This is a genomic window from Herbaspirillum lusitanum (genome assembly GCF_026127345.1).
Lineage (GTDB): Bacteria > Pseudomonadota > Gammaproteobacteria > Burkholderiales > Burkholderiaceae_D > Herbaspirillum > Herbaspirillum lusitanum.
The window spans coordinates 1-57,671 of the sequence record NZ_QXFG01000007.1 but is presented as its reverse complement, the minus strand read 5'-3'; the positions used below and the strand labels follow the sequence as shown (position 1 = coordinate 57,671).

Annotated in this window: 48 protein-coding genes and 1 other RNA gene; 16 read left to right on the top strand and 33 right to left on the bottom strand. The window is 60.4% G+C overall.

Annotated elements, in window-relative coordinates:
- Positions 1–51: 51 nt before the first annotated feature.
- Complete coding sequence (locus DXT88_RS07715) at positions 52–327, top strand: oxidative damage protection protein (protein ID WP_116433740.1); 276 nt, start codon at positions 52–54, stop codon at positions 325–327.
- Positions 328–559: 232 nt separating this feature from the next.
- Complete coding sequence (locus DXT88_RS07710; protein WP_265212422.1) at positions 560–3,325, top strand: M16 family metallopeptidase; 2,766 nt, start codon at positions 560–562, stop codon at positions 3,323–3,325.
- Between the two features lie 72 nt (positions 3,326–3,397).
- On the opposite strand, the gene rpiA is transcribed toward DXT88_RS07710, so the two are convergent.
- The 3 genes from rpiA to DXT88_RS07695 all read right to left on the bottom strand — a co-directional run bounded on the left by rpiA (position 3,398) and on the right by DXT88_RS07695 (position 6,859).
- The gene (gene rpiA / locus DXT88_RS07705; protein ID WP_265212420.1) at positions 3,398–4,069 is read right to left on the bottom strand and encodes a ribose-5-phosphate isomerase RpiA; all 672 of its coding nucleotides are present in this window, start codon (positions 4,067–4,069) and stop codon (positions 3,398–3,400) included.
- A 28-nt stretch (positions 4,070–4,097) separates the two neighbouring features.
- Entirely contained in the window at positions 4,098–5,861 is a 1,764-nt protein-coding gene (locus tag DXT88_RS07700) for a cation:proton antiporter (RefSeq protein WP_265212418.1), read from the bottom strand.
- Positions 5,862–6,349: 488 nt separating this feature from the next.
- Positions 6,350–6,859, bottom strand: a complete 510-nt coding sequence (locus DXT88_RS07695) for an Lrp/AsnC family transcriptional regulator (RefSeq protein ID WP_016833047.1) — start codon at positions 6,857–6,859, stop codon at positions 6,350–6,352.
- Between the two features lie 271 nt (positions 6,860–7,130).
- On the opposite strand from DXT88_RS07695, the gene DXT88_RS07690 reads away from it, so the two are divergent.
- Positions 7,131–8,273 carry a branched-chain amino acid ABC transporter substrate-binding protein gene (locus DXT88_RS07690; RefSeq protein ID WP_029363170.1) on the top strand — a complete coding sequence of 381 codons (1,143 nt, stop codon included), beginning with the start codon at positions 7,131–7,133 and terminating at the stop codon, positions 8,271–8,273.
- A gap of 156 nt (positions 8,274–8,429) precedes the next feature.
- Here the strand turns inward: DXT88_RS07690 and DXT88_RS07685 are convergent, their stop codons facing one another.
- Positions 8,430–8,741 (bottom strand): c-type cytochrome, encoded by a 312-nt coding sequence (locus DXT88_RS07685; RefSeq protein ID WP_016833049.1) that lies wholly within the window; start codon positions 8,739–8,741, stop codon positions 8,430–8,432.
- A 198-nt stretch (positions 8,742–8,939) separates the two neighbouring features.
- Positions 8,940–10,610: a dihydroxy-acid dehydratase gene (ilvD, locus tag DXT88_RS07680; RefSeq protein WP_029363171.1), complete on the bottom strand. Its 1,671-nt coding sequence runs from the start codon at positions 10,608–10,610 to the stop codon at positions 8,940–8,942.
- A gap of 209 nt (positions 10,611–10,819) precedes the next feature.
- Here ilvD and DXT88_RS07675 point away from each other — a divergent pair, with 209 nt between their 5' ends.
- Together DXT88_RS07675 and lgt are read left to right on the top strand one after the other, a co-directional pair.
- The gene (locus DXT88_RS07675; protein ID WP_016833051.1) at positions 10,820–11,725 is read left to right on the top strand and encodes a LysR substrate-binding domain-containing protein; all 906 of its coding nucleotides are present in this window, start codon (positions 10,820–10,822) and stop codon (positions 11,723–11,725) included.
- Positions 11,726–11,771: 46 nt separating this feature from the next.
- Positions 11,772–12,584, top strand: a complete 813-nt coding sequence (lgt, locus tag DXT88_RS07670) for a prolipoprotein diacylglyceryl transferase (RefSeq protein WP_016833052.1) — start codon at positions 11,772–11,774, stop codon at positions 12,582–12,584.
- 131 nt (positions 12,585–12,715) lie between these two features.
- Here the strand turns inward: lgt and eda are convergent, their stop codons facing one another.
- Positions 12,716–13,339 (bottom strand): bifunctional 4-hydroxy-2-oxoglutarate aldolase/2-dehydro-3-deoxy-phosphogluconate aldolase, encoded by a 624-nt coding sequence (gene eda / locus DXT88_RS07665; protein ID WP_016833053.1) that lies wholly within the window; start codon positions 13,337–13,339, stop codon positions 12,716–12,718.
- Positions 13,336–15,189: a phosphogluconate dehydratase gene (edd, locus tag DXT88_RS07660; protein WP_265212411.1), complete on the bottom strand. Its 1,854-nt coding sequence runs from the start codon at positions 15,187–15,189 to the stop codon at positions 13,336–13,338. The genes eda and edd overlap by 4 nt, the downstream gene beginning before the upstream one ends.
- A 261-nt stretch (positions 15,190–15,450) precedes the next feature.
- Here edd and pgi point away from each other — a divergent pair, with 261 nt between their 5' ends.
- The 5 genes from pgi to tal all read left to right on the top strand — a co-directional run bounded on the left by pgi (position 15,451) and on the right by tal (position 21,833).
- Positions 15,451–17,109: a glucose-6-phosphate isomerase gene (gene pgi, locus DXT88_RS07655; protein ID WP_265212409.1), complete on the top strand. Its 1,659-nt coding sequence runs from the start codon at positions 15,451–15,453 to the stop codon at positions 17,107–17,109.
- 47 nt (positions 17,110–17,156) lie between these two features.
- Complete coding sequence (gene zwf / locus DXT88_RS07650) at positions 17,157–18,626, top strand: glucose-6-phosphate dehydrogenase (protein WP_029363173.1); 1,470 nt, start codon at positions 17,157–17,159, stop codon at positions 18,624–18,626.
- A 67-nt stretch (positions 18,627–18,693) separates the two neighbouring features.
- Positions 18,694–19,548, top strand: a complete 855-nt coding sequence (locus DXT88_RS07645; RefSeq protein WP_116433752.1) for an SIS domain-containing protein — start codon at positions 18,694–18,696, stop codon at positions 19,546–19,548.
- 64 nt (positions 19,549–19,612) lie between these two features.
- Complete coding sequence (locus DXT88_RS07640) at positions 19,613–20,842, top strand: AGE family epimerase/isomerase (protein WP_265212404.1); 1,230 nt, start codon at positions 19,613–19,615, stop codon at positions 20,840–20,842.
- A 55-nt stretch (positions 20,843–20,897) separates the two neighbouring features.
- Positions 20,898–21,833 (top strand): transaldolase, encoded by a 936-nt coding sequence (tal, locus tag DXT88_RS07635; protein WP_016833058.1) that lies wholly within the window; start codon positions 20,898–20,900, stop codon positions 21,831–21,833.
- Positions 21,834–21,920: 87 nt separating this feature from the next.
- Here tal and DXT88_RS07630 read toward each other — a convergent pair whose 3' ends face one another.
- The 26 genes from DXT88_RS07630 to gyrA form a co-directional block, all read right to left on the bottom strand.
- Positions 21,921–22,772, bottom strand: coding sequence for an ABC transporter permease (locus DXT88_RS07630; protein WP_029363174.1), 852 nt, complete (start codon positions 22,770–22,772; stop codon positions 21,921–21,923).
- A 51-nt stretch (positions 22,773–22,823) separates the two neighbouring features.
- Positions 22,824–23,633, bottom strand: coding sequence for an ABC transporter ATP-binding protein (locus DXT88_RS07625; protein WP_016833060.1), 810 nt, complete (start codon positions 23,631–23,633; stop codon positions 22,824–22,826).
- 187 nt (positions 23,634–23,820) lie between these two features.
- The gene (locus tag DXT88_RS07620; protein WP_016833061.1) at positions 23,821–24,858 is read right to left on the bottom strand and encodes an ABC transporter substrate-binding protein; all 1,038 of its coding nucleotides are present in this window, start codon (positions 24,856–24,858) and stop codon (positions 23,821–23,823) included.
- 71 nt (positions 24,859–24,929) lie between these two features.
- Entirely contained in the window at positions 24,930–26,177 is a 1,248-nt protein-coding gene (locus DXT88_RS07615) for a CaiB/BaiF CoA transferase family protein (protein ID WP_029363175.1), read from the bottom strand.
- Positions 26,178–26,194: 17 nt separating this feature from the next.
- Positions 26,195–27,262, bottom strand: coding sequence for an alpha/beta hydrolase family protein (locus DXT88_RS07610; RefSeq protein WP_265212400.1), 1,068 nt, complete (start codon positions 27,260–27,262; stop codon positions 26,195–26,197).
- Positions 27,263–27,353: 91 nt separating this feature from the next.
- Positions 27,354–27,950 (bottom strand): recombination mediator RecR, encoded by a 597-nt coding sequence (gene recR / locus DXT88_RS07605; RefSeq protein WP_016833064.1) that lies wholly within the window; start codon positions 27,948–27,950, stop codon positions 27,354–27,356.
- On the bottom strand, positions 27,947–28,249 hold the full coding sequence (locus tag DXT88_RS07600) for a YciI family protein (protein WP_016833065.1): 303 nt from the start codon (positions 28,247–28,249) through the stop codon (positions 27,947–27,949). The genes recR and DXT88_RS07600 overlap by 4 nt, the downstream gene beginning before the upstream one ends.
- A gap of 52 nt (positions 28,250–28,301) precedes the next feature.
- A complete protein-coding gene (locus DXT88_RS07595; protein ID WP_029363177.1) occupies positions 28,302–28,628 on the bottom strand; it encodes a YbaB/EbfC family nucleoid-associated protein in 327 nt (108 codons plus the stop codon).
- Between the two features lie 100 nt (positions 28,629–28,728).
- On the bottom strand, positions 28,729–30,741 hold the full coding sequence (locus tag DXT88_RS07590; RefSeq protein WP_265212395.1) for a DNA polymerase III subunit gamma/tau: 2,013 nt from the start codon (positions 30,739–30,741) through the stop codon (positions 28,729–28,731).
- A gap of 116 nt (positions 30,742–30,857) precedes the next feature.
- A complete protein-coding gene (locus DXT88_RS07585; RefSeq protein ID WP_265212393.1) occupies positions 30,858–32,303 on the bottom strand; it encodes a mannose-1-phosphate guanylyltransferase/mannose-6-phosphate isomerase in 1,446 nt (481 codons plus the stop codon).
- Between the two features lie 69 nt (positions 32,304–32,372).
- Complete coding sequence (locus tag DXT88_RS07580; RefSeq protein ID WP_265212391.1) at positions 32,373–33,341, bottom strand: GGDEF domain-containing protein; 969 nt, start codon at positions 33,339–33,341, stop codon at positions 32,373–32,375.
- Entirely contained in the window at positions 33,328–33,549 is a 222-nt protein-coding gene (locus DXT88_RS07575) for a hypothetical protein (protein ID WP_265212389.1), read from the bottom strand. The genes DXT88_RS07580 and DXT88_RS07575 overlap by 14 nt, the downstream gene beginning before the upstream one ends.
- A 93-nt stretch (positions 33,550–33,642) precedes the next feature.
- Positions 33,643–34,017: a ComEA family DNA-binding protein gene (locus tag DXT88_RS07570; protein WP_016833070.1), complete on the bottom strand. Its 375-nt coding sequence runs from the start codon at positions 34,015–34,017 to the stop codon at positions 33,643–33,645.
- A gap of 195 nt (positions 34,018–34,212) precedes the next feature.
- Positions 34,213–35,157: a D-glycero-beta-D-manno-heptose-7-phosphate kinase gene (gene rfaE1, locus DXT88_RS07565; protein ID WP_265212387.1), complete on the bottom strand. Its 945-nt coding sequence runs from the start codon at positions 35,155–35,157 to the stop codon at positions 34,213–34,215.
- A 4-nt stretch (positions 35,158–35,161) separates the two neighbouring features.
- Positions 35,162–36,538 carry a UDP-glucose dehydrogenase family protein gene (locus tag DXT88_RS07560; protein WP_265212385.1) on the bottom strand — a complete coding sequence of 459 codons (1,377 nt, stop codon included), beginning with the start codon at positions 36,536–36,538 and terminating at the stop codon, positions 35,162–35,164.
- A 33-nt stretch (positions 36,539–36,571) separates the two neighbouring features.
- The gene (lapB, locus tag DXT88_RS07555) at positions 36,572–37,747 is read right to left on the bottom strand and encodes a lipopolysaccharide assembly protein LapB (protein WP_265212383.1); all 1,176 of its coding nucleotides are present in this window, start codon (positions 37,745–37,747) and stop codon (positions 36,572–36,574) included.
- A 12-nt stretch (positions 37,748–37,759) separates the two neighbouring features.
- Positions 37,760–38,086: a LapA family protein gene (locus tag DXT88_RS07550; protein WP_029363179.1), complete on the bottom strand. Its 327-nt coding sequence runs from the start codon at positions 38,084–38,086 to the stop codon at positions 37,760–37,762.
- A 206-nt stretch (positions 38,087–38,292) separates the two neighbouring features.
- On the bottom strand, positions 38,293–38,598 hold the full coding sequence (locus DXT88_RS07545; protein WP_007876341.1) for an integration host factor subunit beta: 306 nt from the start codon (positions 38,596–38,598) through the stop codon (positions 38,293–38,295).
- Between the two features lie 13 nt (positions 38,599–38,611).
- Positions 38,612–40,327 carry a 30S ribosomal protein S1 gene (gene rpsA, locus DXT88_RS07540; RefSeq protein ID WP_083830855.1) on the bottom strand — a complete coding sequence of 572 codons (1,716 nt, stop codon included), beginning with the start codon at positions 40,325–40,327 and terminating at the stop codon, positions 38,612–38,614.
- Positions 40,328–40,500: 173 nt separating this feature from the next.
- Positions 40,501–41,163: a (d)CMP kinase gene (gene cmk / locus DXT88_RS07535; RefSeq protein ID WP_016833076.1), complete on the bottom strand. Its 663-nt coding sequence runs from the start codon at positions 41,161–41,163 to the stop codon at positions 40,501–40,503.
- Positions 41,164–41,217: 54 nt separating this feature from the next.
- On the bottom strand, positions 41,218–42,549 hold the full coding sequence (aroA, locus tag DXT88_RS07530) for a 3-phosphoshikimate 1-carboxyvinyltransferase (protein ID WP_265212373.1): 1,332 nt from the start codon (positions 42,547–42,549) through the stop codon (positions 41,218–41,220).
- An 89-nt stretch (positions 42,550–42,638) separates the two neighbouring features.
- The gene (locus DXT88_RS07525; RefSeq protein ID WP_265212371.1) at positions 42,639–43,535 is read right to left on the bottom strand and encodes a prephenate dehydrogenase; all 897 of its coding nucleotides are present in this window, start codon (positions 43,533–43,535) and stop codon (positions 42,639–42,641) included.
- Between the two features lie 12 nt (positions 43,536–43,547).
- Positions 43,548–44,654 carry a histidinol-phosphate transaminase gene (hisC, locus tag DXT88_RS07520; RefSeq protein WP_265212369.1) on the bottom strand — a complete coding sequence of 369 codons (1,107 nt, stop codon included), beginning with the start codon at positions 44,652–44,654 and terminating at the stop codon, positions 43,548–43,550.
- Between the two features lie 18 nt (positions 44,655–44,672).
- A complete protein-coding gene (gene pheA, locus DXT88_RS07515; RefSeq protein WP_016833081.1) occupies positions 44,673–45,746 on the bottom strand; it encodes a prephenate dehydratase in 1,074 nt (357 codons plus the stop codon).
- A 191-nt stretch (positions 45,747–45,937) separates the two neighbouring features.
- Positions 45,938–47,035 (bottom strand): 3-phosphoserine/phosphohydroxythreonine transaminase, encoded by a 1,098-nt coding sequence (gene serC, locus DXT88_RS07510; RefSeq protein WP_016833082.1) that lies wholly within the window; start codon positions 47,033–47,035, stop codon positions 45,938–45,940.
- A 141-nt stretch (positions 47,036–47,176) separates the two neighbouring features.
- Positions 47,177–49,852 carry a DNA gyrase subunit A gene (gyrA, locus tag DXT88_RS07505; protein ID WP_265212368.1) on the bottom strand — a complete coding sequence of 892 codons (2,676 nt, stop codon included), beginning with the start codon at positions 49,850–49,852 and terminating at the stop codon, positions 47,177–47,179.
- 337 nt (positions 49,853–50,189) lie between these two features.
- Between gyrA and DXT88_RS07500 the strand changes: the two genes are divergently transcribed.
- From DXT88_RS07500 to ssrA, 6 genes are all read left to right on the top strand, one after another.
- On the top strand, positions 50,190–50,840 hold the full coding sequence (locus DXT88_RS07500) for an OmpA family protein (RefSeq protein WP_265212367.1): 651 nt from the start codon (positions 50,190–50,192) through the stop codon (positions 50,838–50,840).
- Between the two features lie 284 nt (positions 50,841–51,124).
- A complete protein-coding gene (ompA, locus tag DXT88_RS07495; RefSeq protein ID WP_265212366.1) occupies positions 51,125–51,745 on the top strand; it encodes an outer membrane protein OmpA in 621 nt (206 codons plus the stop codon).
- Between the two features lie 109 nt (positions 51,746–51,854).
- Positions 51,855–52,553, top strand: coding sequence for a bifunctional 2-polyprenyl-6-hydroxyphenol methylase/3-demethylubiquinol 3-O-methyltransferase UbiG (gene ubiG / locus DXT88_RS07490; protein ID WP_265212365.1), 699 nt, complete (start codon positions 51,855–51,857; stop codon positions 52,551–52,553).
- Positions 52,554–52,657: 104 nt separating this feature from the next.
- Entirely contained in the window at positions 52,658–53,320 is a 663-nt protein-coding gene (locus tag DXT88_RS07485; protein WP_265212364.1) for an HAD family hydrolase, read from the top strand.
- A 117-nt stretch (positions 53,321–53,437) separates the two neighbouring features.
- Positions 53,438–57,175, top strand: coding sequence for a DUF748 domain-containing protein (locus DXT88_RS07480; RefSeq protein WP_265212363.1), 3,738 nt, complete (start codon positions 53,438–53,440; stop codon positions 57,173–57,175).
- 87 nt (positions 57,176–57,262) lie between these two features.
- Positions 57,263–57,625, top strand: a transfer-messenger RNA (tmRNA) gene (gene ssrA, locus DXT88_RS07475).
- Positions 57,626–57,671 lie beyond the last annotated feature (46 nt).

The window sequence follows — 57,671 nt, the reverse complement described above, 5'->3', positions numbered from 1 at the left end:
GTCTCATGTCTTCCCTGAATACGTCATCAATGTTTTAACCAAGGAATCAACATGGCACGCACCATCCACTGCATCAAACTGAACAAGGAAGCCGAAGGCCTCGACTTCCCGCCGTACCCGGGCGAACTGGGCAAGCGCATTTACGAAAGCGTATCGAAGGAAGCCTGGGCCGGCTGGCTCAAGCACCAGACCATGCTGGTCAATGAAAACCGCCTGATGCTGGCCGATGCGCGCGCGCGCAAATACCTGGCCGTGCAAATGGAAAAGCATTTCTTCGGCGAAGGCGCCGACGCAGCGCAAGGCTACGTCCCGCCACCGGGCGACTGAGCTGCACGCTGAACCGTGCTTCCGCGGTTCAGGCGCATTGCGCCGCCTGGACCGCATCTCTTTTGCTGCCCTTCAGCCCCGCTTCCTGCCTCGCTTCCTGCCTCGTTCCTCCTGTTTCTTCCCTGCTTCGGATTTTTCCATGCCTGGCCGGTCGCATGCCGGTCACGACGCCTTTGCCCTGCCTTCCGTAGAATAGCCGTCACGCCTCCCCTTCGATCACCATCAGGAAAACATGTCCCTGCTCCGCCCTGCTTCACTGGCCCGCTGCCTGCTCCCCTTGTTCCTGACCGTCGGCGGCGCCCATGCGCTGGCCCAGACGCCGCCGGTGTTGCCCTTGCCCGCCGGCGTCAGCCAGGGCCCGTCTGCCGAAGGCATCACCGAATACCGCTTCAGCAACGGCTTCAAGCTGCTGCTGATGCCTGACGCCAGCAAGCCAACCGCGACCGTCAACATGACTTACATGGTCGGCTCGCGCCAGGAGAACTACGGCGAAACCGGCATGGCGCATTTGCTGGAACACCTGATGTTCAAAGGCACGCCGCAGCACGGCGCGATCCCGCAAGAGTTCAGCAAGCGCGGCATGAGCTTCAACGGCTCCACCTCGCTGGACCGCACCAACTATTACGAATTCTTCCCGGCCGGCGATGAGAACCTGCAATGGGCCATCGTCATGGAAGCTGACCGCATGCTCAATTCCTTCATCGCACAGAAGGATCTCGACAGCGAAATGACGGTGGTGCGCAACGAATTCGAAAGCGGCGAAAACTCGCCGGGCTCGGTGATGGTCAAACGCATGCAAAGCATCGCCTTCGACTGGCACAACTACGGCAACTCGACCATCGGCAACCGCAGCGACATCGAGCACGTGAAGATCGAGAACCTGCAGGCCTTCTACCGCACTTACTACCAACCCGACAATGCAGTGCTGCTGGTGGCGGGGAAATTCGATCCGGCCAAGGTGCTGGCCTGGGTCGATCGCAGCTTCGGCAAGATGCCGAAACCGGCGCGCGCGCTGCCGACGTTCTGGACGGTTGAACCGACCCAGGACGGCGAGCGCCAGTTCACCATTCGCCGTAGCGGCGACGTGCAACTTGTCTATGTCGGCTACAAGATCCCCTCCGGCATCCACATCGATTCCGATGCTGTCGGCGTAGCCGCCGACATCCTGGCCGACACACCCAACGGCCGCCTGCACAAGCTGCTGGTGGAAACCGGCAAGGCCAGCGCGATCATGCAATTCCAGTTAAGCGGTTATGCGCCGGGACTGCAGATCATCGGCGCAGTCGTCAAGAAAGGCGAGCCGCTGGAGCCGGTCCGCAAAGCGCTGACCGACGCCATCGAATCGTTCGCGACCACGCCGCCCACCGATGCCGAGATGGCGCGCGTGCGCGTGTCCAATGCCAACGGTTATGAACGTCTGCTGAGCGACCACCAGCGCATCGGCATCTCGCTGTCGAACGTGCTGGCGCTGGGCGACTGGCGCCTGCTGTTCGCCGGACGCGATCAGGTCGACGCGATGAGCGCAGAGCAAGTCGCCGGCGCCGCCGCGAAATACTTCCGCCGCGACAACCGCACGGTGGGACTGTTCATTCCTGAAGACCAGCCGCAACGCAGCGAGATTCCGGTTGCGCCAAGCCTGGAAAGCGCACTGCAATCGTACCGTCCGCGCGCCGCGATCGCCACCGGCGAAGCCTTCGATACCTCGCCCGCCAATCTTGATCTGCGCACCACGCAATTGCGCGTGGGCGGCCTCAAGCTGGCGTTGCTGCCGAAGAAAACGCGCGGCCAGACCGTATCGGTGCGCATCAAGCTGGATTGGGGCGATGAAAAAACCTTGTTCGGCAAGAAGACCATCGCGGCCATGACCGACGAGATGCTGTCGCGCGGCAGCATGTCCATGACGCGCGAACAACTGGCGGATGAATTTGCGCGCCTCAAGATCGCCGGCGGCGTGTACAACTTCCAGACCACGCGCGGCAATCTCGATGCGGCGCTGAAGCTGATGGCCGACGTCCTGCAGCATCCGCGTTTCGAACCGGCCGAGTTCGAGCAATTGCGCAAGCAGTTGCTGGTCAGCCTGGAATCCTCGCGCAACGATCCGACCGAGCGCGCCTCTGAAGCCTTGTCGCTGCACTTCGACCACTATCCCCCCGGCGACTGGCGCGCAGCGCGCACGCTGGATCAGCGCATCGCGGCGGTGCAGGCGCTGACGCTGGACGACGTCAAGAATTTCCATCGCGATTTCTTCGGCGCCTCCACCGGTGAAGTCGCCATCGTCGGCGACTTCGATCCAGATACAGCCGCACGCGTGATCCAGCAAACCCTGGCCGGCTGGAAGAGCGCCGCGCCGTATCAACGCATGCTGCAGGACTACGCCGAGGTGGCGCCGACGCGCCAGTTCATCAACACGCCCGACAAGGAAAACGGCACCTACCTCGCCAAGCTCGGCCTGGATATCCGTGACGAAGACGTCGACTATCCTGCCCTGGTGGTCGCCAATTACCTGATCGGCGGCGCCAGCATGAAGTCGCGCCTGGCCGACCGCGTGCGCCAGCGTGAAGGACTGTCGTACAGCATCGGCACGTCCTTGTCGGTCGGCGCGCTCAGCAATGCCGGCCAGTTCGGCATCGGCGCCATCGCCGCGCCGCAAAACCTGGACAAGGTCGACGCCGCCATCCGCGAAGAATTGCAGCGCCTGATCACGGAAGGCTTCACATCGGAAGAACTGGACCGCGCCAAATCCGGCATCCGCCAGCAACGCGAACAATCGCGCGCGCAGGACGACACCATCAGCAACGGCTGGGTCAACCTGCTCGATCTCGATCGCACCTACGCCTGGGCGGCGCAACTGGACGACCGCATCGCCGCGCTGACGCTGGACCAGCTCAACGACACGCTGCGCAAGAGGATCGTGCCGGCGAAGATGAGCGTCGCGATTGCGCGGGATGAGGAGAAGGCGGGGAAGGCGGAGAAGGCGGAGAAGGCGAAACAGCCTTGAACACGTCATTGCCCCAATGAAAAAGCCGCCTCATCGGGCGGCTTTTTCATTCGTGCTCACATCACAAGCAGATCAGAACTCCAGTTTCTTCACCCCATCCGGCGTACCCAGCAAGCAAACGTTGGCACCTTGACGCGCGAACAAACCCACCGTCACGACGCCGACGATGTTGTTGATCGCCGCTTCAATCTCGGCCGGCTCCGTGATGCTCAGCCCGACCACATCGAGGATGTAGCAGCCGTTGTCGGTCACCAGCGGCTTGCCGTCCTTCAAGCGCAGCTTCGCCTCGCAACCGAGCGCGGACAACTTGCGCGCCGCCACGCTGGTCGCCATCGGAATCACTTCCACCGGCAGCGGGAACTTGCCGAGCACGTCAACCAGCTTGGAACCGTCGGCGATGCAGACGAATTTCTGCGCCACCGAGGCCACGATCTTTTCGCGCGTCAATGCCGCACCACCGCCCTTGATCATCGCACCCTGGGCATTGATCTCGTCGGCGCCGTCGATGTAGACCGGCATGGTTTCGACGTCGTTGAGGTCGAACACCTTGATGCCGTGGCCGCGCAGGCGCTCGGCGGTGGCTTCCGATGACGCCACGGCGCCCTTGATGCGGTCCTTGATCCTGGCCAGCTCATCGATGAAGAAGTTGGCGGTGGAGCCGGTGCCGACGCCGATGATTTCGCCGTCGACCACGTAGTCGATGGCGGCGCGGGCTACCGCTTGTTTGAGTTCGTCTTGAGTCATGACTATGGAAATGATTGGTTAAAACAACTTAGTGGGAATCTTCCGGCTTCTCGTCCAGCGTCTCGAACAGCGCGATCTGCAGGCGCGAGTGCAGCTTGACCAGCTTGTTCCATAACAACCACAGCAGCCCGGCCGCGCCCAGCAGCACGAAGGCCAGCAGGTTGAGCGGCGGCAATATGCTGGCGCTCAGGACAAAGATCAGCAACATGATACCGAGAATCGACATCACCGGTATCACTTCGGAAATCACGCGCCGCACGCCGGAGGTGTAGGCGCCGGCGAATTCCGGCTTAACCCCGACTTCGGCCAGCAGCATGGCCAGCGCCTGCAGCTTGCGGTAGGTGGCGATCAGGAACGGCAGCGATAATACCAGAGCGCCGCCCCAGATCACGGCCTTGCGCACCTGCTCATCGCCTATCCAGGTCGACAGCCGGCCGCCGATGCCGTCCACGAAGAAGGCGCCGCACAGGAAGATCGCCACCACCAGTGCGATGTTGACCAGCACCTGCACCAGGATGCGCCGGATGATCTTGCTGATCTCCGCCTTCTCGCCTTGCGGTTGCAGGCTTTCCAGCCAGCTTGCATACATGCCGAAGATGCCGGAAATCTTTTTCGGCACCAGTTCGACCGCCTTGGCCGACAGCGGATCGGCGGCCTTGATCAGGTAAGGCGTGAGCAGCGCGGTCACGGCCGACACCGCCACCACGATCGGGTACAGGAAATCGCTGGTGACCTTGAGGCTGACGCCGAGTGCGGCGATGATGAAGGAGAACTCGCCGATCTGCGCCAGTCCCATGCCCACGCGCATCGGCGTGCGGCCGCCGTGGCCGGCCAGGAAGGTGCCGATGCCGCAGCTGAACAGTTTGCCGAATACCACCGCGAAGGTGATGACCGTGATCGGCAACCAGTATTTGGCCAGCACGTTCGGGTCGAACAGCAAGCCGATGGCGACGAAGAAGATGGCGCTGAACATGTCGCGGATCGATTCGATGATGCGTTCGATACGGTGGATCTGGCGCGATTCGGCCATCACCGCGCCGACCAGGAAGGCGCCCAGCGCGACGCTGTACTCAAGCTTCATGACCAGCAGGCAGAAGCCGAACAGGATCCCCAGCACCGTCACCAGCAGCATCTCGTTGCTCTTGAAACGGGCGACGTAGTTGAGCAGGCGCGGCACGATCAGGATGCCGACCACCAGCGACACCACCATGAACAGCAGCAGCTTGCCGACCGTGTTGACGACTTCGCCGGAATCGACCGAACCGCTGGTGGCGATGCCCGACAGCAGCGCGATCATGCCGATGGCGAGGATGTCTTCGACGATCAGGATGCCGAAGATGATCTGGGCGAACTTCTCGTTCTTCATGCCCAGTTCATTAAGCGCCTTGACGATGATGGTGGTCGACGACACCGCCAGCATGGCGCCGAGGAAGACCGCGTCCATGGCCTTCCAGCCGAAGTAGATGCCGATCTCGTAGCCGATCCAGATCATCAGCATGATCTCGGCGACGGCCGCGACCACGGCGGTGGCGCCGACCTTGGCCAGCTTCTTGAGGCTGAATTCCAGACCCAGCGAAAACAGCAGGAAGATCACGCCCAGCTCGGACAGGATGTGAACGGTCTTGTCGTCCTGGATCAGGTTGAACGGCGGCGTGTGCGGGCCGATGATGACGCCGGCCACGATGTAGCCCAGCACCACCGGCTGCTTGAAACGGTTGAACACGACGGTGACGACGCCGGCGATCAACATGATCACGGCAAGGTCCTGGATAAACAGTTCAACAGCATGCATGCGTACGATTTCCCTTCTGGTCTGCCGCCGGGCGGCAAGGTTGATGATGTGTGACTGGCAATGAACACTGTCGCATGTGCACGCTTGCCAGGCGTTTTCGGATTGGACGCGCCATGTTCGCCGTCTGCGCGGCAATACTTCAATGCGTCGATACGTGAAATGGATGGGCGCCGTGACCGGGCCAGCGCAGGCTGAATCTCGATCGGGTTCGCTTGTATGGTTCGCTGGTCGCAGCGGATTCGGCTTAGTCAGACTACCTGCAGCCGATATGGGTACGACGATTGGATTTGGTGCATCGGACAAAGTTGCTGCACCGTATCGTCGCTGGCAGGCGCAAAGTTAGCACAGACGAGGAGCGCTCTGCAAATTTTATCGAGATGCGAACAGTCAACATCGGCGCGGGCCAGCGCATCTCCCGTCGGCTTGACGTCCGCGAAAAAACGCCGCAGGCACAGAAAGTGCTAAGAAGTTGGCTTTGCTGCTGCGCCCTACTCCGGCACACGCACCTGAATTTCGGCAGCTTTTTCGTCAAACGCGATCCGTGTGGCGAACTTGGCTCGCTTCATCGGGAAACGCGACTGGAAGTGACGGACATTTCCGGAGCCGGAAATGACGCGGCGCACGAACTGATAGTACGCATCCATATCGATCACATGCACCGCCAGAAAATAGTCATATTCGCCCGACACGAAGTAGCACTGCATCACTTCGGCCTCCTTGGCCATGCGCTGCTCGAACTCCTGCATATGCTCGTCGGACTGGTTGTTGAGCGAAATCTCAAGGAAAGCCAGCATGCCGTAGCCCAGCGCAAACGGGTCCACCATCGCCACTTCAGCGTTGATGATGCCGGCTTCGCGCAGCTCGCGGATGCGCCGCAGGCAGGTCGGTTGCGATATATGCAATTTCTCCGCCAGGATACGAGTCGGAATCTGATTGTCCTTTTGCAGCAGGTTCAGGAGCTTGCGATCGACCTTGTCGAGCGTATGGTATTTGGGCATAAAAACGAAAGTTCAATTTTTTTCAATTCGGCACTCAAAAAACCTTTGCAAGCCGTTTCTTATGTTGTACCGTCTGCATTATTCGGAAACCGACGTTGAATAGTACAGGGTGTTTTGTATCTGCGAAACGTCTCTGAATAAGCAAAAAAGAGGCTGTTGCAAAATCAGGAACATCGGCCGCTTCGGAGGAAGACAACGAAGGATGCGAGCCGGAAGAGATTTTCAGCAGTCCTGAGCAAGCGTAGTTTATTTCAATCTACAGAGGGAATTTATGAAACTCAAGAGCACAATTATTCCATTGACCGGCGCCATCGCACTGGCTTTTGCCGGCGCAGCTTATTCACAGGAAGTCATCAAGATCGCTCACGTCGGTCCACTCTCCGGCCCGAACGCCCACATGGGCAAGGACAATGAAAACGGCGCCCGCATGGCGATTGACGAACTGAACGCCAAGGGTTTCATGATCGGCGGCAAGAAAGTCAAATTCGAACTGATCGGTGAAGACGACGCATCGGATCCGAAGCAAGCGACTGCCGTCGCCACCAAGCTGGTCGACCAGAAGGTCGCCGCAGTTATCGGTCACTTGAATTCCGGCACCACCATCCCGGCATCGAAGATCTACAACGACGCAGGCATCCCGCAAGTGTCGCCATCGGCCACCAATCCGAAGTACACGCAACAAGGCTTCAAGACCGCCTTCCGCGTGGTCGCCAACGATGCACAACTGGGCGCCGTGCTGGGTAAATACGCCGTCACCGCACTGAAGACCAAGAACGTCGCCGTCATCGACGACCGCACCGCATACGGCCAGGGCGTTGCTGAAGAATTCGCCAAGGGTGCACAAGGCGCGGGCGCGACCATCGTCGGCAAGCAATTCACCAACGACAAGGCAACCGACTTCAACGCGATCCTGACTTCGATCAAGGCCAAGAAGCCTGAAGTCGTGTTCTTCGGCGGCATGGATGCTGTCGGCGGCCCGATGCTGCGTCAGATGAAGCAACTGGGCATCACTGCCAAGTTCATGGGCGGCGACGGTATCTGTACCGGTTCCCTGCCAGGTCTGGCAGGCGATGGCTTGATCGACGACCAGGTCGTCTGCGCTGAAGCAGGCGGTGTGGACGAGTCCGGCAAGAAGGGCATGGACGACTTCCGCGCAGCCTACAAGAAGAAGTTCGGCATCGACGTGGTCTATAACGCTGCATACGCTTACGATGCAACGCTGACTGTCGCCGACGCAATGAAGAAGGCAAATTCGGCTGATCCGGCCAAGTACCTGCCTGAACTGGCAAAGATCAGCCACAAGGGCGTGACAGGCACTATCGCCTTCGACGCCAAGGGCGACATCAAGAACGGTTCGCTGACTCTGTACACATACAAGAAGGGTGAACGCACCCTGCTGGCTGTGGTCAAGTAAGCTTCCGCTTCTGCAGCTTTTGCATGAGAACGCGCCTGATGAAAGTCAGGCGCGTTTTTTATTGTCGATACGATTTACGGAAGGTGCGACAGGGGGAATGCTGCAGGAAATAAAAAAGCGCCCTTGCGGACGCTTTCGATGCGGCATGCGTAGTGCTTACTTCAGCGTCAGCACCCATTTCACCAGCGTGCGCGCTTCGGCTTCCGACACTTGCGCGTTGGCCGGCATCGGGATCGCGCCCCACACGCCGGAACCGCCCTTCAACACTTTTTGCGTCAGCTTGTCTTCGGCATCCTTCTGACCGGCGTACTTCTTTGCCACGTCCTTGAACGCCGGACCGACGATCTTGGTCTGGATCGAATGGCAGGCCATGCAGTTCTTTGCCTTGGCCAGATCTGCATTGGCAGAAGCCTGGGCGGAGACGCCGAAAGCCAGCACAGCTGATGCGATGAATAGAAGCTTTTTCATTATTACCCTCCAAGAAGTTCTGCGTATTCTACAACCGATTGGAAGGACAGCTGTATGCGCCGGCGCATATAAACATCATGTTTTTTGACGTGCATGCGGCAGATAAAAACGAGATGCGTTTACCGATGAGGAAACGTATTAAAAAAGCCGGATCGCTCCGGCTTTTTTACCACTTGCGCATGGCATTGAAAAACGCCATCAGCCCGTAACGGCGCCCTTGCTGGCAGTCGACGCCAACGTCGCGTACTTGGCCAATACGCCGCGCGTGTAACGCGGCGCCGGTTGCTTCCAGTGGCTGCGGCGGCGCTCGATTTCAGCGTCGTCGACATTGAGCTGGATCAGCAACTGGCGCGCATCGATGGTGACCGAGTCGCCCTCTTCCACCAGACCGATGACGCCGCCGACGAACGCTTCCGGCGCCACGTGACCGACCACCATGCCCCAGGTGCCGCCGGAGAAACGGCCGTCGGTGATCAGTCCGACCGATTCGCCCAGGCCCTTGCCGATCAGCGCGGAAGTCGGCGCCAGCATTTCCGGCATGCCGGGGCCGCCCTTCGGTCCCAGGTAGCGCATCACGAGCACGTCGCCCGGCTTGATCTTGTCGGCCAGGATGGCGTCCATGGCGCTGTATTCATCGTCGAATACACGGGCCGGGCCGGTAATGACCGGATTCTTGAGGCCGGTGATCTTGGCCACGCAGCCTTCCGGCGCCAGGTTGCCCTTGAGGATGGCCAGATGGCCTTGCTTGTACAGCGCCTTGTCGATCGGACGAATGACATCCTGGTCGGCGCGCAGCCCAGGGATATTCGCCAGTTCTTCGGCCAGCGTCTTGCCGGTGATGGTCAGGCAGTCGCCATGCAGCAGGCCGGCTTCGTGCAACACCTTCAGCACTGCCGGGATGCCGCCGGCCTTGTGCAGGTCGGTGGCGACATATTTGCCGGACGGCTTGAGATCGCAGATGACCGGGACTTTCTGGCGCACGCGCTCGAAGTCGTCGATGGTCCATTCGACTTCCGCCGCGTGGGCGATGGCCAGGAAGTGCAGCACGGCGTTGGTGGAGCCCCCGGTCGCCATGATCAGCGAGACGGCGTTCTCGATCGACTTGCGCGTGATGATGTCGCGCGGCTTGATGTCCTTCTTGACGGCTTCGACCAGCACGCGCGCCGACTCGGCGGCGGAGCCGGTCTTTTCGTCGTCGGGGTTGGCCATGGTCGAGGAGTAGAACAAGCCCATGCCCAGCGCTTCGAACGCCGACGACATGGTGTTGGCGGTGTACATGCCGCCGCAGGAACCGGACGAAGGACAGGCATTGCGCTCAATGCCGTCGAAGTCTTCCTGCGACATGCGGCCGGCGGAGAATTCACCGACGGCTTCAAAGGCCGAGACGATGGTCAGGTCCTTGCCTTTCCAGTTGCCTGGCTTGATGGTGCCGCCGTAGACGTAGATGCCCGGCACGTTGGTGCGCGCCAGCGCGATCATGCCGCCCGGCATGTTCTTGTCGCAGCCGCCGATGACGACGACGCCGTCCATCCACTGGCCGTTGACCGCCGTCTCGATGCAGTCGGCAATGACTTCGCGCGAAATCAGCGAGTACTTCATGCCTTCCGTGCCCATCGACATGCCGTCGGAAATGGTCGGCGTGCCGAACACCTGCGGATTGGCGCCGGCCTGCTTAATCGCGGAAATCGCCACGTCGGCCAGCTTTTGCAGGCCGGAGTTGCAGGGTGTGATGGTGGAATGACCGTTGGCGATGCCGATCATCGGCTTGTCGAAGTCTTCCTTTTCATACCCGAGGGCGTAATACATCGAGCGATTGGGGCTACGCGAAACGCCTTGGGTAATGTTCTTTGAACGGCGGTTGAATGACATTGCTGGTCTCCTGGAGGAATTCAAACTGAGTGAACTGAGCCGAAATAGGTGTGGGCAGGCTCGCACCAGAAGCGAAACTGGCGCGAACCTGTCCGATTGTTCGATGATGGCGCGGACGCGGTTCTGGCTGCCGGTTAGAGTGCCTTGCGCGATGCCTGCTGTCAAATATATGATTCATTACCGATAAATATGGATTGCATATTACTAGAATGAATACCGAGTCCCGCCTGGAGCTGCGCCAACTGCGCTATTTCGTCGCCGTTGCCGAGGAAAAACACTTCGGCCGCGCCGCCATCCGGCTGCATATGACGCAACCGCCGTTGTCGCAAACCATCCAGGCGCTGGAAGAAATGCTGGGCACGCCGCTGTTTGCCCGCACCAAGCGCAGCGTCGCGTTGACGCCGGCCGGGCTGGCCCTGCTGCCCGAAGCGCAGCGCCTCCTGCAACAGGCGAGCGCACTGCCCGACCTGGCGCGACGTGCCGCCAGCGGTGCTTCCGGACTGCTCTCATTGTCATTCATCTCGACTGCCGACTACAGCATCTTGCCGCCGCTGCTGCAGCGCTTCCGCGCGCGCTATCCGCAGGTGCAGATCGACCTGCGCGAAGCCACCACCGACATCCAGCTGGAAGACCTGATGCAGGGCAAGATCGACGCCGGCCTGCTGTTGCCGCCGCTGCCGGACAAATCCAAGGCCGCGCTTGATTACCTGCCGCTGCTGTCGGAACCGCTGGTGGCCGCGGTCCCGAGCGGCGTGGTGCGCGGCAAGAACGCCGTAGCGCTCAAAAGCCTGCGCGAGCTGCCCCTGATCATTTTCCCGCGCCGCATTTCGCCCGCCTTTCACGACACCATCCTGAGCTGCTTCCGTGATGCCGGCGTGACGCCGCACATCGGCCAGGAAGCGATCCAGATGCAGACCATCGTCGGCCTGGTGTCGGCTGGCATGGGCATGGCACTTGTGCCACAATCCGTGTCTAACCTGCAGCGTCCCGGCGTCGATTACCGCCCGCTGAGCGGCAAGACGCCCCTGATTGAAACCGGGCTGGCCTGGCGACGCGACAGTGCGTCGCCGGTGCTGCGCGCGTTTCTTGACATGGTGGCGTCACCGCCGGCCTGAGCCGGTTTGCCACCTTCATCACCTACTATCGTTTGAAAGAATTTCCATGCTGATCCACCCGATGCCCGACCCGATCGCCTTTTCCATCGGCCCGCTGCAGGTGCACTGGTACGGCCTGATGTATCTGCTGGCGTTCGCCCAGTTCATCGCGCTGGGCCGCCTGCGCATCAGACAACCGCACATCGCCGCGGTCGGCTGGAAGAAGGAAGACCTCGACGACATGCTGTTCTACGGCGTCCTGGGCGTGGTCATCGGCGGGCGTCTCGGCGAAGTCCTGTTCTATAACCCGAGCTACTATTTCGCCAATCCGGCCGACATCATCGCGGTATGGAAAGGCGGCATGTCCTTCCACGGCGGCTTCCTCGGCGTAATGATCGCAATGTACATCTGGGGTCGCAAGCGCGGTCGCCATCTGATGGACATCATGGACTTCATCGCGCCGATGGTGCCGCTGGGCTATGCAGCCGGCCGCCTCGGCAACTTCATCAACGCCGAACTGCCGGGCCGCGTCGCCGATGCCTCGCTGCCGTGGGCCATGATCTGGCCCAACGTCGACAACCTGCCGCGCCATCCTTCGCCGATCTACCAGATGCTGGTCGACGGCATCCTGCTGTTCGTCATCCTGTGGTTCTTCTCGCGCAAGCCGCGCCCGCGCATGGCGGTGGCCGGCATGTTCTCGCTGCTGTATGGCTGCGCACGCTTCTTCACCGAATATTTCCGCACCCCGGACTACAACGTCAGCTTCGGTGGCATCACGATTTCAGCGGGACAGATGCTGTCGGTGCCGATGATTATTCTCGGCATCGTGTTGCTGGTGGCGGCGTATAAGAAAAAGAGCGCGGCGGTGTCGCCGGTGTAAGCCGAAAACTGGAGTTGAAGCCCGCATAAAATCTGCCGCTGCAAACGACAACGCCCTTGCTGGAATCAGCAAGGGCGTTGTGCATTGTGACGCTGCGCTACCGCGAAAGCGCCACCGGGATTACATGAGGATTACAGACGCAGTGCGCTGGCCGCCTTGGCCAATGCGGTGATCTTGTGCCAGTCGCCGATTTCGATGGCGTTCTTCGGCGTCAGCCAGGAACCGCCGACGCAGGCGACGTTCTTGCAGGCTAAAAATTGCGGCGCGGTCTCTTGCGAGACGCCGCCTGTCGGGCAGAACGTGACGTCGCCCAGCGGACCGGCAATCGCGTTGAGCATGCCGATGCCGCCTGCCTGCATCGCCGGGAACAATTTCAACTGGCGGAAACCGGCTTCGCGCGCCGCCATCACTTCCGACGGCGTCATCACGCCCGGCAGCAAAGGCAGGCCGCTGGACTTGGCGGCGGCGATCAGCGCTGCCGTCAGGCCGGGCGAGACGCCGAATACGGCGCCGGCATCGCGCGAGGCGGTGAATTCTTCCGGGCTGGTCAGGGTGCCGACGCCGACGATGGCGTCAGGCACCTGTTCGGCGATGGCGCGGATCGCGGGCAGGCCGTGTTCGGTGCGCAGGGTCACTTCGAGCACGCGGATGCCGCCTGCCACCAGCGCCTTGGCCAGCGGCACGGCGTGTTCCAGTTTGTCGATGGCGATCACGGGGATGACCGCCGAAGTACGCATGATTTCCAGGATATTCATACTGTCGCTTTCTCATTTTCGAGGATTGGAGGCAGACCAAAGCTGGTGCCGCCCTCTTCTGCCGCGCTCACATTGGCGCGGAACACGCCGAACAATTCACGGCCCATGCCGGTCTGGTTGCCTGCCAGGTTGGCGGTATCCGATGTGCGCGCAGCCCATTCGGTTTCCGACACCAGCGCTTCCAGGATGCCGGCTTCGGCGTCCAGACGAATCATATCGCCAGTCCGCACAAAACCCAACGGTCCGCCGGCCAGGACTTCCGGCGTCACGTGGATCGCCGCCGGCACTTTGCCCGATGCGCCCGACATGCGGCCGTCGGTGACCAGCGCCACGTGGCGGCCCTTGTCCTGCAGGATGCCCAGCGCCGGCGTTAGCGCATGCAGTTCCGGCATGCCGTTGGCGCGCGGCCCCTGGAACGTCAGGACGGCGACGAAATCCTTGTCCAGCTCACCGGCCTTGAAGGCCTTCATGAAGGCTTCCTGCGAATGGAACACGATGGCCGGCGCCTGCACGGCGCGGTGCTCGTGCTTGACTGCCGAGACCTTGATGACCGAGCGGCCCAGATTGCCTTGCAGCAGCTTCAGGCCGCCGTCTGCCGAGAACGGGTTGGTCGCGGGACGCAACACGGTATCGTCGCCGCTGTCTTTCGGCGTCGCCTTCCAGGTGACCTTGCCGGCATCGTCGAACAACGGTTCCGTGGCGTGGGCGCGCAGGCCCTGGCCCAGGATGGTCATGACGTCGTCATGCATCAGACCGGCGTCGATCAGCTCGCGCAACACGAAACCGGTGCCGCCGGCGGCGTGGAAATGATTGACGTCGGCAGTGCCATTCGGATAGATGCGCGTCACCAGCGGCACGACCGAGGACAGCTTGGAGAAATCATCCCAGTCGATCACCAGGCCGGCGGCCTTGGCGATGGCGACCAGATGCAGCGTGTGATTGGTAGAGCCACCCGTCGCCAGCAGCGCGACGATGGCGTTGACGATGGACTTCTCGTCGACCAGGCGGCCGACCGGTGTGTACTGCTGGCCTTGCGCGGTAATCTTCAGCGCCTGTTTGGCGGCGGCGGCGGTCAGCGCGTCGCGCATCGGCGTGTTCGGGGTGATGAAGGCGGAACCGGGCAAATGCAGGCCCATCGCTTCCATCAGCATCTGGTTGCTGTTGGCGGTGCCGTAGAAGGTGCAGGTGCCGGCATCGTGATACGACTTCGATTCGGCTTCGAGCAATTCGGCGCGGCCGATCTTGCCTTCTGTATACAACTGGCGGATCTTGACCTTTTCACTATTGGTCATGCCGCTGGTCATCGGACCGGCGGGAACAAATACCGCAGGAATGTGGCCGAAGTGCAATGCGCCGATCAGCAGGCCGGGTACGATCTTGTCGCACACGCCCAGGTACAGCGCGGCGTCGAACATGTTGTGCGACAGCGCGACTGCGGTGCCCATGGCGATGGCGTCGCGCGAGAACAGCGACAGCTCCATGCCGGTCTGGCCTTGCGTGATGCCGTCGCACATGGCGGGCACGCCGCCGGCGAACTGCGCCACGCCGCCGTCTTCACGCACCGCGTCGCGGATGATTTGCGGGTAGCGCTCAAAAGGTTGATGTGCCGACAACATGTCGTTGTATGACGAAACGATGGCGATGGAAGGCGCACGATCCTGCTTCAGTTTGAGCTTGTCGTTGGCGGGAAAAGCGGCGAAGCCGTGCGCCAGGTTGGTACACGACAGCGCTCCGCGTTGCACACCTTCATGACGCGCGGCGTCAAGGCGGGCGAGATAGGCGGTGCGATAGGGCCGACTACGTTCGGCGATGCGTCGCGTGACGCTGGCTAAGGTAGCGTTGAGAGACATGTTGGGTTCCTGATAGCGTTAACAAATGTAATTTTACTACAAAATTTTAAATAAAACTCCTTCTTTCGCTTGTTTTATCTGGCTACATTTAATTGAAACCATTTTGCATTTTCAAGCACTAACGACTGTAAACAGGCGCTGTACGAGATACAATCGGCATTGCACGACAATTAATATTGTAGTGAAATTACCATAAAAGTAGTAAATCCTGTATAGTAAAGATTCTTCCATACCCGTTACTTTCAGCCAAGATTGCAGAACATGCCGCATACAGCACTTACCGCGACCGCAGCCTTCCAAGCACTTTTGTCTCACCATGCCGAGGTCCGCGACCGGCACATGCGCGACCTGTTCGCCGCCGACCCCCAACGTTTCGACCACATGACCGTCAAGGCTGCCGGCATCCTGTTCGATTACTCCAAAAACCGTGTCGACAATACTACGCTCAAGTTGCTGTTCGAGCTGGCGCGCGAACGTGGCGTGGAGCGGCAACGCGCCGCCATGTTCAACGGCGAGAAGATCAACTTCACCGAACACCGTGCAGTCCTGCACACTGCCCTGCGCGCACCGCGCGGTCAGGCCCTGCAAGTTGATGGACAGCACATCGGCGCCGACGTTCATGCGGTTCTGGATCGCATTCACGGCTTCACCGAACGCGTGCGCGAAGGCCAGTGGCTGGGCCTGAGCGGCAAACCGATCACCGACATCGTCAACATCGGCATCGGCGGCTCGCATCTGGGTCCGCAAATGGCCTGCACGGCGCTGCGCACCTTCGCCCATCCGCGCCTGACGATGCACTTCGTCTCCAACGTCGACGGCCATGATCTGCACGATGCGCTGCAGCGCGTTGACGTCGAGACAACATTGTTCATCGTCGCCTCCAAGACCTTCACCACGCAGGAAACCATGATGAACGCCGGCTCGGCGCGCGACTGGTTCCTGCAACGCGCAAGCGTGGACGATCTGGCAAAGCACTTCGTCGCTGTCTCGACAAACACGGAAGCCGTACGCTCCTTCGGCATCGATACCGACAACATGTTCCCGTTCTGGGACTGGGTCGGCGGACGCTATTCGATGTGGTCGTCGATCGGCCTGTCGATTGCGCTGGCGATCGGCTTCAAGAATTTCAGCGAGCTGCTGGCCGGCGCCCATGCGATGGACAAGCATTTCTGCGAAGCGCCGCTGGAGCAGAACATGCCCATCATCCAGGCGCTGATCGGCATCTGGAACCGCAACTGCTTCAACAGCGAATCACTGTCGATCGCGCCTTACCATCACGACCTGCGCCACTTTCCCGCTTACCTGCAACAGCTGGAAATGGAAAGCAACGGCAAGCGCATCACGCGCGACGGCAGCGCCGTCGGCGTGGCGACTTGTCCGTTCATCTGGGGCGACGTCGGCACCAACGGTCAACACGCATTCTTCCAGCTGCTGCATCAGGGTACCGACATCACGCCGATCGATTTCATCGCCGTGCTGCACGCAACGCACGACTTGCCGGGCCATCATGCCGTGCTGCTGGCCAATTGCTTTGCGCAGTCGGAAGCCTTCATGCGCGGCAAGCAGGCCGAAGAGGTCCGCGAGGACCTGAAGAAGCTGGGCGTCGATGATGATGAAATCAATTTCCTGCTGCCGCACAAGACCTTCAGCGGCAACCGCCCGAGCAATACGCTGCTGCTCGACGCCTTGACGCCGGCCACGCTGGGCGCCCTGATCGCGCTGTACGAGCACAAGACCTTCGTGCAAGGCACGATCTGGGGCATCAACAGCTTCGACCAATGGGGCGTGGAACTGGGCAAGGTGCTGGCCAAGACCATCCAGTCGGAACTGTCGGGCGAAGCGGTGCCGGCGCGACACGACTGCTCCACCAATGCGCTGATTGCGCTGGCGAAGAAGGCCTTGTCCGATACAAAGAATTGATATGCCAATTTACGTTTACCGAACAACAAACCGACAAGAAGACTGCTATGGCTATTTCCGATTTTGACCTGGTTCTATTCGGCGGCACCGGCGACCTCGCCATGCGCAAGCTGTTGCCTGCGTTGTACGCGCGTGACCGTGCCCGCGATCTGGTGCCGAGCGCACGCATCATCTGTATCGGTCGCGACAACAAGAGCAATGAAGACTTCCTGCAAATCGTCGAGAAGAATTCCAAGCCGCACGTCAGCAGCGCCACTCTGGAAGCCGACGTCTGGCAGCGTTTCTGCGGCCGCATCCAATATGTCTCGCTGAACGCCAAGGAACCGGCCACCTACCAGAACCTGGTGGCCGCCATGCGCGACGATCCCGCGATCTCGCGCGTGTTCTACCTGGCGACGCCGCCGACTCTGTTCTCGATGATCTGCGACAATCTGTCGCAAGCCGGACTGGCGACACCGAATGCACGCGTAGTGCTGGAAAAACCGCTCGGCCACGACCTCGAAAGCGCCAAGGAAATCAACAAGCAGGTCGGCCGCTATTTCAGCGAATCGCAGATCTTCCGCATCGATCACTACCTCGGCAAGGAAGCCGTGCAGAACCTGCTGGCGCTGCGCTTCGGCAATGTGCTGTTCGAACCGCTGTGGCGTCGCGAATGGATTTCCGACGTGCAGATCACCATCGCCGAAGAACTCGGCGTGGGCGGCCGCTTCGATTACTACGACACGTCGGGCGCACTGCGCGACATGCTGCAAAACCATCTGCTGCAGCTGCTCTGCATCGTCGCGATGGAGCCGCCGGTATCGAATTCGGCCGACTCCGTACGCGATGAAAAACTGAAGGTCTTGCGCTCTCTCAAACGCTTTACGCCGAGCACGCTGGCCATGAACGTGGTGCGCGGCCAATATCGCGCCGGCCACGTCAATGGCGTGGCAGTGCCGGGCTATCGCAAGGAAGAAGACGCCAATCCCGATTCGCGCACCGAGACCTTCGTCGCCGTCAAGGCCGAGATCGACACCTGGCGCTGGGCCGGCGTGCCGTTCTACCTGCGCACCGGCAAACGCATGGCCGACAGCCTGGCCGAAATCGTGGTGCGCTTCAAGAGCGTGCCGCATTCGATCTTCGCGCAGAACAGCCGCAGCACGCCGAACTGCCTGGTGATCCGCCTGCAGCCGGACGAAGGCCTGCACATGAACCTGATGGCCAAGACGCCGGGCGACGGCATGCGCCTGAAGCCGGTGGAACTGGAACTGGATTTCCGCGAAAAATTCAAGACGCCACGCATGGAAGCCTACGAGCGCCTGCTGCTCGACGTGCTGCGCGGCCAGCTTACGCTGTTCATGCGCAGCGATGAACTGGAAGCAGCATGGGAATGGGTCGAGCCGATCCTGGAACACTGGGACCAGGAAGAAAGCGATCCGATTCCCTACAGCGCCGGCACCTGGGGCCCGGCCGCAGCCAGCGCGCTGATCGGTCGCGACGGCCTGCAGTGGCGTGAAGAAGCGCTGCCCGAAGTTTAAGTTCCAATCATGCGCCGAGACGATGACGTCACCGGCGGCATGCCATATCAGAGGCCCGACAAAGTCCATGCTACTCGACTCCATCCGCACGCATATCAATTCGCTCTCCAAATCGGAGAAGAAGGTAGCGGCCGCGATCCTCGCCAATCCGCAACTGGCGCTGCAGGAAAACCTGACCGCGCTGGCGAAGAATGCCGAGGTGTCGGAGCCGACCGTGATCCGCTTCTGCCGCGCCATTGGTTACGAAGGCTGGCATGACTTCAAGCTGAAGCTGGCGCAAAGCCTGGCGCTGGCGCTGCCCGGCGCGGACGAATCGCTGGCGCAGGACGACCTTGCGGTGGACCTGGTCAACAAGATCTGCAGCCGCTCGATCAACACGCTGCTGGACCTGCGCAATCATCTCAATCCGGACGCCATCCAGCTGGCGCTGGACGTGCTGGCGCGCGCCAGCAAGATCGAGTTCTACGGCCAGGGCACTTCGGGCATCGTGGCCAACGACGCGCAACACAAATTCTTCCGCTCGGGCGTGCCGACCGTGGCTTACTCCGATCCGCACATCCACAGCATCGCCGCCTCGCTGCTCAAACCCGGCGACGCCGTGGTGGCGATCTCGCAGCGCGGCGGCAACGCCGCGTTGCTGCGCAGCGTGCAGCTGGCGCGCAAGGGCGGCGCCGACATCATCGTGCTGGGACCGAGCGGCACGCCGCTGGCTGAACTGGCGACTGTCCTGGTGCCGATCGACCTCAGTTTCAACATCGACCCCTACACGCCGATTTCGGCGCGCCTCGCGCATCTGGTGGTGATCGACATCCTGGCGGTGGGCCTGGCGCTGCGGCGCGGCCCGGAGTTCCGCAAGAAGATGCAGAATGCCCAGAAGTCGCTGCAAAAATTCGACATGCAATTCGATTCGTTCTTCCGCTGATTTTTTTAGTTGATTTTTTTAGCTAACTCTTAATCTTAAGCTGATCTTTACGCCGAGCTTTTCCATGAATTCGACTACGACACAAACCACTCCTTTCCGCACGCCCGCCTTCCTGCACGAGCGCCTGCAACGCGACATCGGTTTCTTCACGCAACACGCGTTCGACCCCGCTGGCGGTTTCTTCCATTACCTCAACGACGACGGCAGCGTGTACGACACCAGCCGTCATCTGGTCAACAGCACGCGCATGGTGTTTTGCCACGCGCTGGCCTACCGGTTCAACGGCAAGGAAGAACATCGCGACGCCGTGCGCCACGGTCTCAAATTCCTGCAGGAACAGCATTGGCAACCGAGCTACGGCGGCTATGCCTGGGTGCTCAAGGACGGCGTGCCGGTCGACCGCACCCAGCATTGCTACGGCCTGGCCTTCGTGCTGCTGGCGTATGCCCATGCGTTTGAAATCGGCGTCGGGGAGGCCCGTGCCCACATCGATGCAACGTTCAACCACATGGAGAAACTGTTCTGGTCGGAGCAGTATGGCCTCTACGCCGACGAAGCAACGCCCGAAGGCGTGGTCTCGGACTATCGCGGCCAGAACGCCAACATGCACAGTTGCGAAGCCTTGCTGGCCGCCTTCGAGGCGACCGGCGAACCGCGCTTCCTGCATCGCGCCGAACGCCTCGCGCGCAACATCACGGTACGCCAGGCGGCACTGGCCAACGGCTGGATCTGGGAACACTACAGCGCCGACTGGAAGATCGACTGGGAATACAACAAGCACGACAACACCAACATGTTCCGCCCCTGGGGCTACCAGCCGGGCCACATGACGGAATGGTCCAAGTTGCTGCTGATCCTCGAACGCCACGCCGAGCACTTGCAGGACGATGCCAGCTGGCTGGCGCCGCGCGCCCGCGCCCTGTTCGACGCCACCATTCCGGTGGCGTGGGATGAAGAGCACGGCGGCCTGTTCTACGGCATCGCGCCCGACAACAGCGTCTGCGACGGCGACAAGTATTTCTGGGTGCAGGCCGAGTCGCTGGCGACCGCCGCCCTGCTGGCGCAACGCACCGGCGAAGACATCTACTGGGAAGTCTACGACCAGCTCTGGCAATACAGCATGCAGCACCTGATCGATCAGCAACGCGGCGGCTGGTATCGCATCCTGCGGCGCGACAATACGCGCTACGGCCCCGAAAAGCCGCCGCACGGCAAGACCGACTTCTATCATCCGCTGGGCGCGTATCTGGAATCGCTCAATGCCATCGGTGCGCCGTTGCCAAAAAAACGGTGAAGCCGGCATCCCACGTTAGAATGTCATTTAGTTCATCACATCGAGATTGATTGCCATGACTCAGCTAGACCAACTCAAGCAATACACCACCATCGTGGCCGACACCGGCGACTTCCAGGCGATGAAGGCATTCGCGCCGCAAGACGCGACGACAAACCCGTCGCTGATCCTCAAGGCCGTGCAAAAGGACGAGTACAAGCCGCTGCTGGAAAAGGTCGTGCGCGAGCATGGCAAGCTGGGCACCGATGGCATCATCGACCAGTTGCTGGTGGCCTTCGGCCTGGAGATTCTGAAGTTGATCCCCGGCCGCGTCTCGACCGAAACCGATGCGCGCCTGTCGTTCGACACCGAAGGCACCATCGCCAAGGGCCGCGCGCTGATCAAGCTGTATGAAGCGGCCGGCATCGGGCGCGAGCGCATCCTGATCAAGATCGCCTCGACCTGGGAAGGCATCCGCGCGGCCGAAGTGCTGGAAAAGGAAGGCATTCGCTGCAACCTGACGCTGCTGTTCTCGCTGCCGCAAGCGATCGCCTGCGCCGAAGCCAGGGTCCAGCTGATCTCGCCGTTCGTCGGCCGCATCTATGACTGGTTCAAGAAATCGTCCGGCCAGGAATATACCGGCGCCGACGATCCGGGCGTGCAATCGGTGCGCAGCATCTACACCTATTACCGCAAGTTCGGCTACGCCACCGAAGTCATGGGCGCGAGCTTCCGCAACACTTCGCAGATCGTCGAACTGGCCGGCTGCGACCTGCTGACCATCAGCCCGGACCTGTTGCAAAAGCTGGCCGAAAGCGATGCGCCGGTGGAACGCAAGCTGAGCAAGGAAGCCGCGCAATCGGCCGACCTCAAGCAAATTTCGCTGGACGAGAAGAGCTTCCGCCTGGCGCTCAACGACGACGCCATGGCATCCGAAAAGCTCGCCGAAGGCATCCGCCAGTTCTGCGCTGATGCCGTCAAGCTGGACAAGATCGTGGATGGCTTGCGCTGATCTTGCTGTCGCAGACGAAAAAAAGGGGCGCATCAGCGCCCTTTTTTTATTGCTGCGGCCGGTCCGAAGCCGGGCATGCTGCACCGGCTACATTTTTTCGGTCTCACCCGATTTCGGCTGCCACTTCATCAGGCGCTTCTCGATCACGCCCACGGCAACGTCGAGCACCAGCGCAAACGCCGTCAACACGACGATGCCGGCAAACACGGTGTTGATGTCGAAGCTGCCTTCCGCCTGCAAAATCAGATAGCCGACACCGCGCGCCGAACCCAGGTATTCACCCACCACGGCGCCGACGAAAGCCAGGCCGATGGACGTGTGCAGGCTGGAAAACACCCACGAGGTCGCCGACGGCAGGTACACCGTGCGCAGCAACTGACGCGCGTTGGCGCCGAGCATGCGGGCGTTGGCCAGCACCACCGGGCTGACTTCCTTCACGCCCTGGTAGACGTTGAAGAAGACGATGAAGAACACCAGCGTCACCGCCAGCGCCACCTTGGACCAGATGCCGAGGCCGAACCACATCGCGAAAATCGGCGCGAGGATGACGCGCGGCATCGAGTTGGCGGCCTTGACATAAGGATCAAGGATCGCCGACGCCAGCGGCGACAGCGCCAGCCACAGGCCGATGCCCAGGCCCAGTACGGTGCCGATGCCGAAAGCCAGCACGGTTTCGGTCAGCGTGACCAGCAGATGCGAATAGATTTCCGCCGGGAAGTTCAGCGTGAAGAAAGTGGTGTCGCCGAAACCGACTTCGAGTGAACCGCTGCCGACGGTGAACCACTGCCAGATGCGTACGGCGACCTTGAGCGGCTCGCCGAAGAAGAACGCGGTCTGTTCATTGCGCGTGGCGATATGCCACACCGCCAGTACCACGACCAGCACCAGCAATTGCCAGAAGAGCAGGTTTTTATGACTAGGTTTGAGGAGTTTCCACATGATGTTTCTTTGCCCGAATTTTTATAGGTGCCGGCCGCCGTTGGCTTAAGCCTAAGCCGCGGTCTTCTGTTGTTGATATCCCTTGAGCACTTCATCGCGCAGGACCGACCAGATCTGCTGGTGCAGTTCGACGAAGCGTGGATGCGTGCGAATCTCGGCGACGTCGCGCGGACGCGGCAGGTCGATCGTGAATTCGCCGATGGGGTGCGTGGCCGGACCGGCCGACAGCACGACCACGCGGTCCGACATGGCAATCGCTTCGTCGAGGTCGTGGGTGATGAACAGCACGGCTTTCTTCTTGGCGTTCCACAGGTCGAGCACTTCGTTTTCCATGAGCTGGCGGGTCTGGATGTCGAGCGCCGAGAACGGTTCATCCATGAGGATGATGTCCGGATCCATGATCAGCGTCTGCGCCAGCGCCACGCGCTTGCGCATGCCGCCGGACAGTTGATGCGGATAGCGGTCGCCGAAGCCCTTGAGGCCGACGCGCGCCAGCCATTGTTCACCGAGCGCCTTCGCTTCACCGTCTTCGAGGCCGCGGTATTGCAGGCCGGCGATGACGTTTTGCAACGCGCTGCGCCACGGCATCAGCGCTTCGGCCTGGAACATGTAGCCGGCGCGCTGGTTGATGCCGACCAGTTCTTCGCCGAACACCTTGATGCTGCCCGAAGAAGGTTGCAGCAGGCCGGCGCCGACATTGAGCAGGGTCGACTTGCCGCAGCCGGTCGGACCGACCACCGAGACGAACTCGCCCGGTGCGATCGCCAGCGTGGTATTGGCGACGGCGGTATAGCGCTGGTTGCGATCGTCTTTGGAAACGAAGGTGCAGGTAATGTCGTCGAGGAAAAGTGCTGGCGTCATAGCGAGGAGTCTCCGGCCAGGCCGAATTCTTGTATGTTGAAAAAAGACATCGAGAGGGACATCGGATGGTGCATCGGTTGGTGCATCGGTTGGTACATCGGCTATTACATCGTCACGGCAAAAATACGGCACTGAAAATTGCAGACGGGCACCCGAAGGCGCCCGTGTGTTTTGTATTACTCAACGCTTACTTGTGCTTGGCGTTGGCCTTCCTGGCGAACTCGTTGGTGTAAGTCCTGGACAGGTCGATCTTCTTGCTGGCCAGGTCAGGCTCGAATGCTTGCAACGTGCGCAGCGCAGTGGCGGGACCGGCGTCCGGGAAGATGCCGTCCGGCGACATCGCCTCACGCACCTTCAGGAAGGCCGAGATGTACAACGCGCGGTCGCCCAGCAGATAGCTTTCCGGCACCGCCTTGATGATGTCGGAAGGACCAGCTTGCTGGATCCACTTGAGCGCGCGCACCATGGCGTTGGTCAGGGCCTGGGTGGTGTTCGGATATTTCTTGATGAAAGCTTCCGGCGCATACAGCGTGGCAGCCGGCATCGGGCCGCCGAACACGTCGTTGGTGTCCTTCAGCGTACGGGTGTCGGCGATGATCTTGATCTCGTTTTTTTGCTCCAGCATGGAGATGACCGGATCCAGGTTGGCGATCGCATCAATCTGGCCGGAACGCAGCGCCGACAACGCGCCTGCTGCCGCGCCAACGCCGATGAAGGACACGTCGGTCGGCTTCAGGCCGGCCTTGGCCAGCACGAAACTGGCCATGATGCTGGTCGAGGAGCCGGGTGCGGTGACGCCGATCTTCTTGCCCTTCAGGTCGGCCACGCTCTTGTAGTTCGGCATGGTCTTGTTGCTGGCGGCCAGCACGATCTGCGGCGCGCGGCCTTGCAGCACGAAAGCGACGATGGGCTGGTTCTTTGCCTGCATGTTGATGGTGTGCTCGTAAGCGCCGGACACCACGTCCGCGCTGCCCCCGACCATGGCCTGCAGGGCCTTGGCGCCGCCGGCGAAATCGGAGATCTCGACTTGCAGGCCTTCATCCTTGAAGTAGCCGAGTTGCTCGGCGACCGTCAGAGGCAGGTAGTAGAACAGGTTCTTGCCGCCGACGGCGATGGAAACCTTCGGTTTTTCCAGCGCCTGGGCGAACAGGTTGGTGTTGAATGTCAGGTAGCCGGCCAGGAACAGCGCCAGCGCAATGGCGAATTGCTTCAGGTTGAATTTCATGTGGTCTCCTCCTATGATCTTTGCAATATCTGCTTGTGTTTTGCCGTGTCGTTCGGCAGTTTTCACTGCCTTCAAATGACCTTATCTTGGCGCAACTGCGCAATTTGTGCGTCATCATACCCCAGCGAACGCAAGATTTCAGCGTTATGCTGCCCGAGCTCCGGACCGATCCATTTGGTGCCGCCCGGCGTCTCCGACAATTTAGGCGTCACCGCAGGCAATTTGATCGGCGTACCGTCGGCAAATGCATGCTGTTCGAACATGTTGCGCGCCAGGAATTGCGGATCGCTCATCATGTCGCGCACCGAATAGATCTTGCCCACCGGCACGTCGGCGGCCTGCAGGATCGCCAGCGCCTCGTCGATGGTCTTGCCGCTGCACCAGGCCTGGATGGCGCGGTCGATTTCTTCGGTACGCGGCACACGGCCGTCGTTGCGCTCCAATTGCGGGTCGTTGGCCATGTCCGCGCGGTCGATGGCCAGCATCAGGCGCTTGAAGATGGCGTCGCCGTTGCCGGCGATCACGACGTTCTTGCCGTCGGCGGTGGTGTAGGTGTTGGACGGCACGATGCCGGGCAAGGCGCCGCCGGTGCGTTCGCGCACCACGCCGGCCTGGTCGAATTCGGGCACCAGCGATTCCATCAGGTTGAAGACCGATTCGTACAGCGCGACGTCGACCATCTGGCCCTGCCCTGCCACTCGCAGTTCTCCGTCCTTGCCGTTCCAGCGACCGCCGGTGACGTCGCGGTGGCGCAGCGCCATCATCGCGCCGATGACGCCATGCAAGGCGGCGACCGAGTCGCCGATGGAAATGCCGATGCGCACCGGCGGGCGATCCTGATGACCGGATACGTAGCGGATGCCGCCCATCGATTCGCCGATCGCGCCGAAGCCCGGCAAGTCCTTCAGCGGCCCAGTCTGGCCGTAGCCGGACAGGCGCACCATGATGATGGCGGGATTGAGTTTCTTCAGGTCTTCATAGCCGAGGTTCCATTTCTCCAGCACGCCGGGACGATAGTTCTCGATGATGATGTCGGCTTCCAGCGCCAGCTTGCGCGCGATGTCCTGGGCCTGCGGATCCTTCATGTTGAGGGTCAGGCTTTTTTTGTTGCGCGCCTGCACCGACCACCACAGCGAGGTGCCGTCCTTGAGCACGCGCCACTGGCGCAAGGGATCGCCGACGCCCGGCGCTTCGACCTTGATCACGTCGGCGCCGAATTCGGCCAGCATGCGCGAGCAGAACGGGCCGGCGATCAGCGTGCCGAGTTCAAGTACTTTGATGCCGGCCAACGGACCGGGAGATGGTGTAGTGGTTGTCATGAATGAGGAGTGGCAGGTTATTTCATCAATCCGTTCTTGTCCATCCAGGCCTGCACCAATGCAGCGACCTGATCGGAGTTGCGGTCCATCATCAGCATGTGGGAGTTGCCCTTGATGCCGTGTTGCGGCAGGTCGAGCCGGTCGGCCACACCGCCTTGCGCGCGCAACGCCCGCTGGAATTTGTCGGGCGCCACGATGTATTGCTTCCAGGACGTATTCTGATCGATGAAATCGCCCCACACAAACAGGAAGGGAATATTTTTCAGCGCAGAGATATCGACCTTGTCGGGATCGGGCGCACCGGATCCTTCGACGGCCACGATGGCCTTGATCTTGTCCGGCGCACGCAGCGCGGCGTTGATGGCGAAGTTGCCGCCCTGGCTGTGCACCACGATCACGCAGGGGCAGACCTTTTGCACCAGCGTATCGTAAGCGGCCTGCGTGGCGGCGTCATTGCTGGCCCAGCGCGGGATGCCCTGCTTGGAAAACTGGTCGTAGGCGGCGACCGGAAACTGCGTGCCGGCATAGGCCACGCGTTTGGCCGGATCGCTGTCGTAGGATCCAGCCGCGCCGATGCGGAACAGCTCCCAGCCTTCCTGCTTGGTGCGGAAGAACGGCTCGGTTTTGTAGACCTCGGGATAACGCGACCAGGAGGCGCGGCCGCGCTCCACGGCGTCGGTCACGTAGACGGAGTGTCCCTGCGTCAGGAAGAATTGCTGCCAGCCGGGAGCGCCGTCAGGTTTGGTTTCCCACGTCGTGCCGGCGAGGCCGCCGCCGTGCCACATGAGCAGCGGATAGCGGGCCCGCGGATTTTTCAGCTTGATGTATTGGGCGTACATCTGGCCGGTTTCAAAGTCGCCGTTGGGATCGACCTTGCGCGATGCGGCGCCTTCGGTAAACACGATTTCGCGCGACGGCAATCCCGCCAGCGTCACCTGCTTGCCGCCGACGTGGAAACTGCCGACTTCCGCGACCTCGTAGCTGCGCTCCGTCGGCGAGGCGGCGCAACCGGCCAATGCCAATATTGCCGCCAGCATCGATGCCGGCAAGCGCAAACGAACGGAACAACGGGAAAGAAATTGCATGTTTGTCTCCTGGATGGATTGGATCATCCCTGGCGTCTGCTCTGCGGCAGATCGTCCGTCATGATGCGCTGGTCACCACGGCATCAGGTGATCAGGTGGTGCGCCGGTCCAGCATGGCGCGCGCGATGGTGCCGGCGTCCACGTATTCCAGCTCGCCGCCGACCGGTACGCCGCGCGCCAGGCGGCTGACCTTGAGGCCGCGCGCCTTGAGCGTCTCGCTGATGTAATGTGCGGTGGCTTCGCCTTCGTTGGTGAAATTGGTGGCCAGTACGACTTCGGCGACCACGCCGTCGGTCGCGCGCGTGATCAGTTTTTCAATGTGGATGTCCTTGGGACCGACGCCGTCCAGCGGCGACAGGCGTCCCATCAGCACGAAGTACAGGCCCTTGAAGGTCAGCGTCTGCTCGATCATCAACTGGTCGCTCGGCGTCTCGACCACGCACAAGGTCGTGGTGTCGCGGCCGCCGTCCTGGCAGGTATCGCAGATGACTTGCTCGGTGAAGGTATTGCACAGCGCGCAGTGACGGATCGTCTCGGCCGCCTGGGCCAGCGCGCGGCTCAGTTGCAGGGCACCGTCGCGGTCGTGCTGCAGCAGGTGATAGGCCATGCGCTGCGCCGATTTGGGACCGATGCCGGGAAGGGTGCGCAGGGATTCCGTGAGCTGGGTAAGACTGGACGGGGTTTTCAATTTCGGTCTGAGGTATGCCGGAAGACGGATAGTGCTTCGGCCGTCATGGATGGAACAAATTCGGTGATTTCATATTCGGCGACGCCGCCGATATAGAACGGATCGGTTTCGATGATCGCTTCGACTTCGGCGCGATCAGTCGCATCGGCGATGATGATGCCGCCGCTGCGCGGGACCTTGCGGCCGGACATGAGGAACACGCCGTCGGAATACTGCTCGTTCAGGAATTGCTTATGCGCGGTCAGCAGCGAATCGATTTCGCTTGCTGGCTTGGTATAGGTAATCGAGATCACGAACATGATGCCTCCTCATGAAAGCAGCCTGCAAAATCGTCGCGACTTCGCTGTCGCGTCAGAACGGCATCTTGAAGCCCGGCGGCAAAGGCATGCCGGAGGTCATGCCAGCCATCTTTTCCTGCGAGGTTGCTTCAGCCTTGCGTACGGCGTCATTGAAGGCGGCGGCGACCAGGTCTTCCAGCATGTCCTTGTCGTCGGCCAGCAGCGACGGGTCGATGGTGACGCGCTTGACGTCATTCTTACAGGTCATCACGACTTTGACCAGCCCTGCGCCGGACTGTCCTTCGACTTCGATCAATGCAAGCTGGTCCTGCATCTTCTTCATGTTGTCCTGCATCGCTTGAGCCTGCTTCATCAAGCCTGCCAGTTGGCCTTTCATCATGGTCATACTCCTTGTTAACTAAATTGATTCATCTTGTTTCGGCCGTGGCGGAAATGGAACATTCGGCATATTCCACGCTTCCTCCCCGGCAATCTGCTTCTTACAACGGCCGGATCGATCCCGGCACGATGGAGGCATCGAATTCGCGCATCATGACCTGGACGAACGGATCGTTTTGCATGGTCTGCTCGGCTTCACGCTGTCGTTCGGCGCGATCGGCTTGCGCCCTGGCGTTGGCCGTCAGCGCCACGGCGCCGATTTCGGTTTCGACGCGTACGTTCTTGTTGAAACGCTCGCCCAGCACGGCAGTCAGTTTTTCGATGTTGCCCGAGGCGCGCAGGGTTTCCACCGGAATGCGCAAATGGAAAATCACGCTGTTGCCGCTCTGCTCGCAGCGCACCAGTTCGCTCTGCTGCGCCATTTGCGCCACCATGCCGCGCAACGACAGATCGGCGGCCAGTTGCGGCCAGTTGCCGTCCCAGCCGAGTTCGGCGGCGATCCTGGCAGTTTGTGCCGCCATCGCCGGCGTCACTGTGCTGGCAGGCGCCGCAGCGACGACAATGGCGTCGTCTGCCGCCGGTGCAGCCGCTGCCAACCCGGCTACGGCGTTGCCTGCTGAATATTGTTCAGTTTTTTTTTGAGCAGCGGCGGTTGCCGGCTCTTCATCCCACGGCGGCGGCGCCCGCTCGTCCAGTGCCGCCGGAACCGCTGAAGGCGCCGGAGCTGGCGCAGCAACAGCTGGTCCCGCAGCTGGTGCTGCAGCCGGACGCGGCGAACTCTTGCCGGAGGCTGCACGGGCAGCTTCCAGGGCGGCGGCGCGCGCGGAATTGGCCGGCCCCGCAGGCGCAGCGGGAGCCGCTGCGGCAGGACGCGCAACCGGCGTGCTGGCAGTAGCGACGTGCGGCGCGGCGCTCAAAGGCGCGACCGCAGGATTCGGACGCGACGGTGCCGCAGCCTGGGGCCGTGCCGCCGCTGTCGGTGCGGGAGCGCTGCCGGCAGCGGCCGCATTGGCAGCCACGGGACGGAAGGCCAGCATGCGCAACAAGGTCATGCTGAAGCCGGCATATTCGTCCGGCGCCAAGCCGAGTTCGTTGCGGCCGTGCACGACAATCTGATAGAACAACTGCGCTTCTTCAGCGCTGAATTGCGACGCCAGACGCACGATGTCTTCGCGCTGCGGCAAGTCTTCGGCCAGTGCCGCCGGAACGGTCTGCGCCAGTGCGATCTGGTGCAACAAGGTTGCCAGGTCTTGCAGCGCGGCGTTGTAAGACAGGCTGCGCGTGGCCATCTCATCGGCCACGGCGAGCAAGCCGCTGCCGTCTTGTGTGGCCAGCGCATCGAGCACACGGATCAGGTAGGACTGGTCGAGGGCGCCGAGCATGCCCTGCACCGCTTCCAGCGTGACCTTGCCGGCGGCGTAGGCGATCGCCTGGTCGGTCAGCGACAGCGCGTCGCGCATCGAGCCGTGCGCACCTTGCGCCAGCAGGCGCAGCGCGGGTGCTTCGAATTCAATGTTTTCCTGCCCGAGGATGTTGTCCAGATGGCCGATGATGTGGCCCGGCGGCATCTGCTTCAGATTGAACTGCAGGCAGCGCGACAGCACGGTCACGGGAATCTTTTGCGGATCGGTCGTCGCCAGGATGAACTTGACGTGCTCCGGCGGCTCCTCCAGCGTCTTCAGCATGGAGTTGAAGGCATGATTGGTGAGCATGTGCACTTCGTCGATCATGTAGACCTTGAAGCGCGCATTGGACGGCGCGTAGACCGCCTGCTCCAGCAATTGCGCCATTTCGTCGACGCCGCGGTTGGAGGCCGCATCCATTTCGATGTAATCGACAAAGCGGCCGGCGTCAATGGCGACGCAGGCATCGCAGACGCCGCACGGCTGGGCGGTGATGCCGCCATTGCCGTCAGGGCCCTGGCAGTTCAGCGATTTGGCCAGGATGCGCGACAAGGTCGTCTTGCCGACGCCGCGGGTGCCGGTAAACAGGTAGGCGTGATGCAACCGTTGCTGTTCCAGCGCATGCGTCAGCGCCCGCACGACGTGCTCCTGCCCGACCAGCGTGTCGAAGCTGCGGGGGCGGTATTTACGGGCGAGGACTTGGTAGGACATAAACGTGAGGTTACCTGCGTGGGTTCAGACGGGCATTTTATTCTATTTCGCGCCCGTCTTTGCCGACTATCGCCGAATTGCCCGGATTCGCCCCGCGCCTGCAGGACGAGGCCGGCTCACTTGCGCCCATAGGTATCGTCGAAGCGCACGATATCGTCTTCGCCAAGATAGCTGCCGGATTGCACTTCTATCATTTCCAGCGGGAATTTTCCGGGATTTTCCAGCCGGTGCGTGACGCCCAGCGGGATGTAGGTGGACTGGTTCTCGGACAGCAGGAACACTTCCTCGCCGCGCGTGATGCGCGCCGTGCCCTTGACGATGATCCAATGCTCGGCGCGATGGTGATGCATCTGCAGGCTCAGCGAACAACCGGGATTGACAACGATGCGCTTGACCTGAAAACGCTCGCCGCTGTCGATGGAGTCGTACCAGCCCCAGGGGCGATGGATCTTGCGATGCGTGAGCGCTTCGCCGCGCTGCTGTCCCTTGAGACGGGAGACGATGCTCTTGATGTCCTGCATCTTGTTTTTGTCGGCCACCAGCACCGCATCCGGTGTTTCGACGATGACCATGTTGTCGATACCGACACAGGCGACCAGCCGTCCTTGCGCGAACACCAGGTTATCCGAAGCCTGCTCCAGCATGACGTCGCCACGGATGACGTTGCCGGCGCCGTCCTTTTCAGCCACTTGCCACAAGGCGTCCCACGCGCCGACGTCGGACCAGCCTGCCGACAACGGAATGATGCGGCCTTCAATACCCAGATCGGGCGTATCGGCCAATTTTTCCATCACGGCATAGTCGATGGAATCGGCAGGACATGCCTCGAATGCCGCCTTGTCGATGCGATAGAAATCGTTGTCCTGCTTGCCGCCGTCGAAAGCCGCCCGGCAGGCCTTGCTCATGGCCGGCTGGAAACGCTCGATGGCGCGCAGCCAGACGCTGGCGCGCATCACGAACAAACCGCTATTCCAGAGGTAGTCGCCGGAATCAACATAGCCTTGCGCGGTTGCGGCATCCGGCTTCTCGACGAAACGGGCGATCGCATGCGCATCGTCAATCTGCGCACCGCGCTGGATGTAACCGTAACCGGTCTCGGGACGATCGGCGACGATGCCGAAGGTCACCATGGCGCCGGCAGCCGCGTGCGGCACTGCTTGCCGGATTGCCGACTGGAAGGCGTCAACGTCGCGGATGACATGATCGGCCGGCATGATCAGCAGCACCGGATCATCACCGTTCTGCGCCGCCAGCAACGCGGCGAGAGTCAACGCCGGAGCCGTATTGCGCCCGACCGGCTCAAGCACGATGTGCTTGCTTTCTTTGCCCACCGCCCGCAATTGTTCGGCTGTGATGAACCGGTATTCTTCGTTGCATACGACGACAGGCGCATTGACCAGGCTATATGCGGCGTCAGCGGCCTGCACTCGCAGCGCCGTGGCCTGCAGCATGGTTTCAGCACCTACCAGGGATAGCAATTGCTTGGGATACTGTTCTCGGGAAAATGGCCACAACCGTGTGCCTGAGCCGCCCGAAAGAATTACTGGCTGCAAATGGATCATCAAATCTGTCTTTGAGTAGTTAAATACAAGCGCGCCACGACGGGGACGTCTGTCCTCGCAAGCCACGAGCTACGACGCTTCGCGGCGCCGCTTCTTCTGCTGATACATCAAGGCGTCGGCGCTGCTCATCAGGTCGCCAATCGTATCATGCCCGGTCGCATCATATTCAATTGCGCCGACGCTGTACAGCAAGTCGTAGCCGCGCTTGCTGGTCTGATTGTGCAGATCGATCGCCTGTTCGAAATGCCCCAGCACGGTGGCGGTTTCCTGCGCGCCGGTGTTGGTGAGGAACACGGCAAATTCATCCCCGCCCAGCCGTCCGATCACGTCCGATTCGCGGAAATTGGCCGCCAGAATATTACTGAACGCCACCAGCGCGCGATCGCCTTCGGCATGTCCGAAGCGATCGTTGATCTGCTTGAACAAGTCGAGGTCGAAGTACAGCAGCGAGACCGGTTTGCCGAGTCGTTTGCACATGCTCAGCGCATGCTGGGACAGCGATTCGAAACCGCGCCGGTTGGACAGTTTGGTCAGCTCATCCATCGTGGCCAGATGCACCGCGACCATCTCCTGTTCGACCATGCGCGCCAGATCGCTCAGCAAGGCCTGGTCGTCGGCGTCGAAACGGCGTGGAATGGTATCAAGCAGGCACAATGTACCGAGCTTGTGGCCATGCGGACTGCGAATCGGGCAACCGGCATAGAAACGGATGAGCGGATCGCCTGTCACCAGTGGATTGTCCCTGAAGCGCTCGTCTTCCAGAGCATCCGGCACGACCATCACGTCGTCGCGCAGAATGGCGTGCGCGCAGAAGGAGACATCGCGTCCGGTTTCGCAGGCATCAACCCCGACACGCGCCTTGAACCACTGGCGTTTGGTGTCAACCAGGCTGACCACCGCCATGGGCACTGAAAAAAGCCGGCGCGCCAGCCTGGTCAGACGGTCAAAGCGTTCTTCCGGCGGTGTATCGAGGATCTGCAACCCATGCAGGTCGGCGACGCGCGCCTGGTCGTCGACGGGAATATCAGCGATTTTCATCGGTCTCTGTGCCCAGTTGTTGGTTGAAATCCTGCCCGCGAACGCGTGCGATGCAAGCTGAGTCCTTGCCTGCCGGAAAACCGTGCTCGTACAAGCGCCACGGCCCCTCTGTTGGACTTATCTTGTTCGCAAATCCACCATTACCGACCAAACTATTTATCGATGCTTTATTGGCTATTTTTCTACCTGTGACTGTAATGCCGATCAAGCATCTCCGCAAGCATCCTTCTCCGTAGGTAAGAGCAAACAAAAAACCCCGCAAAAGCGGGGTTTTTCGACAGGACCAGAATACGTTGCGATATCAGCCTTTGGTCGCCCCCGGTTTGTCCATTGCAGCCTCTTCCTTGCCGTCCTTCTTCTTGCCGAACGGTTTACCCGCCGACTTGGCGGGTGCTACCGCCGATTTGCCACGTGCCTGGCCGTTGACGGTCAGGCCTGCGTCCGACAGCTTGACTGCGCTCTTCTCGCCTACGCCTTTGACGCGGGTTTCAAAGTCGGACCAATCCTTGAATTCGCCCTTCTTGCGCTCGTCGAGGATACGCTTGGACATGGCCGGGCCGATGCCCTTGATGCCGTCCAGCGCAGCCTGATCGGCCTTGTTGACGTCAGCCTGGGCGAACGCCAGGCCAGTGCTGAGGAGGAAAGCGAAAAGAGCAGCGGTGAGTTTTTTCAACATGGGTATTGTTCCTTTGAAAGGTCATCGTTAAATCATGGAAGGGACGATCTCAGCTGGCGAATTGCGGCGGGCTGAGAAGTTTAACGATTCCCGGGAACAATAGTTGACAAAATGAAAACGAAATTGCGGCAATATTAATTCTCCCTGCATGCGCCCAATGTTCGGAATTCCTGGGGCGATGCAGGGAAAACCGGCTCAGAGCGCCAGTTCTTCGCGCGTGACGGTGGCGGTGCCGAGCTTGCCGACCACGATGCCGCCTGCCAGGTTGGCGATGCGGACCGCTTCCGTCAGCGCCACGCCGTTGCCGAGCATGACCGCCAGCGTGGCAATCACGGTGTCTCCGGCGCCGGAGACATCGAATACTTCGCGCGCCACCGCCGGGAAATTGACGACCTCGTTGTCCTGATACAAGGTCATGCCCTCTTCCGAACGGGTCAACAGCAGCGCCTCCAGATCGAGCGAGCGACGCAGGTTCTGCGCCTTGGTGGTGAGTTCTTCTTCAGACTTCCAGTTGCCGATAATCCGGATCAGCTCGGAACGGTTCGGGGTCAGAATGGAGGCGCCCTTGTAACGTGAAAAATCATCGCCCTTGGGATCCACCAAGAGACGTTTGCCGAGCTTCTTGCCGACGCCGATCATGTCGGCGACGTTCACCAGGCTGCCCTTGGCGTAGTCGGACAAGATGATGACGTCGTAATTGCCGATCAGCGCGTTGAATTGCGTGAGTTTGTCGCGCAGCACGGTGTCGGTCGGCGCATCTTCAAAATCCACGCGCACCAGTTGCTGCTGACGGCCGATGACGCGCAGCTTGATGATGGTCGAGATGGCGGGGTCGCGATTCAGATAGCTGCTGATGCCAAGGTCGGTCAACAGACCTTCGACCACGGCGCCGGCCTCATCTTGTCCGATCACGCCCAGCAAGCCGGTTTGCGCGCCCAGCGTGGCGGCATTGCGCGCGACATTGGCGGCGCCGCCCAGACGTTCTTCGCGACGCTCGACACGCACCACAGGCACCGGTGCTTCCGGCGAAATGCGATTGACTTCACCGAACCAGTAACGATCCAGCATGACGTCACCGACGATCAGGATGCGCGCATTGCTCAGGGCCCCCAGTGGATTGCCGGAATTCAGAATTGTCATCGAGTCAACTCTTGGTCAGGATGGAGCGACCGATGCCGTGGTATTCAATACCGGCATCCGCCATGACTTGCGGTTCGAACAGGTTACGGCCGTCAAAAATCACCGGCGCCTTGAGCTTGCTCTTGAGCTGGTCGAAATCGGGGCTGCGGAAGGCTTTCCATTCAGTGACGATAGCCAGCGCATCGGCGTCTTGCAGCGCATCCATCGGGCTTTCGCTGAAACGGATGCGGTTCAGAATACTTTCGTCGTCATTGAAGTCCAGCGCCAGCACACGCCTGGCTTCCTTCATCGCGACCGGGTCGAACACCGCCACCGTGGCGCCGCGCGCGATCAGCTCGCCGAGCAGCACACGCGACGATGCTTCACGCATGTCGTCGGTATTGGGCTTGAACGCCAGGCCCCAGACTGCAAAATGGCGGCCTTGCAGGTTTTCGCCGAAGCGCGCCACAATCTTATTGCCGAGCACATGCTTCTGATTGTTGTTGACCTGCTCAACGGCGCGCAGGATGTGCAGCTCCTGGCCGTAGGCGCGCGCAGTGCGTTCCAGCGCCTGCACGTCCTTGGGGAAGCAGGACCCGCCATAGCCGCAGCCGGCATACAGGAAGCTGTGGCCGATGCGCGGATCGGAACCGATGCCGTGGCGTACCGCCTCGATATCGGCGCCGACCTGGTCCGCCAGGTTGGCCAGTTCGTTCATGAAAGAGATGCGTGTCGCCAGCATGGCGTTGGCGGCGTATTTCGTGAATTCGGCAGAACGTACGTCCATCCAGTAAGTGCGTTCATGGTTGCGATTGAACGGCGCGTACAGTTTTTTCATGGCGGCGTAAGCCTGCATGCCTTCGGCGGTATTGTCGTGGCCGATGACGATGCGGTCGGGACGCATGAAGTCTTCGACGGCGGCGCCTTCCTTGAGGAACTCCGGATTCGACACTACCGAGAACTTGGCCTCAACATTGCCGCGCTGCTGCAATTCCTGTGCAACTGCCGCGCTGACCTTGCCGGCGGTACCGACCGGTACGGTCGACTTGTCGACGATCACCTTGAAGCCGGTCATGTGCTTGCCGATGTTGCGTGCGGCGGCCAGCACGTATTGCAGATCGGCCGAACCGTCCTCGTCGGGCGGCGTACCGACGGCGATGAACTGCACGTCGCCATGCGCCACGCTGGCGGCCACGTCGGTAGAGAACGTCAGGCGTCCGGCGGCGCGATTGCGCGCCACGACGTCTTCCAGACCCGGCTCGTGAATGGGAATGCCGCCGTTGTTGAGGATGTCGATCTTGCTCTGGTCGACGTCAAGGCAAAATACGTTGTTGCCCAATTCAGCCAGGCAGGCGCCTGTAACGAGACCGACGTAGCCGGTGCCAATGATGGTGATTTTCATAAAATTTTCTAAAGGTGCGAGTGCCTGAGCACTCTAGTTCATTACGTTCAATTCTTCAGTACGGCGCGGCGGATAGGTTTCCCAATGGTTACAGCCGGGGCAATGCCAATAGAACTGGCGCGCCTTGAAGCCGCAATGGGTACATTGGTAACGCGCCAGTTTTTGCGTATAGCTGTGCACCAGCGTCTTCACCACTGCCAGTTCCGGGCGTATTTCCGCCGGCGCGTTCAACATGCGCGCCTCGAGGAATTTGTCGAGGCCGAGCAAGGTCGGCGTGCGGCGCAACTCGTCGCTGACAAGTTGATTCGCGGCTTCCACGCCTTCCAGTTCGAGCACCGCCTTGAACACCACTTCCAGCAAATCAATCGATGGCGCTTCAGCCAGGTAAGAGCGCAGCAGATTCAGGCCTTCTTGCATGCGCCCCACCGCTTGGTAGCCGTCGAGCAGTCGCTGCGCCACCAGCGCCGCATGCGGGACGCTTTGGTGCTCGACCCGACGCCAGGCCAGCAAGGCGGCTTCAATGTCTCCCTTGGCGCGGTACACATCGCCCAGCAATATCGTTGCGCGCACGCTCTTGCGATCAGTCGCCAGGGCTTTTTCCAACAGGCTCATGGCGGCGTCGGGATGAGTATGCACCAACTCGTCCTCAGCCAGCTCGCAATAGAACTGGGCGATTTCCTTCTGTCGGCCGCCGGCCCCCGCAGCTTGCAATGTTTCTGCGGCCTTGATGGCGCGCGACCATTCTTTTTCGCGCTGGTAGATTTCCAGCAACGCGCGCCCGGCCTGGGCGCCGTATTGCGTGTCGTTGAGCAGATGGAAAGTCTCTTCGGCGCGATCCAGCAGTCCGGCCTTGAGATAATCCTGACCCAGCTCGTATTGGGCATGCGCCTTGTGCTCGGCCGGCAAATCGGGACGCGCCAGCAGGTTCTGGTGAACCCGGATGGCGCGTTCGGTTTCACCGCGACGACGGAACAGGTTGCCGAGGGCGAAATGCAGCTCCACCGTTTCGGGATCAAGCTTGACGATTTCGATGAAAGCGTCGATGGCCTTGTCGGGTTGCTCGTTGAGCAGGAAATTCAACCCCTTGAAATAACCGTGCGGCAGCGTGCGCGACTCGGACAGCAATTGATTGATGTCGACGCGGGCGGCAATCCATCCCAGCCCGAAGAAGACCGGAATGCCCAGCAGCCACCAGAATTCAAATTCCATATAAAACCGCGATCAGATGAGGTGCTGCGGGGGAACTACGCTGTCCGGTTGCGGCGGCTGAGTCTGAGCCAGCAACTGGGCCTCGCGTTCCTTCTGCAGCATGGAAAGACTCTTCCTTTGCTTCGACGCTTCGCGACGATGGCGGAGCACCAGCGGCGTCATCGCCAGCACGCCGAGGATGGCGCCGCCGACGAAGCACACCAGCAACACCAGCACCAACGGATCCGTGCGCTCGTAGCCGAGGAAGAAATGCAGCGTGATTTCCTGCGTGTTTTTCAACGCGAAGAAAAAGAAAAGAATAAAGAGGACCGCCGCAATCAGTCTTGAAATTATCTTCATGGCGCAAATCCTTTTCGATGTATTGGCCGGCCAGCAGGCACGGCGACAGGGTACTGCCTGACCGCGTGCGCAGGAAGCGCGGCAGATGTGAAATTGTACGTGAAAAAAAACGGCATCCAAAGATGCCGTTCATTTTGTTAAGCGCTATTTACACTCTTATACACGTAGCGCCCAACTGCTTCGCAGGTATGCCGCGAAGCGTCAACTCAGTCTTCCTTGATGGGTTGCCCCACCATGGCGTCGACACGCTCCCGCAATTCCTTGCCTGGCTTGAAGTGGGGTACCCGTTTTTCAGGCACCATCACTTTGTCGCCCGACTTGGGATTGCGACCGATGCGAGGCGGCCTGCGATTTAACGCAAAGCTGCCAAAACCACGGATCTCGATGCGCTGGCCGGTTGCTAATGCATCAACCATGGCATCGAGAATGGTCTTGACCGCGTAATCCGCATCCTTGGCGACAAGTTGCGGATAACGCTCAGCCAGGCGAGCGATCAGCTCAGACTTGGTCATTATGCTCGACTGATCAGTTCTTGTTGTCGAGCTTTGCCTTCAGCAGTGCACCCAGGCTGGTGGTACCGGAAGCCGCGCTGGAGTCCGAAGACATCTTTTGCATTGCTTCCTGAGTCTCAGCGTTGTCCTTTGCCTTGATCGACAATTGGATGCTGCGTGCCTTGCGGTCGATGTTGATGACCAGCGCTTCAACGCTGTCGCCGACCTTCAGGTGTGTACCTGCATCTTCAACGCGATCGCGCGAGATTTCGGATGCACGCAGGTAGCCTTCGACTTCTTCCGACAACTGGATCACTGCGCCCTTAGGCTCGACCGACTTGACCGTACCGTTGACCAGTGCGCCCTTGTCGTTCATTGCAGCGAAGTTGTTGAACGGATCGCCTTCCAGCTGCTTGACGCCCAGGGAAACGCGTTCGCGCTCGACGTCGATTGCCAGAACGACTGCTTCCAGTTCGTCGCCCTTCTTGAACTTGCGCACGGCTTCTTCGCCGGTTTCAGTCCAGGACAGGTCGGACAGGTGAACCAGACCGTCGATGTTGCCGGTCAGGCCGATGAACACGCCGAAGTCAGTGATCGACTTGATGGCGCCCTTGACCTTGTCGCCCTTCTTGTGGGTGATCGCGAAATCATCCCATGGATTCGCCTTGCATTGTTTCATGCCCAGGCTGATGCGACGACGCTCTTCGTCGATTTCCAGAACCATGACTTCCACTTCGTCGCCCAGTTGAACAACCTTGTTAGGCGCGACGTTCTTGTTGGTCCAGTCCATTTCGGAAACGTGCACCAGGCCTTCGATACCTTGCTCGACTTCGACGAATGCGCCGTAGTCTGTCAGGTTGGTGACCTTGCCGAACAGGCGTGTGCCTTGCGGGTAGCGACGGGACAGACCTGTCCATGGGTCGTCGCCCAGTTGCTTGACGCCCAGCGAAACGCGGTTCTTCTCTTGATCGTACTTGAGGACCTTGGCAGTGATCTCTTGACCGACTGTGAGCACTTCCGATGGGTGACGCACACGACGCCATGCCAGATCGGTGATGTGCAGCAGGCCGTCGATGCCACCCAGATCCACGAACGCGCCGTAGTCGGTGATGTTCTTGACGACGCCGGTAACCACGGTGCCTTCTTTCAGGGTTTCCATCAGCTTTTGACGCTCTTCGCCCATCGACGCTTCGATGACGGCGCGACGCGACAACACGACGTTGTTGCGCTTGCGATCCAGCTTGATGACCTTGAATTCCAGGGTCTTGCCTTCGAAAGGCGTTGTGTCCTTGACCGGACGTGTATCCACCAGCGAGCCTGGCAGGAAGGCACGGATGCCGTTGGTCAGAACGGTCAGGCCGCCCTTGACCTTGCCATTGACAGTACCAACGACGATCTCGCCGGACTCCATCGCTTTTTCGAGCGAGAGCCACGATGCCAGACGCTTGGCCTTGTCACGCGACAGGATAGTGTCGCCGAAACCGTTTTCCAGCGATTCGATCGCGACGGAGATGAAATCGCCGACGTTGACTTCGAGTTCGCCGTTGTCATTTTTGAATTCTTCGATAGGAATGAAGGCTTCGGACTTCAGGCCGGCGTTGACGATAACGAAGTTATGGTCGAGGCGGACGACTTCAGCCGAAATGACTTCACCAGAACGCATGTCTTGACGTGACAGCGATTCTTCAAACAGCGCTGCAAATGCATCAGCGCCAGCGGCTCCAGGAGCCAGGACAGTAGTGGTAGACATAGAATTAAGAAAGGTGTTGGCCAATATCCGGTCGCAACTTGCATAAATCAGACTGCTGGAGATGCATGCAAAAGACGATGAATAATGGGTTTAGGTTTATCAACACGCGCCGGACTTTGCATCAGGCGAGCACCAATGGCGTTACAAAAACAACAAATACAACGACAACAAACTCATAAAGCCGCGTACCAGCTGAGCACCTGCTTGACCGCCTCATCGGCCGTCATGTCGGAAGTATCCAGTAAATACGCACCCTCGGCCGGCTTAAGCGGCGCCGACGCACGATTCATATCGCGCGCATCGCGTTCCCGCAGGTCCTTGGAGAGGTCTTCCATATTAGCAGGAAAACCCTTGTCAATCAATTGCTTATAGCGCCTTTGCGCTCTCGCTTCGACGCTGGCGGTCAAAAAGACCTTCAGTGGCGCATGGGGAAAGATCACCGTCCCCATGTCGCGACCATCCGCGACCAGACCCGGCGCCTTGCGAAAACTCAGTTGCAGGCCGTACAGCGCATGGCGAACTGTTGCCAGAACAGCAATTTTCGAAGCAGTATTCCCCACTTCTTCGGCACGGATGGCTTGAGAAACGTCTTCATTGGCCAGGAAAATATGGCCGCCGTCGAAATGGCAATTAAGGTGCTCGGCGCTCTTGGCCAGACCGTGCTCGTCGTTCATTTCGATGCCGCGGCGGATCGCCGACAACGCCGTCAGGCGATACAAAGCGCCCGAATCGAGATAGTGGAAGCCCAATTGCTGGGCGACTCTTTGCGCCACCGTACCCTTGCCCGATGCGGTCGGGCCGTCAATGGCGATGACGGGAATATTTGCCGTGTTCATGGGAATCCCGCTAGTAGTTAATTCTTGTTGAATTCTTGCCTGGTTTTTGACAAATCAAATCAGTGTCTGCTCAGCAATATGCTGGAACACCCGGAAATAGTCAGGGAAAGTCTTGGCCACGCATTTCGGATCATTGATGCGCACTTGCGTACCGCGGCGCGCGGCGCCATCCAGCGATGCCAACGAGAAACACATCGCCATGCGGTGGTCGTCGTAGGTGTCGATGGTGGCCGGCGTCAGTTGTTGCGGCGGCGTCACGCTCAGGTAATCAGCACCCTCTTCCACGATCGCACCGAGCTTGCGCAGCTCGGTCGCCATCGCGGCCAGACGGTCGGTTTCCTTGACGCGCCAGCTGGCGATGTTGCGCAGCACGCTGGTGCCGTCTGCGTACAACGCAGCCACCGCGATGGTCATGGCGGCATCGGGAATGTGGTTGAAGTCGGTGTCGATCGCTTTCAGCACGCCATTTGACGACGCCTCAATCCAGTTGTCGCCCATGGTGATGGTCACGCCCATCTGGCGCAGCGCTTCGACGAAGCGCACATCCCCCTGGATGCTGTCCTTGCCGACGCCTTCCACGCGGATCGGGCCGCCGGCGATGGCGCCTGCCGCCAGGAAATACGAGGCCGACGAGGCGTCGCCTTCAACGTGGATGACGTCCGGGCTTTGATAATGCTGACCTGCCGCGATGGTGAAGGATTGCCAGCCGGCACGCTGAACATCGACGCCGAAACGGCGCATCAGGTTCAGCGTGATCTCAATGTAAGGCTTGGAAATCAGTTCGCCGATCACCTCGATGGTCATCGGCTCATCCCTGGCCATCAACGGCGCCGCCATCAGCAAGGCCGTCAGGAACTGGCTGGAGACATTGCCGCGCACTTTCATGCGATGTGCATTGAGCAGGCCGCGACGAATATGCAGGGGCGGATAGCCGGGATTGCCGGTGTATTCGATGCGCATGCCGACGTCGTTGAGCGCGTCGACCAGATCGCCGATCGGCCGCTCATGCATGCGCGGCACGCCGTGCAGCGTGTAGTCGCCGCCGATCACGGCCAGCGCCGCCGTCAGCGGACGGATCGCGGTGCCGGCGTTGCCCATGAACAGATCGGCCTGGTGTACCGGCAACACGCCGTCGACGCCATGCACGATGTAATCCTGGGTGCCTTCGATCTGCTCCCATTTGACCCCGAGTTGCTGCAAGGCCATCAGCATCACCAGCGTGTCGTCGGAGGCCAGCAAGTCCATGATCCTGGTGGTGCCGCGCGACAATGCCGCCAGCAACAGGATGCGGTTGGAGATGCTTTTGGAGCCGGGCAGTTTGACCGTGCCCTGGACATGCGCCACGGGATTGAGGTCAATATGGCGGGGATAGGAAGCTGGCTTCATCGGAAATAGTTGTCTGTGGTGGTTCTGTGGGTTGTTCTGCGGCTGATTCAGGAAATCAGGCGGCATCCGTGCAAAGCGGCGATCCTTGCTCAGTCGCCGCCCTCTTTGTTCTGCCGCTCGGCGGTTTCAATCGCGGCAGTCCAATTGTGCCGCGCCTGCTGGGCATTGGCGTAAATTTTTTCCAGGCCGTCGCTGTCGCGCTCGACCAGCAGCTTGCGCATGCGGATCAGTTGCACCAGGTACGCATCCAGCTCATGCAGCAAGGCGGCGCGATTGGCCAGCGAAATATCGCGCCACATCTCAGGCGAGGAACCGGCGATGCGGGTGAAGTCGCGGAAACCGCTGGCCGCGTACTGGAACAGGATGGGCGCATGCGGCTTGGAAGCGATATCGTCGACCAGTGCATACGCCAGCAGATGCGGCAAGTGGCTGACCGAAGCGAACACCGCGTCGTGCTCTTGCGGGCTGAGGCGATGGATGCTGGCGCCGCAGGCCTGCCAGGCTTGCGCCACGCGTTCGACGTCTTGTTCGGCATTTTCATCGAGCGCCGTGATGACGGTCTTCTTGCCGACGTACAAATCGGCCAGCGCCGCATCGGGACCGTTTTGCTCACGTCCGGCAATCGGATGGCCCGGCACGAATTGTCCGATCTTGTCGCCCAGCGCAAGGCGCGCTGCGGCCACCACATCGGCCTTGGTGCTGCCGGCATCGGTCACCACGGTGCCGGGCTGCAAATGCGGCTCGATGCTTTCCAGGATAGCGCCGGTCTGCGCCACCGGCGCCGCCAGCAAAATCAGATCCGCGCCGTGCACCGCATCGGCAACCAAAGTGCAGGCCTCGTCGATGATTCCCAGCTCTTTCGCTCGCGACAGCGATGCCTCGCTGCGGCCAACGCCGACCACATGCTCGACCGCACCGGCTTTTTTCAGCGCCAGCGCAAACGAGCCGCCGATCAGGCCGACGCCGAAGACAACAATTTTCTTCACTATCTGCCGCCTTCAGCCCAGGATGGTTTTCAACGCGGCGATGAACGCGGCGTTTTCTTCGGGCAAGCCGACGGTGATGCGCAGCCATTGCGGCAAGCCGTAGTTGCCCACCGGACGCACGATGATGCCCTGCTTGAGCAGCGCCAGATTGACGCGCGCGCCGGCGCCGTCATCGTCGCCGACCTTGACCAGCACGAAGTTGCCGTACGACGGCACGTAGGTCAGGCCGAGTTCATCGAAGGCCTGGATCAATTGCTTGTAACCCTGAGCATTGACCTCGGCGCTTTTTTGCAGGAAAGCCTTGTCGGTGAGCGCGGCAACCGCGGCGGCCTGCGCCAGCGAATTGACGTTGAACGGCTGGCGAATGCGGTTGAGCAGATCGGTCACGCCCGGCTGCCCGATCGCGAAACCGACACGCAGGCCGGCCAGGCCATAGGCTTTGGACATGGTGCGCGAAACGATCAGATTCGGGAAGGTGCGCACCCAGTCGGTCGATTCGTATTGCAGATCGGCCGACAGGTATTCGTTGTAAGCCTCGTCGATCACGACGACCACATGCTGCGGCACGGCCTTGAGGAAAGCCTCCAGCTCGGCCGCCGGCAGGAAGGTGCCGGTCGGATTGTTCGGGTTGGCGATGAACACCAGGCGCGTGTCGTCGGCAATCGCCGCCGCCATGGCTTGCAGGTCATGGCCGAAGTCCTTGGCCTTGACTTCGATGGCGCGCGCGCCGACCGCTTGTGTCGCCAGCGCATAGACCAGGAAACCGTACTGCGCGTACACCACGGATTGCCTGGGTTGCACGAAGGCGTGCGCCGCCAGTTCGAGGATGTCGTTGCTGCCGTTGCCCAGCGTGACCCAATCCTGCGGCACGCCGTACTTGGCGCTGATCGCGGCCTTCAGGTCGAAGCCATTGGCGTCCGGATAGCGGCCGATGTCGGCCACCGCCTGCTGCATTGCCAGACGCGCCGATTCGGGCATGCCGAGCGGGTTTTCATTGGACGCCAGCTTGATGATCTTGCTCTCGTCGAGTCCGAATTCGCGGGCGACTTCAGCGATAGGCTTGCCTGCCTGGTAAGGCGCCAGCGCGCGCACGTATTCCGGACCAAATGGTGTGGACATGATGAACCTTCGAATGATTTATACGGTAAAGGGGTAAGAGCCGAGCAGCTTGAAGAACGCGGCGTTCTCCTTGAGCTCGGCCAGCGCCTTGGCGACTTTTTCGTCTTGCTCGTGACCTTCCAGGTCAACGTAGAAATAGTATTCCCACGCTCCCATGCGCGCCGGACGCGACTCAAAGCGCGTCATCGATACGCCGTGCCTGGCCAACGGCGCCAGCAGATTGTAGACGGCGCCAGCCTTGTTCGGCACGGACAGCACGATGGAAGTCTGGTCGCGGCCGGACGGCGCCGTTTGCAAGCGGCCGATGACGGCGAAACGCGTGCGGTTATGCGGATCATCCTGGATGTGCGCGTTGACGGTTTGCAGGCTGTATTTCTGCCCGGCGATTTCACCGGCGATGGCGGCCACGGTCGTGTCTTCGCCGGCCATGCGCGCGGCTTCGGCGTTGGACGCCACGGCCTGGCGCTCGACGCCGGGATAATTCTGGTTGAGCCAGGCGTTGCATTGCGCCAGCGCCTGCGAATGCGCGCAAATACGCGTCACGCCTTGCATGCCGCCGGCCTTGGTCATCAGGCTGTGATGCACCGGGATCGAAATCTCGCCGCTGATGCGCAGCGTGGTTTGCAGCAGCAGGTCGAGCGTACGGTTGATCACGCCTTCGGAGGAGTTCTCGATCGGCACCACGCCGAAATCGGCGGTGCCTGCTTCGGCGTCGCGGAACACTTCGTCGATCGATACGCATGGCAAGCCTTCGACGGCGTGGCCGAACTGCTGGTACACGGCTTGTTCGCTGAAGGTGCCTTCGGGGCCGAGATAGGCCACCACGACACGCTTTTCCAGCGCGCGGCAAGCCGACATGACTTCACGAAAAATGGTCTGGATATCGGTTCCCAGCAGCGGCCCCGGATTGCGTTCGGCGGCCTTGCGCAGGACCTGCGCTTCACGCTCGGGACGGAACACCGGGGCATTGGTCTCGGCCTTGACGTGCCCGACTTCCTGCGCGACGCGTGCGCGCTGGTTCAGCAAATCAAGGATTTGCGCATCGATGGCGTCGATCTTCTGACGCAAGGGCAAGAGTTTGTCTTCACTCATTGTGGTCTTTCTTGTTCAATCTGTTCCGGCCGACAGCAACTCAGTAGCAAGTAAGTAGCAAGCAAATGCAGTCAGCCCAAGCTCGATTGAACGGGTGCTGCAAAGCAAAGCTGGCTACGCGCAGCGTCGCAGACAGTGCGCTAGCACGGCAAGACGTTGCAACAACGCCAGATTTGTTTTGCAGCAGCCGTTCAGTGTGTGCGTTCGAAGTGGCGGAGGTACTCCACCAGTGCTTCGACGCCTTCCATCGGCATCGCGTTGTAGATCGATGCGCGCATGCCGCCGACCGACTTGTGGCCTTTCAGCTGCAGCAGGCCGCGCTCTTTGGCGCCGGCCAGGAATGTCTCGTTCAATGTTTCGTCATGCAGGAAAAACGGCGCGTTCATGCGTGAACGGCACTCTTTCGCAATCCGTGTTGTATAAAATTCGGTGCTGTCGAGGTAGTCGTACAGCAGATCCGCCTTGGCGATATTGCGCCGCTCCATTTCGGCCACGCCGCCCTGGCGCTTGAGCCACTGGAACACCAGGCCGGCGATGTAGATCGCATAGGTCGGCGGCGTGTTGTACATGGAGTCGTTGTCGGCGACGATCTTCCAGTCGAAGGCCGACGGACAGATCGGCAAGGCGTGGCCGAGCAGATCTTCACGCACGATGACGATGGTCAATCCGGCCGGGCCGATATTCTTTTGGGCGCCGCCATAGATGACGCCGTATTTGGAGACATCCACCGCGCGCGACAAAATGTGCGACGACATGTCGGCCACGATGGGTGCATTGTCGGTATCGGCAGCGACGTCAGGCGTAAATTGGTATTCGACGCCGTCGATGGTTTCATTGGTGCACAGATGCACGTAGGCGGCGTTGCGTGAAAGTTTCCAGGTGTCGCGCGCCGGGATGCGGGCGAACTTTTCGGCTTCGGACGAGGCGGCGACGTTGACCTCGCAATAGCGCCGCGCTTCCTTGATCGACTTGGTCGACCACGAGCCCGTGTTGACGTAGTCCGCGACGCCTGCGCCTTTACCGCGCAGGCCGGCGAGGTTCATCGGGATGATGGCGTTCTCGGCGATGGCGCCGCCTTGCAGGAACAGGATCTTGTAGTTGGCCGGCACCGCGAACAGCTCGCGCATGTCGCGCAAGGCCGTCTCGATGATCGACATGTATTCCTTGCCGCGATGGCTCATCTCCATCACGGACATGCCGCTGCCGTGCCAGTCCAGCATTTCGTCGGCAGCTTGTTGCAGCACTTCTTTCGGCAATACGGCCGGACCGGCGGAAAAATTGTAGACCATGATCTAGGTAAAAAATAAAGAAAAGACGAGGCAACGATACAAGAACAAGGCCAGGAAGGACAGAAACAGACGGCAGAACAAACAAGCGCAACAGGATGAAAATGACCGGCCATCAGCCGGTCATTTTGTGTTCAGCCCGAACTATTCTGCAGCTGCGTCACTTTCACCGGCGGCTGTATCGCCGCTGCCTTCGGCGCCAACAGCACCTTCGACATCGCCTTCGGCCTTGTCTTCCTCGGCGTCGGATTCCACCACGCGTTGCAGGCCGCTCAGCTTGGTGCCGTCTTCCACGGCAATCAGCGTCACGCCTTGCGTTGCCCGGCCCATTTCGCGGATCTCCGCGACGCGGGTGCGGATCAGCACGCCGCCAGTGGTGATCAGCATGATTTCATCGCTGGCTTCGACCAGTGTCGCCGCAACCACTTTGCCGTTGCGTTCGCTGGTCTGGATCGCGATCATGCCCTTGGTGCCGCGACCGTGGCGGGTGTACTCGGTGATCGGCGTACGTTTGCCGAAACCGTTTTCGGTAGCCGTCAGGACCGACTGCTGTTCGTTCTCGGCGACCAGCAACGCGATGACCTGCTGACCTTCTTCCAGGTTCATGCCGCGCACGCCACGGGCGGTGCGGCCCATCGGACGCACGTCGTTTTCGTCGAAGCGCACGGCCTTGCCGGAATCCGAGAACAGCATGACGTCGTGCTGGCCGTCGGTCAGCGCAGCGCCGATCAGGAAGTCGCCCTCATCGAGGTCGACCGCGATGATGCCGGCCTTGCGCGGATTGCTGAAGTCGGACAACGGCGTCTTCTTGACGGTGCCCAGGCTGGTCGACATGAAGACATAGCGGTCTTCGGGGAACACGCGGTTCTCGCCCGACAGCGGCAACACCACGGTGATCTTTTCGCCGTCCTGCAACGGGAACATGTTGACGATGGGCTTGCCGCGCGAATTGCGCGAACCCTGCGGCACTTCCCATACCTTCAGCCAGTACAGGCGGCCGCGGTTGGAGAAGCACAGGATGTAGTCGTGCGTGTTGGCAATGAACAACTGGTCGATCCAGTCGTCGTCCTTGGTCGCCATGGCCTGCTTGCCGCGGCCGCCGCGTTTTTGTGCACGGTATTCGGACACCGGCTGCGACTTCATGTAGCCCGAGTGCGATAGCGTCACGACCAGGTCTTGCGGCGTGATCAGGTCTTCGGTGCCGAGATCGGTGGCGTTGTGTTCGATGGTCGAGCGGCGCTCGTCCTTGACGCCGATGCCGAAGTCATTCTTCGCGGCCGTCAGTTCGTCGGTGATGATGGAGGTCACGCGCGTCGGCTTGGACAAGATGTCCAGCAGGTCGGCGATCTGTTCCATCACTTCCTTGTATTCATTGACGATCTTGTCTTGCTCCAGGCCGGTCAGGCGTTGCAGACGCATTTGCAGAATTTCCTGCGCCTGGTCGTCGGACAGCTTGTACAGGCCGTCGGTCTGGATGCCGTAATGCGCCGGCAGGTTTTCCGGACGGAAGGCTTCGATGCCGCTGCTGTTTTCCGCACCGGTGCGGGACAGCATTTCGCGCACCATGGACGAATCCCAGGCACGCGCCATCAGTTCGGACTTCGCGATCGGCGGCGTCGGCGCCGCGCGGATGATCGCGATGAAGTCGTCGATGTTGGCCAGAGCAACCGCCAGACCTTCCAGCACGTGGCCGCGTTCGCGCGCCTTGCGCAGTTCGAAGATCGTGCGGCGCGTCACCACTTCGCGGCGATGCGACAGGAAGCATTCCAGCATCTGCTTCAGGTTCAGCAGCTTCGGCTGGCGATCGACCAGCGCCACCATGTTCATGCCGAAGGTGTCCTGCAACTGTGTCTGCTTGTACAGATTATTGAGGACGACTTCCGGCACTTCACCGCGCTTGAGTTCGATTACCACGCGCATGCCCGACTTGTCGGACTCGTCGCGCAGGTCGGAAATGCCTTCCAGCTTCTTGTCGCGCACCAGCTCGGCGATACGCTCGAGCAAGGCCTTCTTGTTGACCTGGTACGGCAGCTCGTCGACGATGATCGCCGTGCGGCCTTCGCGGCCGAATTCTTCAAAATGCGTCTTGGCGCGCATCACCACGCGGCCGCGGCCGGTACGGTAGCCATCGCGCACGCCGGATACGCCGTAAATGATGCCGCCGGTCGGGAAATCAGGCGCCGGAATCAGCTCGATCAGCTCATCGATGGTGCAATCGGCATTCGACAACACATGCAGTGCGCCATTGATGACTTCGGTGATGTTGTGCGGCGGAATGTTGGTGGCCATGCCCACCGCGATACCGGACGAACCGTTGATCAGCAGGTTGGGGATGCGAGTCGGCAGCACCGACGGTTCTTTTTCCTTGCCGTCGTAATTGGGATCGAAATCGACGGTTTCCTTCTCGATGTCGGCCAGCAATTCGTTGGCGATCTTGTCCAGGCGGCACTCGGTATAACGCATCGCGGCGGCGCCGTCGCCGTCGATGGAACCGAAATTGCCCTGGCCGTCCACCAGCATGTAGCGCAGCGAAAAATCCTGCGCCATGCGCACCAGCGTGTCGTAAATCGAGGCGTCGCCGTGCGGGTGGTATTTACCCATGACTTCACCGACCACGCGCGCGCACTTCACGAACGGGCGATTCCAGACATTGTTCATTTCATGCATCGCAAACAGCACGCGGCGGTGTACCGGCTTCAGGCCGTCGCGCACGTCCGGCAGAGCTCGTCCGACGATCACGCTCATGGCGTAATCGAGGTAGCTCTTGCGCATCTCTTCTTCAAGGGAAATGGGGATGGTTTCTTTAGCGAATTGATCCATTGGCGAGTCGAGAGGTATTGATTTGAGTGGTTAAATCAGGCCCGGAACCTGTTCATTGCGGGCAGCGACTACAAACGAAGCATTCTAGCACGCCGAGCCCTTGCAGCACCGGTTTTAGCTCACCGGCAATATGCAGCGGCGAGCGCAAACAAATACAGGCAAATCCACTAATTATGATTAAAATGCGAGCCTTCCGAAGAAAATGACGCATCACGGAAATCGCAGCCTTTAGCGCATTTCCCTCAGGCAAACTGCGAGCTTGCAGCCTGTCCACTCATGTCGTCGCAACCCGCTAACTAATATGTCTTGTAAATTTCCCGGCCTGTTCGGCCTCCTGTTGGGCGCCACCACTCTTTCCGCTTACGCCCAGGGCAACACCAATATTGCGGCAACACCGACCGCCGCCTACGGCCAGGACAACCAGGGCAGCGTCGCGCGCAGCCAGTACGGCCTGTGCTGGCGCACCGGCTATTGGACGCCGTCGGATTCCCTGACCGGCTGCGATGGCGAGCTGGCTCCGCTCATCACCAATCCGATCGCGCCCGCCCTGGTGAGCAATCCGGCAGCAATCACCGTGAACGCTGCAGTATCGGCCAACGGCACAAATTGCGATTTCAGCATCACGCTCAACGAAAGCCAGACATTCGGCTCCGGCAAGACGACATTGAACCAAGCCGCACAACAACGCATCCAGGCACAAGTCGTTGAGAAGCTGCCGACTTGCGGGGTAATCGACGCAATTGTTGTCACCGGCCACGCTGATCGGCTTGGCTCCCGGAAACATAATGAAGAAATCGCCCTCAAACGAGCGGAAGCCGTCGCCGCATTTCTGAAGAGCAAAAGTGTTGCCGCACCGATTCAAATCGTCGGCGCCGGCAGCAATGAGCCGGTGGCTCAATGTGGACAAAACCTTCCCGCCAGGAAATTGACAGCCTGCCTATCACCGGATCGCCGTGTGGTTATTCACGTGCAAGGGCATGAAAAATAAGGTTTTTTAGCTAAAGCCTGGCTTTTTTGACAACGGAGTGCGGCACTTTGTGGAGATAAACGTCTTGTTACCAAAAAACAACAGAGTGCTAAAAACGTTGATTGGACTATTTGGCAACGTTCGCTGATTGCACCAGCCTGTGGCAGAATGGCGGCTAAGTTCATTGCACGCCCTCCTGCAAAGTGGGGCATGTAACGACCTGAACACATGATATTATTCGTTTTTTTGATGTCGTAATTTTGTAGCGCAGTTTATCTGCGGATATCTCACCCGAGAGGAGAAACATGAACAAATTAGCAAAACTCGTCTTCGCTGCTGCGTCCGCAGCCATCGCTTTGTCTGCGACCGCACAGGAAATCAAGGACATCAAGGTTCGTCCGAACAGCCTGTACCTGCAAGACAGCCGTGACGTCGTTACTCGCAGCGGCTTCGGTCTGTGCTGGCAAACAGCGTTTGTCAACGGCCCATGCGAAGAAGCTCCTGCTCAAGCTGCTGCTCCAGCCGCTGCCTCAGCTGCTCCAGCTGCCGCTGCAGCAGCCGCTCCGACATCGGAAAAAGTCACTTACGCTGCTGATGCTTTCTTTGACTTCGACAAGGCAGTTCTGAAGCCAGCCGGCAAGTCCAAACTGGACGAACTGGTTGCCAATCTGAAAGGCCTGAACCTGGAAGTCATCATCGCCGTTGGCCACACTGACTCCGTCGGTTCCGTCGCCTACAACCAAAAACTGTCCGTCCGCCGCGCTGAATCGGTGAAGGCATATTTGGTTTCCAAGGGTGTCGAAGCTAACCGCGTCTACACTGAAGGCAAGGGCAAATCGCAACCAGTCGCAGACAACAAGTCCGCAGCTGGCCGCGCCAAGAACCGCCGCGTTGAAATCGAAGTCGTTGGTACACGTAACAAGTAATACCAACACGCGATTTTCAATCGAGAAAAACCCCGCTTCGGCGGGGTTTTTTTATGGAAATTTACTTTGCGGCGAACAGCATCCGGCGGCTTCGGCTATCATTCAGCCTATGAATGCCGATCCTCAAGAATTGCAAAAATTTAGCGATCTCGCCCATCGTTGGTGGGACCCCACTTCCGAATTTCGTCCTTTGCACGAAATCAATCCGCTCCGGCTGGAATGGATCAACGCCCGCGCCGCACTATCCGGCAAGAGCGTAGTCGATGTCGGCTGCGGCGGCGGCATCCTGGCCGAATCCATGGCGCGCAAAGGCGCCAGGGTGACAGGCATCGATCTCTCCGAAAAAGCGCTCAAGGTCGCCGACCTGCATGGCATGGAGTCCGGCATCCAGGTTCGCTACGAAAAGATCGCCGCAGAAGATCTCGCCGCACGCGAACCGGGCCAGTTCGACGTCGTCACCTGCATGGAAATGCTGGAACACGTCCCCGATCCCGCCTCCATCGTGCGCGCCTGCACAGCAATGGTAAAGCCGGGCGGCCATGTATTCTTTTCCACGCTGAACCGCAATCCCAAGGCATACCTGTTCGCTATCATCGGTGCCGAGTACCTGTTGCGCATGCTGCCCAAGGGCACGCATGATTACGCCAAGTTCATCACGCCGGCAGAATTGGCGCGCTTCATTCGCGAAGCCGGACTGGAGCTCGATGGATTCAAGGGACTCTCCTACAATCCGCTGACCAAGCTGTACTCGATCAACCAGGACACCAGCGTCAATTACATGGTGGCTTGCCGCAAGCCGTTGTCCTGACTGCAATACTCAATACTCAATGGCCGGCGGCGTCCCGCAGCGGACATCGCCGGCAAACTGCAACAGCTTCTGCTGTTGTTCCAATCGCCTTCATCGTGCCGACCATGCCTCTGAAAATACCCCGCGCCATCCTGTTCGACCTCGATGGCACGCTCGCCGACACGGCGCCCGACCTGGCTGAAGCCGTCAACCAGCTGCGCGCCGAGCGCGGTCTGGAGCCGACACCGTATGAACAATTGCGCCCAGTGGCATCAGCCGGCGCACGCGGCCTGATCGGTACGGCCTTTGGCATCAAGCCTGATGACGCTGAATATGAAGACCTGCGTGTGCGCTTCCTCAACAATTACGAAGCCAAGCTGGTCGTCAAAAGCAAACTCTTTGACGGCGTCTCCGATCTGCTGAAGCAGCTGGAAGCGCGCGGACTGGCCTGGGGCATCGTCACCAACAAGGCGTCGCGCTTCACCGACCCGCTGGTGCCGCAAATCGGGCTTGGCCATGCAGGGTGCGTGGTCTCCGGCGACACCACACCGCACACCAAACCGCATCCGGCGCCGTTGTATGAAGCCGCGAACCGGCTCCAATTGGCTGCGGACGAATGCTGGTACGTCGGCGACGATCTGCGCGATATCCAGGCCGGACGTGCCGCAGGCATGCAGACCATCGCCGCCGCCTGGGGCTATTGCGGCCACGTGGCGCCGGCATCATGGGAAGCCGACGCATTGCTGCACGATCCGATGCAATTGCTGGAACTGATCAAGCCGGAATAACCGCAACCGTCATTGCCGTAGTTGAGTTACCTGTCGACGTCTTTCCGGCGCCGACCATACAATTAAACGAAGGTCCATTCCGCTGACGCGGGCTACCTTCCTCACGAGGAACCGATCATGGCCAATCATCCCCGTCCTGCCTGGCAGCTGCGCACCTTGCGCTGGTCCGCATACACCATCGCTTTCCTGCTTTTGCTGGCGCTGATCAGCTGGCTCGCGTTGCCGTCGTTGGTCAAGAAAATCGCGATCGAACAAACGCAAGAAAAGATCGGCCGCAAGCTCGACATCGGTGAACTCAGTTTCAATCCTTTCGTGCTTGCGTTGCGCGTGCATGACGTCACGCTGTACGAACCGGATCAGAAGACTGCCGCGTTCAGCGCCAAGGAACTGGTAGTCAATGCATCGTCCACTTCCGTGCTGCGCCTGGCCGCCATCCTCGACGAAATCCAGCTGGTCGAACCCAAGGTCCACATCGTGCGCCTGAGCGACGAAGGCATCGGCCGCTACAACTTCTCCGACATCATCGATCGCGTGCTGGCGACGCCAAAAAGCGAAGGCCAGACGCTGTTCTCCCTGGCCAACGTGCAATTGCAAAACGGCGCCATCCTGTTCGACGACAAAGTCAGCGGCAAAACCATCGACATCCGCGCGCTGAACATCGGCGTGCCCTTTGTCTCCAACCTGCCGCGCAACGTCGACACCTTCGTGCAACCGGTGCTGTCGATGACCGTCAACGGCACACCGTTCTCGCTCAAGGGCCGCAGCAAGCCCTTCGCCAGCTCGCTCGACACCACGCTGGCGATCGACATCGACAAACTGGACGTCGCCAGCTATCTGCCCTTCTCGCCCGTTGCGCTGCCGGTCAAACTGGACAGCGCGAAGCTCTCCACGCGACTGGACCTGACTTTCAGCCGCGACAAGGACAAGCCGCAGATCGGCCTCGACGGCGACCTCACGCTGGCCGACATTTCTGTGCAGGAGAAGAATGCCGCGCCGCTCATCAAGATCGGCTCGCTGTCAGCCAAGATCGACAAGCTCGACCTGCTCAAGCTGAGCGGCGTAATTGATCAGATTGCCATCGACAAGCCGCAAATCTGGGCCGACATGAATGCCCGCGGAGAAATCAACTGGACTCGCATCGGCAAGAGCGATGCCCGGGCCAAATCTGCCGCCTCTGCAAAAAAACCGGCAACAGCAACAGCAACGACAACGCCGGCAACCGAAACCAAGACCGAAGCCAAGGACGCTGCCGCCCCGGCCATTACCATCCGCAAACTGCTGGTACGCGACGGCAGCGTGCAATGGACCGACGACGCCAACGCATCGCCGCGCCAGACCGTTCATCTCGACAAGATCACTGTCGACGCCGAAGAAGTCTCCACGCTGGCCGACGCCAAGCCGGCCAGGCTGGCGCTGTCGCTCACCGAAAACGGCAAGGGTGAGATCGGCTTCACCGGCGCATTGGCGCCGCTCAAAGGCGAAGTCAACGGCACCGCGACCTTGAAGACGGTTCAACTGAGCGGCTATCAGAACTACCTCAACCGCTCGCTCAACGGCGCGCTCAGCGGCCAGGTTTCAGGCAGCACCGAGGTGCAGGTTGCCGGCAGCCAGGTCAAGCTCGGTAAACTGGGCATGGAAATCGCCGACCTCAAACTGTCTCCCAAGACCAAATCCGCCGCCGGCGTCATCGGCGCCAAAACCATCGCGCTCGACAACGCCAGCATCGACCTGCAGGGCCGCAAAGCCGAAGCGGACGCCTTCCGCATCGTCGGCCTCAACGGCGATCTGCGCCGCGACGCCAAGGGCGCATTCAACCTGCAGGACTTGCTGGTCGCGCCGGGAAGCAAACCCGCGCCAGTCGGCGAGCCGGCCAAAGAACCGGCCGTCGCATCCGCGGCACCGGCAAAGAAGCAAAGCGCCACTACCGCCGCCACCGCCTGGCAAGCACGTCTGCGTAACCTGTCGATCGGCAATAGCAATATCTCCTACGAAGACAGCAGCGTGACGCCGCCCCAGAAGCTGCGCATCGAAAGTCTCGATCTCAAGGCGGATAACCTCTCCAGCCAGCTCGACCAAACCAGCAAGCTGTCGCTGCAAGCCACACTGAACAAAAATGGCAAGCTGTCCGTGACTGGCCAGGCGGCGCCGCAACTCAAAACCGTGGATCTTGCGCTGGATGCTCAGAACCTGCCGATCGCGCCGTTCCAGAGCTATTTCACCGATTACCTCAACGTCACGCTGACCAGCGGCACGCTCAGCACCAAGGGCAAGCTGGCGCTGACGCCGCCGATCAACAAGCAGACGCTGGCGCTGCAATACAACGGCTCGGCCAGCCTCAACAATTTCCGCGTGCTGGACAAACTCACGTCGAGCGACTTCCTGCGCTGGCGTACGCTGAACCTGCAAGGCATCAACGCCAAGATCGGCGGCAAGCCGCTGGTCACACTGGACAAGATCGCGCTGTCCGATTTCTACGCACGCGCCATCTTGTCCGATCAGGGCAAGCTCAATCTGCAAGACATCGTGGTCTCCAAGGAAACGCCACCCAGCTCCGTCACGGCAGCGGAAACCAGCGCAGACAAGCCCTCGACGACCGTCGCCAAGACCACCACCTCGACCGCGCCGGTCACACCCGCCGCGCCCGATCCCAACGCGCCGGTGATCCGCATAGGCCAGACCGTCCTGCAAAGCGGCAACATCAACTTCACCGACAACTTCGTCAAACCCAACTACACGGTCAACATGACCGGCATGGGCGGCACCATCGGCAGCATCGCTTCCGACAAGCCGCAACCGGCCACCATCGATTTACGCGGTAAGGTCGACAACGATGCGCCGCTGCAGATTTCGGGTACGCTCAATCCGCTGTTCAAACCGATGTTCCTCGACATCAAGGCCAGTGCCAACGGCGTCCAGTTGCCGCGCCTGACGCCCTATTCGGCCAAATACGCGGGCTACCCGATCACCAAGGGCAAGCTGTCGATGGACGTGCAATACAAGATCGAGAACGACAAGCTGGTGGCGCAGAACGACGTGCGCATTGAGCAACTGACCTTCGGCGACCATGTTGACGGCCCCAACGTCACCAAGCTGCCGGTGATGCTGGCGGTGTCGCTGCTCAAAGACCGTGACGGCACCATCAATCTGAACCTGCCGATTTCCGGCTCGCTGTCCGATCCGCAGTTCTCGATCGGCGGCATCATCATGCGCGTCTTCGTCAACCTCATCGTGAAGGCCGTCACCTCGCCGTTCGCGCTCATCAGTTCGATGTTCGGCAGCGGCGGCGAAGCCGAGCTCAACTACATCGAATTCGAGCCGGGCTCGTCCGAGATCACCGCCGACATCCGCAAGAAGCTCGACACGCTCGGCTACGCCCTGCACCAGCGTCCGGCGCTCAAGATCGACGTCATGGGCCGTGCCGATCCGGCGGTCGACGACGCCGGCCTGCGCCAGGAAGTCCTCAACCGCAAGATGCGCGTGCTGAAACGCAAGGACGTCATCGAGAAGGAAGGCCAGCCGACCGGCAAGGACAACAGTCTCAGCGACGCCGACCGTGCCAAGTACATGGAAAAGGTCTACAAGGACGAAAAATTCAAGAAGCCGCGCAATATGGTCGGTCTCGCAAAATCTCTGCCGCCGGAAGAAATGCAGAAGCTGATCGTCGACAACACGCCAGTCACCGAAGACGACCTGCGCAACCTGGCCCAGCGCCGCGCGGACGTGGTGCGCAATTATCTGCAGGACCAAAGCATCATCTCGGCCGACCGCATCTTCCTGATCGCTCCCAAGCTGACGGCTGAAGGCATCAAGGACAAGGGCCAGGGCAGCCGGGTCGACCTGAGCCTGCAGCAGTAAGGCACCAACACTGGGGGCAGCAGCGCGCTCCGGCTCTTGATAATCGGGCGAGCCGCCCCCACACTGAGTTATAATGCAAGTCTGCATGGGGCCGACTTGGTTTCGACGTGGGTTGCAAAGCAGCGCAGGGCATACCGAGGACTGACTACCTCGTAAATACAATCAGACAAGATATAACTGCAAACGATAACTCGTACGCACAAGCGGCTTAATACCCGCTTGCTCTACACTACTTCTTCCTTGGGGTAGGCTGGTAAAACAGCAGTAGAGTCATTTACAAGGAATCGCTTTGAATCGGGTCACTTGGTTCAAGGCTAAATCTAAGGTGACTCGCCTTAACGAAGCGTGCGCGTCCGCGTCGTTCGGGTTAAATCAAATGGCAGCGCTAAGTATGTAGAACTGTCTGTAGAGTGCTTGCGGACGCGGGTTCGATTCCCGCCGGCTCCACCACCAATACAAAAGGTCACCCGAAAGGGTGGCCTTTTTTATTGGTAAT

Excerpts from the sequence above, each read along its gene's own strand:
- DXT88_RS07585 (WP_265212393.1), bottom strand. The coding sequence starts at position 32,303 with ATGATCCATTTGCAGCCAGTAATTCTTTCGGGCGGCTCAGGCACACGG.
- DXT88_RS07485 (WP_265212364.1), top strand. The coding sequence starts at position 52,658 with ATGCCTCTGAAAATACCCCGCGCCATCCTGTTCGACCTCGATGGCACG.
- DXT88_RS07715 (WP_116433740.1), top strand. The coding sequence starts at position 52 with ATGGCACGCACCATCCACTGCATCAAACTGAACAAGGAAGCCGAAGGC.
- DXT88_RS07690 (WP_029363170.1), top strand. The coding sequence starts at position 7,131 with ATGAAACTCAAGAGCACAATTATTCCATTGACCGGCGCCATCGCACTG.
- DXT88_RS07560 (WP_265212385.1), bottom strand. The coding sequence starts at position 36,538 with ATGAAAATCACCATCATTGGCACCGGCTACGTCGGTCTCGTTACAGGC.
- edd (WP_265212411.1), bottom strand. The coding sequence starts at position 15,189 with ATGTCTCTCAACGCTACCTTAGCCAGCGTCACGCGACGCATCGCCGAA.
- DXT88_RS07590 (WP_265212395.1), bottom strand. The coding sequence starts at position 30,741 with ATGTCCTACCAAGTCCTCGCCCGTAAATACCGCCCCCGCAGCTTCGAC.
- pheA (WP_016833081.1), bottom strand. The coding sequence starts at position 45,746 with ATGAGTGAAGACAAACTCTTGCCCTTGCGTCAGAAGATCGACGCCATC.
- hisC (WP_265212369.1), bottom strand. The coding sequence starts at position 44,654 with ATGTCCACACCATTTGGTCCGGAATACGTGCGCGCGCTGGCGCCTTAC.
- aroA (WP_265212373.1), bottom strand. The coding sequence starts at position 42,549 with ATGAAGCCAGCTTCCTATCCCCGCCATATTGACCTCAATCCCGTGGCG.
- DXT88_RS07550 (WP_029363179.1), bottom strand. The coding sequence starts at position 38,086 with ATGAAGATAATTTCAAGACTGATTGCGGCGGTCCTCTTTATTCTTTTC.
- DXT88_RS07615 (WP_029363175.1), bottom strand. The coding sequence starts at position 26,177 with ATGACAACCACTACACCATCTCCCGGTCCGTTGGCCGGCATCAAAGTA.
- DXT88_RS07595 (WP_029363177.1), bottom strand. The coding sequence starts at position 28,628 with ATGATGAAAGGCCAACTGGCAGGCTTGATGAAGCAGGCTCAAGCGATG.
- ilvD (WP_029363171.1), bottom strand. The coding sequence starts at position 10,610 with ATGTCATTCAACCGCCGTTCAAAGAACATTACCCAAGGCGTTTCGCGT.
- DXT88_RS07600 (WP_016833065.1), bottom strand. The coding sequence starts at position 28,249 with ATGTTCGTGATCTCGATTACCTATACCAAGCCAGCAAGCGAAATCGAT.
- DXT88_RS07710 (WP_265212422.1), top strand. The coding sequence starts at position 560 with ATGTCCCTGCTCCGCCCTGCTTCACTGGCCCGCTGCCTGCTCCCCTTG.
- DXT88_RS07570 (WP_016833070.1), bottom strand. The coding sequence starts at position 34,017 with ATGTTGAAAAAACTCACCGCTGCTCTTTTCGCTTTCCTCCTCAGCACT.
- zwf (WP_029363173.1), top strand. The coding sequence starts at position 17,157 with ATGGCTATTTCCGATTTTGACCTGGTTCTATTCGGCGGCACCGGCGAC.
- rfaE1 (WP_265212387.1), bottom strand. The coding sequence starts at position 35,157 with ATGACAATTCTGAATTCCGGCAATCCACTGGGGGCCCTGAGCAATGCG.
- DXT88_RS07610 (WP_265212400.1), bottom strand. The coding sequence starts at position 27,262 with ATGCAATTTCTTTCCCGTTGTTCCGTTCGTTTGCGCTTGCCGGCATCG.
- ubiG (WP_265212365.1), top strand. The coding sequence starts at position 51,855 with ATGAATGCCGATCCTCAAGAATTGCAAAAATTTAGCGATCTCGCCCAT.
- DXT88_RS07640 (WP_265212404.1), top strand. The coding sequence starts at position 19,613 with ATGAATTCGACTACGACACAAACCACTCCTTTCCGCACGCCCGCCTTC.
- DXT88_RS07675 (WP_016833051.1), top strand. The coding sequence starts at position 10,820 with ATGAATACCGAGTCCCGCCTGGAGCTGCGCCAACTGCGCTATTTCGTC.
- DXT88_RS07545 (WP_007876341.1), bottom strand. The coding sequence starts at position 38,598 with ATGACCAAGTCTGAGCTGATCGCTCGCCTGGCTGAGCGTTATCCGCAA.
- DXT88_RS07620 (WP_016833061.1), bottom strand. The coding sequence starts at position 24,858 with ATGAAATTCAACCTGAAGCAATTCGCCATTGCGCTGGCGCTGTTCCTG.
- DXT88_RS07645 (WP_116433752.1), top strand. The coding sequence starts at position 18,694 with ATGCTACTCGACTCCATCCGCACGCATATCAATTCGCTCTCCAAATCG.
- lgt (WP_016833052.1), top strand. The coding sequence starts at position 11,772 with ATGCTGATCCACCCGATGCCCGACCCGATCGCCTTTTCCATCGGCCCG.
- DXT88_RS07700 (WP_265212418.1), bottom strand. The coding sequence starts at position 5,861 with ATGCATGCTGTTGAACTGTTTATCCAGGACCTTGCCGTGATCATGTTG.
- rpiA (WP_265212420.1), bottom strand. The coding sequence starts at position 4,069 with ATGACTCAAGACGAACTCAAACAAGCGGTAGCCCGCGCCGCCATCGAC.
- rpsA (WP_083830855.1), bottom strand. The coding sequence starts at position 40,327 with ATGTCTACCACTACTGTCCTGGCTCCTGGAGCCGCTGGCGCTGATGCA.
- cmk (WP_016833076.1), bottom strand. The coding sequence starts at position 41,163 with ATGAACACGGCAAATATTCCCGTCATCGCCATTGACGGCCCGACCGCA.
- DXT88_RS07685 (WP_016833049.1), bottom strand. The coding sequence starts at position 8,741 with ATGAAAAAGCTTCTATTCATCGCATCAGCTGTGCTGGCTTTCGGCGTC.
- serC (WP_016833082.1), bottom strand. The coding sequence starts at position 47,035 with ATGGTCTACAATTTTTCCGCCGGTCCGGCCGTATTGCCGAAAGAAGTG.
- eda (WP_016833053.1), bottom strand. The coding sequence starts at position 13,339 with ATGAATATCCTGGAAATCATGCGTACTTCGGCGGTCATCCCCGTGATC.
- ompA (WP_265212366.1), top strand. The coding sequence starts at position 51,125 with ATGAACAAATTAGCAAAACTCGTCTTCGCTGCTGCGTCCGCAGCCATC.
- lapB (WP_265212383.1), bottom strand. The coding sequence starts at position 37,747 with ATGGAATTTGAATTCTGGTGGCTGCTGGGCATTCCGGTCTTCTTCGGG.
- gyrA (WP_265212368.1), bottom strand. The coding sequence starts at position 49,852 with ATGGATCAATTCGCTAAAGAAACCATCCCCATTTCCCTTGAAGAAGAG.
- DXT88_RS07630 (WP_029363174.1), bottom strand. The coding sequence starts at position 22,772 with ATGTGGAAACTCCTCAAACCTAGTCATAAAAACCTGCTCTTCTGGCAA.
- DXT88_RS07695 (WP_016833047.1), bottom strand. The coding sequence starts at position 6,859 with ATGCCCAAATACCATACGCTCGACAAGGTCGATCGCAAGCTCCTGAAC.
- pgi (WP_265212409.1), top strand. The coding sequence starts at position 15,451 with ATGCCGCATACAGCACTTACCGCGACCGCAGCCTTCCAAGCACTTTTG.
- DXT88_RS07625 (WP_016833060.1), bottom strand. The coding sequence starts at position 23,633 with ATGACGCCAGCACTTTTCCTCGACGACATTACCTGCACCTTCGTTTCC.
- DXT88_RS07480 (WP_265212363.1), top strand. The coding sequence starts at position 53,438 with ATGGCCAATCATCCCCGTCCTGCCTGGCAGCTGCGCACCTTGCGCTGG.
- tal (WP_016833058.1), top strand. The coding sequence starts at position 20,898 with ATGACTCAGCTAGACCAACTCAAGCAATACACCACCATCGTGGCCGAC.
- DXT88_RS07580 (WP_265212391.1), bottom strand. The coding sequence starts at position 33,341 with ATGAAAATCGCTGATATTCCCGTCGACGACCAGGCGCGCGTCGCCGAC.